Origin of the sequence: Roseovarius carneus (assembly GCF_020141465.1) — a bacterium.
Taxonomy (GTDB): Bacteria; Pseudomonadota; Alphaproteobacteria; order Rhodobacterales; family Rhodobacteraceae; genus Roseovarius; species Roseovarius carneus.
The window spans coordinates 2,056,587-2,113,254 of sequence record NZ_JAHSPD010000001.1; the positions used below are offsets into that span (position 1 = coordinate 2,056,587).

Sequence of the window (56,668 nt, forward strand, 5' to 3'; positions counted from 1 at the left end):
AAGAATAAGGTGACGGTGTTCATGGGGGCCGCCACGCTGCCCGCGAAGGGCAAAGTGACCGTGACAACCGATAAGGGCACAGAGGAGCTGACGGCACCCAATATCATCCTCGCCACGGGTGCGCGCGCGCGCGAATTGCCGGGGCTTGAGGCGGATGGCGATCTGGTCTGGACCTACAAACACGCGCTGGTGCCGCCGCGCATGCCGAAGAAGCTTCTGGTCATCGGGTCGGGCGCGATTGGTATCGAATTTGCCAGCTTTTACAACACGCTTTGCTGCGAGACGACGGTGGTTGAGGTGATGGACCGCATCCTTCCGGTGGAAGATGCCGAGATCAGTGCGTTTGCCAAGAAGTCATTCCAAAAGCAGGGCATGACGATCCTTGAGAAGGCGGGCGTCAAACAGCTGGATCGGGGCAAAGGCACCGTTACTGCGCATATCGAGCAGGGCGGGAAGGTGACGAAACACACATTCGACACGGTGATCTCCGCCGTGGGGATCGTGGGCAATACCGAAAATCTGGGTCTTGAGGCGTTGGGTGTCACCGTGGACCGGACGCATGTGGTGACGGACGAATACTGCCGCACCGGGGTCGAGGGGCTCTATGCCATCGGCGATATCGCAGGCGCGCCATGGCTTGCCCACAAGGCGAGCCATGAGGGCAGCATGGTGGCCGAGCTGATCGCGGGCGGCCATCCGCACCCGGTGAAACCCGAGAGCATTGCAGGCTGCACCTATTGCCACCCGCAGATCGCGAGCGTCGGCCTCACCGAGGCCAAGGCGAAGGATGCGGGCCTGAAGATCAAGGTCGGGCGCTTTCCCTTCATGGGCAATGGCAAGGCCATCGCACTTGGGGAGCCCGAGGGTATGATCAAGACGATCTTTGATGCAGGCACCGGCGAGCTTTTGGGGGCGCATATGATCGGGGCCGAGGTTACCGAGCTTATTCAGGGCTATGTCGTGGGCCGACAGCTTGAGACCACGGAAGAGGATTTGATGAACACGGTCTTCCCGCATCCCACGCTGAGCGAAATGATGCACGAATCCGTGCTCGACGCCTACGACCGGGTGGTGCATATCTGAAGCCGCGCGGGGGCTCTGCCCCCCACGTTGAATTTTGAAAATTCAACGTGACCCCCGGGATATTTGTGGCAAGAAGATGCGAAGAGCTTGGGGTTGCGCACGCGGCCCGTGTAATGCTGTCATAGAGCAATGGAGGCGGCGCAATGACATCTCTCAACCGTATCGTGATGCAGCAGACGTCGCGCGCGTGGCTTGAGGAATTGCCCCTGTCCGAGATGGATGCGGCGGAGATTTCGGGCAAGAATGGGCGGCGCTATCCGTTTCGTAGCTATGAGCGGTTTCGGTTTCCCAAATATGACATTTGCGAAGGGCCGTTTGAGGATGCGGGCGGGCTGGTCCATAAGTTTGATATCGTGCTGGCCAATCAGGTGTGGGAGCATCTCGACAGGCCCTATGCGGCGACGAAAAATGTGCTGCGGATGCTGAGGGTGGGGGGGTATTTCTGGCTCGCGGTGCCGTTTTTCATTCGCTATCACGGTTCCCCCGTGGATTGCTCGCGGTGGAGCGCGCGGGGGCTGACCAATCTTTTGGTCGAGGCGGGGTTTGAGGAAGAGAACATCCGCGCCGAGCAATGGGGCAACCGCGCGGCGGCGGCGCGAAACCTTGAGGACACGTGGCCGCCTTCCTATGATCCTGAGCATGATGATCTGACCAATGACCCGGATTGCCCGATTTGTGCCTGGGCGCTCGCGCGCAAATAAGCGCGTTCATGCTTCGTTCACTTTTTTTGATTGGAGACTCGCGCGCGCTCCTCTATCTGTAAATCGGTAGGGATCTGGGGGCGGTATGGCTGAGCAGAAAAACATCGAGGTACGCGGCGCGCGCGAGCATAACCTGAAGAATATCGATGTGGATATTCCGCGCGATCAGCTTGTGGTGATCACAGGACTGTCGGGCTCGGGCAAGTCTTCGCTGGCGTTTGATACGATCTATGCCGAAGGGCAGCGCCGTTATGTGGAATCCCTGAGCGCTTATGCGCGGCAATTCCTTGATATGATGGAGAAACCTGATGTGGACCACATCAGCGGGTTGAGCCCGGCCATCTCTATTGAGCAAAAAACCACATCGAAGAACCCCCGTTCGACCGTTGGCACAGTGACCGAGATTTACGACTATTTGCGGCTGCTGTTTGCGCGCGCGGGCACGCCTTATAGCCCCACCACCGGCAAGCCGATTGAGGCGCAGCAGGTGCAAGATATGGTCGACCGGATCATGGCGCTGGAAGAGGGCACGCGGGCCTTTTTGCTTGCCCCTATCGTGCGCGACCGGAAGGGCGAATACCGCAAGGAGTTTCTGGAGTTGCGTAAATCCGGGTTTCAGCGGGTGAAAGTGGATGGGGGGTTTCATGAGCTGGACGACCCGCCCACGCTGGACAAGAAATTCCGCCACGATATCGACGTGGTGGTGGACCGGATTGTGGTGCGCGAGGGGCTGGAGACGCGGCTCGCGGATAGTTTGCGCACGGCGCTCGATCTGGCTGATGGGATCGCCATTCTGGAGACCGCGCCCAAGGAGGGTGATCCTGAGCGCATGGTGTTCTCAGAAAAATTTGCGTGCCCGGTCAGTGGCTTCACCATCCCTGAGATTGAGCCGCGGCTTTTTTCATTCAACGCGCCTTTTGGGGCTTGCCCGGATTGTGACGGGCTTGGGATGGAGCTTTTCTTTGACGAGCGGCTGGTTGTGCCGGACCAGAATCTGAAGATTTATGACGGCGCGCTGGCCCCGTGGCGCAAGGGGAAAAGCCCGTATTTCTTGCAGACCATTGAGGCGATTGCGAAGCATTATGAGTTCAACCAGAACACCCGCTGGAAAGATCTCGCACCGCATGTGCAGCAGGTTTTCCTCTATGGTTCAGGCGAAGAGGAAATCTCGTTTCGCTATGACGAGGGGGGGCGCGTCTATCAGGTGAGCCGCGTTTTTGAGGGCGTGATCCCCAATATGGAGCGGCGCTACCGTGAGACGGATAGCAATTGGATTCGGGAAGAGTTTGAGCGGTATCAGAACAACCGCTCCTGTGGGACCTGCGAGGGCTACCGGCTGCGCGAGGAAGCGCTGGCTGTCAAGATTGGGCCTCTGGGCGGCGAGGCGGACACGCTTTTGCATGTGGGCCAGGTGGTCCAGATGTCGATCCGCGAGGCGCTGGCCTGGGTCGAGGCGGTGCCCGAGCAGCTCAGCAAGCAGAAAAACGAGATTGCCCGCGCGATCCTCAAGGAAATCCGTGAGCGGCTCGGGTTCCTGAACAATGTCGGTCTGGAATACCTCACGCTCAGCCGCAATTCCGGGACGCTTTCGGGCGGGGAAAGTCAGCGGATCAGGCTGGCCAGTCAGATCGGGTCGGGGCTTACAGGCGTGCTCTATGTGTTGGATGAGCCTTCTATCGGGCTGCATCAGCGCGACAATGACCGGCTTTTGGGCACGCTGAAAAATCTTCGAGATCAAGGTAATACCGTGATTGTGGTGGAGCATGACGAGGAGGCAATCCGCGAGGCGGATTATGTCTTCGACATTGGCCCCGGGGCCGGTGTCCATGGGGGTGAGGTGGTCAGCCACGGCACGCCAGATGTGGTGGCCGCCGATAAAAACTCCATCACCGGACAGTATCTGTCGGGCGTGCGCGAGATTGCGGTCCCAGCCAAGCGGCGCAAGGGCAATGGCAAAAATCTCAAGGTCGTCAAGGCCTCGGGTAACAACCTCAGGGATGTGACGGCGGAGTTTCCGCTGGGCAAGTTTGTCTGTGTGACGGGTGTGTCGGGGGGCGGTAAGTCCACGCTGACAATTGAGACGCTCTTCAAGACGGCGTCGATGCGTCTCAATGGCGCGCGCCAAACGCCTGCGCCCTGCGAGACGATCAAGGGGCTTGAGCATCTCGACAAGGTGATCGACATTGACCAGCGGCCCATCGGGCGCACGCCGCGCTCGAACCCCGCGACCTACACGGGTGCCTTCACGCCGATCCGCGATTGGTTTGCCGGGCTGCCCGAGGCCAAGGCGCGCGGATACAAGCCCGGACGGTTCAGCTTTAACGTCAAGGGCGGGCGTTGTGAGGCCTGTCAGGGGGACGGGGTTATCAAGATCGAGATGCATTTCCTGCCGGATGTCTATGTCACCTGCGAGACGTGTCAGGGCGCGCGCTATAACCGCGAAACGTTGGAAGTTAAGTTTAAAGGCAAGAGCATAGCGGACGTTCTTGATATGACGGTTGAGGATGCGCAAACCTTTTTTGCAGCCGTGCCGTCGATCCGCGACAAGATGGATGCGCTTGCCCGTGTGGGGCTTGGATACATCAAAGTCGGCCAGCAGGCGACGACGCTTTCGGGCGGCGAGGCGCAGCGGGTGAAGCTCTCCAAGGAGCTGGCTAAACGCTCAACCGGGCGGACGCTCTATATTCTGGACGAGCCGACGACGGGGTTGCATTTTGAGGATGTGAAGAAGCTTCTGGAGGTGCTGCACGAGCTTGTGGATGGGGGCAATACAGCGATCGTGATCGAGCATAATCTGGATGTGGTGAAAACCGCTGATTGGATCATTGATATCGGGCCGGAAGGCGGCGATGGGGGCGGTATGATCGTGGCTGCGGGCACACCTGAGAAGGTGGCGGAGGTCGCGGAGAGCCATACCGGACATTACCTCAAGCCGATGCTGCGTGCGCGCAAGATTGCGGCGGAATAGGGTTTTGGCGTCGCGGGTTTAACTATGCCCGCGCGTTTTGAGATAGGGTAGCATGGCGCTGAAATCACGGCCCTTTCCGCCACCCTGCTCCACGAACTGGCGGTAGATGTCCAATGCGCGTGCGCCCATAGGGGTGTCGGCATCCACGTGCTTCGCCGCATCTGCCGCAAGGCCGAGATCCTTGAGCATAAGCTCTGCTGCGAAGCCGGGTGCGTAACCATTATCGGCGGGGCTTTGCGGCCCGATGCCGGGGGCGGGGCAATAGGCGTTGAGCGACCAGCTATAGCCCGAGGAGGTGCTGACCACATCGAACATCGATTGCCGGTCGAGACCCAGCTTATCGGCCAGCGCGAAGGCCTCGCAGGTGGCGATCATCGTGGCCCCAAGGATCATATTGTTGCAGATCTTTGCGGCTTGGCCATTGCCCGCAGGCCCGCAATGCACTGATTTTTGGCCCATAATGTCGAAAAGCGGTTGTGCTGTGGCCAAGCCCAGCGGGTCGCCCCCGACCATGAAGGTGAGCGTGCCCGCCACCGCCCCGCCGATCCCGCCGGAGACGGGCGCATCGAGCGCTGTCAGACCCGCCGCGCGGGCTTGCTCGGCCACGGCGCGCGCGCTGCCCACGTCCACTGTGGAGCAATCGAGCAGGACGGCACCATGCTGCATCACGGGGATCACCTCGGCGGCCACGGCGCGCAAGATGGCGCCATTTGGCAGCATCGTGATGACCACATCGCGCGCGGCGGCCGCCTCTGCGGCGCTGGCGGCGATGCGCACCCCCTTGGGCGTGACAGGGGCCATGTCATAGCCGGTGACCGTGTGGCCCGCCGCCGCGAGATTGGCCGCCATTGGCGCGCCCATATTGCCCAATCCGATAAACCCGATATCCATGGCTTAGCCCTTCTTTTCAAATGATAATTCATCCGCACCGAGCGATGCGAGCATCTGCGCGCAAGCCTCTTCCGGCACGTCGTCAAGGTTATGCTTCCAGCATGGGGTGCGGTCTTTGTCGATGACCTGCGCGCGCACGCCCTCGATGAAATCCGAATGCTCCAGCGCGCGAAAGGTGAAGCGGTATTCCATGGCAAGTGCCGTGCGTATATCGGCGTCGGGCGCGCGCAGACGCGCGATCATCTCGACCGCGCAGGCCATGGCGAGGGGCGAATTGCGCGCGATCATCTTGAGCGCGCTGGCGGCGAATTCCGTGTCCACTGAGGTGTTCAGGGCGTGCAGGATATCGCCCAACGTCTCGCCGCCGAAATGAGCGTCGATGCAATCTTGCAAAGCGGGCAGGGTGGTCTCGCCCGTATGCACCGCGTTTTGTGCAAGGCTGCCTGCGTCTTCACCCGCGATCAGAGCATCTTTCAGTGTGGGCCACGCCTCCTGAGGGATGAGAAAGTCGGCAAACCCGGCATAGATCGCATCGGCCCCCTTCATCCGCGCCGTGGTGAGGCCCAGATATGCCCCGAGCCGCCCCGGCGCGCGGGCAAGGATCAGCGAGCCGCCCACATCCGGCACAAGGCCGATGGAGCATTCCGGCATGGCGATCTGCGATCCTGCATCCACGATACGGTGCGAGCCGTGGCAGCCAATGCCGACCCCGCCGCCCATGGTGAAGCCTTGGAGAAAGCTGATGACGGGTTTGGGGTATTCCGCGAGGCGGGCATTCAAGCGGTATTCATCGGCCCAGAATCGTTGACCAAAGGCAAAATCGCCTTCCTTTCCAGCCGCATAGAGGTCTTGAATGTCGCCTCCGGCGCAGAAGGCTTTCTCGCCCACCGCGTCGATCATGATATGTTTGACGGACGTGTCATGCTCCCATGCGTCGAGCGCGGTCTCGATCTGCCCGCACATCGCGTAGGTCAACGCGTTGAGCGCGTTTGGGCGGTCAAGCGTGATACGGCCTGCCGCACCCTCCCTGCGGATATGGATCTCGGACGTCATGGGCGGCTCACTATATCGCGGGCCACGATCAGGCGCATGATCTCATTTGTGCCTTCCAATATCTCGTGCACACGCAGATCCCGGAGTAGTTTTTCAATCCCGTAATCGGCGAGATATCCGTAGCCGCCATGCATCTGAAGGCAGCCGTTGACGATGCGCGATCCGGCCTCGGTCACGAATTTCTTGGCCATGGCGCAATGGGTGGTGGCATCGGGCGCGCCGCTGTCGAGCTTCCACGCGGCTTGCCTGAGGAAGACGCGGGCGGCTTGCAGCTCGATTTCCATATCGGCGAGGCGGAATTGCAGGCCCTGGAACTGATCAATGGACTGCCCAAACGCCTTACGCTCGGCCATGTAGGCGCGGGTTTGGTCCATCGCGACCTGTGCTGCCCCCAGCGAGCAGGCGGCGATGTTCAACCGCCCCCCATCAAGGCCAGACATCGCATATGTGAACCCCTGACCTACTTCACCAAGGGTGTTTTCAGACAAAATATCGCAATTATCAAACTGCACCTGCCGCGTTGGTTGGCTGCGCCAGCCCATTTTATCCTCCAACCCACCGAAAGAGAGGCCTTCCGTGCCATCCTCGACCAGCAGGGCAGAGATGCCCTTCGGCCCGTCTTCGCCAGTGCGTGCCATGACGAGATAGGCGTCGGAATATCCGCCGCCCGAGATGAACGCTTTGGTCCCATTCAGGCGAAATCCGGTGCTTGTTGGCTCGGCGCGGGTCTTGAGGTTTGCGGCGTCGGAGCCTGCTCCGGGCTCGGTCAGGCAATAGCTCAGCACGGTTTGCATAGCGATCACGTCCGGCATCACGCGGCCCTTGAGGTCGTTCGATCCGTAGCGGTCAATCATCGCTGCGCACATGTTGTGAATGGACAAGAACGCGGCGACTGACGGGCAGGCCATGGAGAGCGCTTCAAAGACCAGCATGGCGTCCAGGCGGCTCAGCCCCGCGCCGCCCGCGTCTTCGCTGACATAAAGTCCGCCAAAGCCAAGGGCCGCGATTTCGGGCCAAAGCTCTTTAGGGATGGTGCCCTCCGCCTCCCATTGGCGCGCAAACGGCGCGATGCGGTCTTGGCCAAAGGCGCGGGCCATATCGAAAATGGCGGTCTGTTCCTCGCTCAGAGCGAAATCCATGGCGGTGTCCTTTGGGAATGTGGGCAAACGAATGCCAGCTGAAGTATCAACGCCCACTCGGCGTTTGCAAACGCGTCAGAGCCCATCGTGAAAGGCCTCGACCAGATGGAAGACGACCGCGCGCAGGGCCTCATCTTTGGGTGCGCCGCCATCAAGTGCGGCTTTGTAAACGGCGCGTTGGCGATCGGCGCTCGTGCCGTTTGCCGCGATATCGCGGGCGCGGCCTACTTCCATGGCCGAGCCGAAATGCACCGCGTCCTCGGCGATCAGCTCCAGCATGTCTTCCACCAAATCGGGGAAGGGGACGACCTTGCCCACGCCAAAGTCAATCAGACCCTCGCCAACGCCGTAGCGCTGCGCGCGCCAACGGTTTTCGGCCAGAAGAAAGCTGTCATAGGTGCGCCAGCGTTGGTTGCGCTGCGCCAGCCGCCAGAGCATCCGGGTGAGCGATTGGATGAGCGCCGCAAGCGTCAGCGCGTCCTCCAAGGAGGGCTGCACGTCGCAAATGCGCGATTCCAGCGTGGGAAATTTGGACGAGGGGCGCAGGTCCCACCAGATTTTGGAGCTGTCCTCGATCACCCCCAGATCGGTGAGGATGCCGACGGAGCGTTCATATTCGCCAAAGCTGTTCATATGCGGCGGCAGGCCGGTGCGCGGCAGATTGTCGAACACGCTGAGCCGGTAACTGCCCAGCCCCGTATCATGCCCTTGCCAGAAGGGCGACGAGCAGCTGAGCGCCAGGAAATGGGGCAGGAAGTAGCTGATTTGGTTCATCAAATCTATGCGGCGGTCGGGCGCGCCGATGCCCACATGCACATGCATTCCGCAGATCAGCATCCGCTGCACCACGCCTGCAAGATCGCTTGCGAGCGCGTTATAGCGCTCCTTGTCGGTGTGTTTTTGGTCGCGCCAATCAGAGAATGGATGGCAGGAGGCGGCAATGGGGGCGAGGCCGTGTTTGCCCGCCTCATGTGCGATGCACCTGCGCAGGCGTCGCAGATCCTCGCGCGCCTCGGAGACATTGGCGCAGACCTTGGTGCCAATCTCGATCTGGCAGCTGAGAAACTCGGGGCTGACCTGATCCCCCAGCCTGTCTGTGCACGCCTGCATCAACGCTTCGGGGGCCTCGGTAAGGGCGAGCGTGTCCAGATCGACAAGGAGGTATTCTTCCTCGATCCCGATGGTGAAATCAGGCTCCGTTTCGGCCATGATGCGTCTCCCGGTGTGCGGGCACCGCCCCGATGCTTTGTGGCAGGGGGCGGCGCCGGGATGGGGTCAGTCCATAGATTTGAAGTTGAACTCGCCGCCTTCCTTGATACCGCTGGGCCAGCGGGCGGTCACGGTCTTGGTGCGGGTATAAAATTTGATTGAGTCCGGTCCGTGTTGGTTGAGATCGCCAAAGGCTGATTTTTTCCAGCCACCAAAGGTGTGATAGGCGAGCGGCACGGGGATGGGCACGTTCACGCCCACCATGCCGACATTGACGCGCGCCACGTAATCGCGGGCGGTATCGCCATCGCGGGTATAGATCGCGGTGCCGTTGCCATATTCATTGTCCATGGCGATTTTCAGCGCGTCTTCATAGGTCGCCGCGCGCACGGTGCTCAGGACGGGGCCGAAGATTTCCTGAGTGTAGATGTCCATATCGGTGGTCACGCGGTCAAAAAGATGCGGCCCGACGAAGAAGCCGTCCTCATATCCTTGGAGCGAGAAGTTGCGCCCATCCACGACCAGCTCCGCGCCTTGCGCCACGCCGCTCTCGACAAGGCCAAGGATGCGCTTTTTGGCATCCGCGCTCACCACGGGGCCGAAATCCACATCATCGCCTGCGGTATAGGGGCCGACTTTCAGCGCCTCGATGCGGGGGATGAGCTTCTCAATCAGCTTGTCTGCCGTCTCTTCGCCCACCGGCACGGCCACGGAAATCGCCATGCAGCGTTCGCCCGCCGCGCCAAAGCCCGCGCCAACCAAAGCGTCTGCGGCCTGATCCAGATCTGCGTCGGGCATGATGATCATGTGGTTCTTCGCGCCGCCAAAGCACTGCACGCGTTTGCCCGCGGCCGCGGCACGTTGGTAGATATATTCGGCAATCGGGGTGGAGCCGACAAAGCCGATGGAGGCCACATCGGGGTGATCGAGAAGCGCGTCCACCGCAACCTTGTCGCCGTTCACAACCTGCAAGACACCCTTGGGCAGGCCGGCCTCTTCCAAAAGCTCAGCCAGCATGATCGTGGCCGACGGGTCACGCTCGGAGGGTTTGAGGACAAAGGCGTTGCCGCACACAATCGCGGGCGCGAACATCCAAAGCGGCATCATCGCGGGGAAGTTGAACGGGGTGATCCCGCCGCAGACGCCCAAGGGCTGGCGCATGGAGTAAAGATCAATGCCCGGCCCGGCGCTGTCGGTGTATTCGCCCTTGAGAAGATGCGGCGCGCCGATGCAGAATTCCACGCATTCAAGGCCACGGATCACGTCGCCTTTGGCATCGGGGATGGTTTTGCCGTGCTCACGGCTGAGCGCTTCGGCGATCTTATCCATGTCGCGGTGCATGAGATCCACAAATTTCATCATCACCCGCGCGCGTTTTTGCGGGTTGGTCGCGGCCCATTCGGGTTGTGCGGCCTTGGCGATCTGCACCGCTTGATCCAGTTCCTCCGAGGTGGCGAGGGGCAGTTTGCCCTGCACTTCGCCAGTGGCGGGGTTGAAGACATCGGAAAAGCGGCCCGACGTGCCTTTGGTCAGCGCGCCGTTGATAAAGTGATGCATCTCGGTCATGGGAATCTTCCTCCTGAGGTTTGGCGCAGCTTAACCTTGCGCGGATAAGGCGAAAAGCGGCAATGTTCCAAAGACAGTTTGCAAAAATGCAAAGGGGGTAGGCGATGCAACCGCATTGGGATGATCTGAAAGTGTTTCTGGCGGTGGCGCGGGCCGAGAGCCTGTCGGCGGCGGGGCGCATGCTCAAAGTCGATCCGGCCACGGTCGGGCGCAGGATTGCGCGGCTGGAACAGGCGTTGAAAGCGCCGCTCTTTGCAAAGTCGCCTCAGGGTTATGCGCTGACCAATGAAGGCCAGCGGTTGATGACACATGCGGCGCGGGCCGAGCAGGAGATGATGCTGGCCTTTGAGGAGATGCCGGGCCACTCGCGCCAGCTCTCTGGTCAGATACGCGTGGGTGCGCCGGACGGCTGTGCCAATTTCCTGCTGCCGCAGGTCTGCGCGGAGATTGTTGAGCGAAACCCGGACCTTGAGGTGCAGATCATTGCCTTGCCACGGGTCTTTAACCTGTCCAAACGTGAGGCGGATATGGCCGTGGCCGTCAGCGCACCCACCGCCGGGCGTTTGAGCGTTCAGAAGCTCACTGATTACAAATTGCACCTCGTGGCGGCGCGCAAATACCTCCGCGCTTCCGCGCCGATCAAGACTGTGGAGGATCTGCGTCACCACCGGATGATTGGCTATATCCCCGACATGATCTTCGACAAGGAGCTGGATTATCTTGATGAGGCGGGCATCGAGAAGGTGCATCTTGCGTCCAATTCCGTGTCGGTGCAGTTCAACTGGATTAGGCAGGGGGCGGGGCTTGGCTTCGTGCATGATTTCACCATGCCGTTTGATCACCGCTTGGTGAAGGTGCTGGCGAATGAGGTGAGCCTTACGCGCAGTTTCTACCTGATCCGGCATGCCGATGACCGCAGGCTTGAGCGGATGAACCGGTTTGCCGAGGAACTTGGCGAGGGCATCCGCCGCGAGGTGGCCAAGCTGGAGGCTGGCGGCTGAGGCCTGCAACCTTGACAGGTTCCGCCCACGCGGTCACGCTTGGTGCATATATAATAATATAAAGGGGGAGGGGCCGATGTTGGTGCAACAAATCCTGAACGCGAAAAGCGACGCGCGCGTAGTGACCATTGCGCCGGGAACGCTTGTCGCGGATGCGGCGCGTATTCTGGCCGAACGACGGATTGGGGGGCTGATCGTGAGCCGTGATGGTGAGGTGGTCGAGGGCATCTTGTCTGAGCGCGATATCGTAAGATCGCTGGCCGTGCGTGGGGCGACATGCCTGACCGAAACGATCGACGAGATGATGACGCGCAACCCGGTCTGCACCACGCCAAGCGAGAGTTCGGACCGGGTGCTGAGCCAGATGACCGATGGGCGCTTTCGCCATATGCCCGTGGTTGAGGGTGGCAAGCTGGTCGGGATCGTGACCATTGGCGACGTGGTGTCATCGCGGCTGACGGAGCTTTCGATGGAGAAGGACGCGCTTCAGGGTATGATCATGGGGCATTAACTCATGGAGTAGGCGACGCGCCTTTCGACTTGCAATTCCGGGCGGGCTGCGGCCTTCTGAGCATCAGTTTCAACGCGGTGGAGGCATCCTCATGCGCATCGGTCTTTATCCCGGCACGTTCGATCCCATCACACTGGGCCATATCGACATTATCCGCCGTGCCAGCGCGCTGGTGGATCGTTTGGTGATCGGGGTCGCGATCAATCGCGACAAGGGTCCGCTTTTTACCTTGGAAGATCGCGTGGCGATGATCGAGGCGGAATGTGCCAAGTTGAGTGCGCAGACCGGCACCGAGATCGTGGCGCATCCGTTTGAGAACCTGCTGATTGATTGCGCGCAGGATGTGTGTGCGCAAGTGATCGTACGTGGCCTGCGGGCTGTGGCGGATTTTGAGTATGAATTTCAGATGGTTGGCATGAACCGCGCGCTCAATGATTCCGTCGAGACGGTGTTCTTGATGGCCGAGGCGCGGCATCAGGCGATTGCCTCAAAACTGGTTAAAGAGATCGCCCGGCTGGGCGGGGATGTGAGCAAGTTCGTGACGCCTGCGGTGAATACGGCGCTCCAAAAGCGGTTCGGATAAACCCCGCGAGGAATGCCCGCCAAAGGGCCGCAGAACGTGCCGTTCCTGCAAGGGGCAGCTCAGGCAGAAATCCTCAAATGGCGCTCAAAAAGGGCCGCAAGCTCGGTGGCTGGGGTCACCCCTTCAACGATATGACGAACCTCTCCCTCACGGCAGATCAGGACCAACGTCACATGCGGCGTGCCGTAATGTGCAGAGGCTGCGGCACCTTTTGCCGTGCCAATGTCGGCCACACGGTATTGCACGGATGCAGGGTCAAATTGGCGCAGCGCCTTGCGTGTTTGCGCTTGCAATTGCGCGCAAAGGCTACATTGCGGATCGTGGATTTGCAGAACCGTCGGGATGCCGTTGCCTATATCGGTCAGCTGCCCCTCGATAAGTTTTGATTGAAAATCACGGGTCAGCCACACACCACCGCCGACCGCCGCCAATGCGCCCACACCATAAAGGCCCCAAGTGCCCAGCAACTGACGCCGTGTCACGAGGCCCGTTGCGGGGGCCGCTGTTGCTTGGGCGGCGCCGGTGCCTTTGGATCGGACGGATTTTTTGGATTTACGGGGCATTTCAAACGCTTTTGGTTTCGGGTGTGCCCAACGTAGCGATGAAACCTGTGCGCGCCAGATACAGCGGGGTCACGCAGCCTCACACTTGCGTGATTTAGCACCGCTGATATTGCGCATATCTCAGCGCCAGAAGGCCAGCCACTCGATCAGCTCGGTTATTTTGAAGCCCAGAAAAAGCGTCGCCGTCCAATCGTTGAACCACCAGTCCAGCCCAAAGGCGAGAAAGATAAGACCTGCGAGCCAGGCCGCGATCGTGTTGGTCATGGTCCGGCCTCCGGGCGTGTCACTCTTGCGGGGCCGTCTGTCGCAAAACGGCCGCCCAACGGAATATGCCCGAGGCGGCCGTATCGCGCAAGTTTTTGCCGTTTGGATTAGCGGCCCAAACGCCCCATCAGCGCGGCAAGGTCCGCCATGCGCACCGAGAAGCCCCATTCATTGTCATACCATGCCAGCACCCGCACCAATGTGCCGCCCACGACCCGTGTCTGGGCCGGGGCGAAGATGCTGCTTTCTTCGGTATGGTTGAAGTCAATGCTCACTTTTGGCTCATCGTCATAGCCCAAAATGCCCTTGAGCGGCCCGCTTGCTGCCTCGGCCACCAGCGCGTTGACCTCTGCCTCGGTCACGGATTTGGAGGCGAGGAAGGTCAGATCGACCGCCGACACGTTCGGTGTGGGCACGCGGATGGCTGATCCGTCCAGCTTGCCTTTGAGTGCGGGCAGAACCTCGCCCAGTGCTTTGGCCGCACCCGTGGAGGTGGGGATCATGCTCATCGCCGCGGCGCGCGCGCGGTAGAGGTCCTTGTGACGGCGGTCCAGCGTGGGCTGATCGCCGGTATAGGCGTGGATCGTGGTCATGATGCCGCTCTCGATGCCGATGCCCTCATGCAGGACCTTGGCCAGCGGGGCGAGGCAATTTGTGGTGCAGGAGCCGTTTGAGATCATCCGCTCGGAGGCCAGAAGCTCTTCGTGGTTCACGCCCATCACCACGGTGCGGTCCACGTTCTTGCCGGGGGCCGAGAGCAAAACCTTACCCGCGCCCTGGTCCAGATGCGCCTTTGCCTTCGCGCCGTCGTTGAATTGGCCTGTGCATTCCAGCACAACATCGACGCCCGACCAGTCCAGCTCGGACATCTCATAGGTGGAGAACATCCTTATCGGGCCACGGCCCAGATCCATCGTGCCATCGCCCAGTGTGATCTCATTGGCAAAGCGGCCATGCACGCTGTCGTATTTGATCAGGTGTGCTGCGGTCTCCAGCGGGCCTGTGGCGTTGACCTTCACGACCTCGATATCGTCGCGCGCGCTTTGGGCGATATGGGCGAGGGTGCAGCGGCCAATGCGGCCAAATCCGTTGATGCCAACCTTGACGGTCATGGGGATGTCTCCTTTGGTGTTGGGCTTGCTATAAAGCGCGGGCCGCGAGGCGGAAAGGCGAAAAGGTGCAGGTTTTGTGGTGGTAGCGGTAACCGTTATCGATAAAGGCGCACGGCGCTGCTAGGTTCGGGGCGTGATGGGGCGATTTAGGGAGAAGCCAAGGATGAATCTATCGCAAAAGGTTCGGGCGTTTGTCGGTGCGGCAGAGGCATCTTATGCGGCGCGTGTGACGGACCCGGAGGGGATGCGCTCCACGCGGGAAATTTTCGCGCGCTTGGGGCAGGGGGCGCTGATTCCTGACGAGAATGTGCAGCCCGAGCGCTTTGCGGTCTGTGATTGGCTGGGTAAGGTGACGGTGCCGGCAGGGGATTTGGACGATGTGCTTAGGGCCTTTCGGGCGCTTGAGACGCATCTGCGCTGGTATAGGCGCGATTGTGCGGCCTCAAGGGCGCTGCCGGGGTTCGCCGACGCCCATGCCAATGCGATGGTGGTGGGGCGCGGTGGGTTGGTGCCGCATGACCGCGTGACGCTGGGCCTGTCTCTGATCGCGCCCGGCACGCGCTATCCTGATCACGATCATCCGCCGGAGGAGACGTATCTCAGCCTCAGCGACGGGGAGTTCTTCCATGGCGAGAGCGACTGGTTCACGCCCGGCGTGGGCGGCACGTTCCATAACACGCCGGGGATGCTGCATGCTATGCGCTCGGGCAAAGGGCCGCTTTGCGCGATATGGGCTTTGCAGAGCTGAGCGGGTCTCCTCGCGTGTCGCGCGAAGAGACCCGATAAGGCGCGTAGAGTGCCGCCCCTCAGAGCAGGGATTTCACCTTGGCCGCCACGGCGTCCGCCGTGATCCCGAACTTCTCATAGAGCGTTCCTGCGGGCGCGGATGCGCCGAAGCTGTCCATCCCGACAAAGCCCGCCTTCGCCTCGCGGCCACGCTCGCCCAGAAGCCATGCGTCCCAGCCTTGGCGCACCGCCGCCTCGACACCCACGCGCACGGGCCCTGCGGGCAACACGCGCTTGCGGTAGGCGTCATCTTGTTCGGCAAAAAGCTCCATACACGGCATGGAGACCACCCGCGTGCCGATCCCTTCGGCCTGAAGGGCATCTCGCGCAGCCATGGCAATCTCGACCTCCGATCCGGTGGCCATAATGATGGCCTGCCGTTTGCCAATCGCATCGGCGAGGACATATGCGCCCTGCGCTGTGAGGTTTTTCGTCTTATGCTCGCGCCGCAGCGTGGGCAGGTTCTGGCGCGTGAGCGACAGGACCGAGGGCGTCTCCTTGGTGCTGAGGGCGAGCTCCCACGCCTCCGCCGTCTCGACCGTGTCACAGGGGCGGAAGACCCATGTGTTGGGCGTGGCGCGCGAAATCGCCAGATGCTCGATCGGTTGGTGGGTCGGGCCATCCTCGCCCAGACCGATGCTGTCATGGGTCATCACGAACACCGTCGGTACGCGCATCAGCGCAGCAAGGCGCATCGCGGGGCGGGCGTAATCCGTGAAGCACATGAACGTGCCGCCGTAAGGGCGGATGCCGCCATGCAGGACCATACCATTCATCGCGGCGGCCATGCCATGCTCGCGGATGCCCCAATAGACGTAGCGGCCCTTGCGGTTATCAATATCGAACACGCCCAGATCGGCGGTTTTGGTGTTGTTGGACCCGGTGAGATCGGCCGAGCCGCCCACGGTTTCGGGCAGGATCGGGTTCACGACCTCAAGCACCATCTCGCTCGATTTGCGGGTGGCCACTTTGGGGCCTTCCTCGCTGATCTGCTTTTTCAGGGCGCGGATGCGGGCGGTGAGAGATTTGGGAACGTCACGGGCGAAGATGCGGGTGATTTCCTCTTGGCGGCGGGCGGAGGTCTCGGCCAACCGTGCCTCCCATGCGCCGCGCGCCGCGGCACCGCGCGCACCGATAGCTTCCCATGCGGATTTGATGTCGGCAGGGACCTCGAAAGGCCCGGTGGTCCAGCCATAGGCGGCCTTGGCTGCGGCCATTTGGGCATCATCCGTCAGCGCGCCGTGGCCTTTTGACGTGTCTTGGGCCGCATGACCGAGGGCGATATGTGTCTCGCAGGCAATCATCGTGGGCTGGCTGGATGCCTTTGCCGCCGTGAGGGCCGCGTCAATCGCCTGCGGGTCATGTCCGTCGATCTCGATCACCTCCCATCCGGCGGCGCGGAAGCGTCCGGGCTGATCGGTACGGTCTGAGAGGCTCACGGGGCCGTCGATCGTGATGTTGTTATTGTCCCACAGAACAATGAGCTTTGAGAGCTGGTGCCGCCCGGCCAGCGTGATCGCCTCTTGGCTCACGCCCTCCATCAAGCACCCGTCGCCCGCGATCACATAGGTGTGGTGATCCATCAGCTTCGCGCCATAACGCGCGCGCAGGATTTCTTCGGCCATGGCAAAGCCCACAGCGTTCGAGATGCCTTGACCCAGAGGCCCGGTGGTGGTCTCGATGCCGGTCGCATGGCCATATTCGGGGTGGCCTGCGGTGATCGCGCCCCATTGGCGGAAATTCTTGACCTGCTTCAGCGTCATGTCGGCATAGCCCGTCAGGTGCAGCAACGAATAAAGCAGCATGGAGCCATGGCCCGCGCTGAGGATAAACCGATCCCGGTCGGGCCAGTTGGGGGCGGAGGCGTCAAACTTGAGGTGCTTTTCATAAAGCACGGTCGCCACATCGGCCATGCCCATCGGCATGCCGGAATGGCCCGAATTGGCGGCGTGGACAGCATCCAGCGTCAGCGCGCGGATCGCGGCAGCCTTCTTCCAGTGCTGGGGGTGTGCGGAGCGCAGGGCGTCGATATCCACGGGCGAAAATCCTCTTATAGGGGGTAGCGTTGGCGCAGTGCATATCAGGCGCGGGCCAAAGATCAAGCGCCGGGGCGGGCTCAAAATGGCTGGCAGGGGCCGTGTGCCGCTGAGGGGGGCGCAATTTTGGGTTTCATTGGGTAGACTTGGCTCAATAAGGTCGCCGGGCGATTCGCCACGGGGCCGGGGCAATGGAAGTGAGGACCTTTGTGGATGAGCAATATCGAAGGATTGCAAAGCCGGATCATGGCGGCACTGGACCAGATCGGGCAGGGCATTGACGGACTCAACGCAGGCGACGGTGACACAGACACGCTGCGCAAAGAGCTTGCGGATGAAAAACTTGCCAATGCGCAGCTTGAAGAGCGTGTGAAGGCGCTCAAGACCAAACTGGATGCGGCCGAAGCTGCGCAGGCCGAGACAGGCTCGGCGGCTGAAGAGCGCAGCGCGGGTCTGCGCAAGCTCGATTCTGAGCTTCAGGCCCTGCGCCTTGCCAACAAGCATCTGCGCGAGAATAACGACGCCCTGCGCGCGGCAAATACCGAAGGCGTGGTGGAGCCGCACTTGATCAATAAGGCGATGATGGCCGAGTTGGAGGGGCTGCGCGCGGTGCGCGCATCGGATCGCGCCGAGATGGACGCGGTGCTTGCTGAGCTTGACGCGCTGGTGGCGTCTGCGGGCGATGGCTCGAAAATGGAGGATGTGTGATGCCGGAGGTTGATATCCAAATCGGGGGCCGGACATTTCAGGTCAGCTGCCAGCCTGGGGAGGAGCATTACCTGCACTCCGCCGCGAAAATGCTCGATGATGAGGCCGCCGTTCTGGCCACGCAGACGGGGCGCATCCCCGAGGCGCGGATGCTTCTGATGGCGGGCTTGATGCTGGCCGACAAGACCGCCGGGATGCAGGACAAGCTGCGCGAGGCGGAGGATAAGATGGCCGAAAAAGAGGCCGAGCTTGCCCAGATGCGCAACGCGCCCACGCCCGCGCCGGAACGGATCGAAGTGCCCGTGGTGCCCGGCGATGTGACCGACGCATTGGCCGAGATCGCGGCGCGCACCGAGGCGCTGGCCGAGCAGGTTGCGGCCAAACGCGCAGATTAAGCGGGATGCGAGAGGTGAGAAGGGCCGGGGGTAGTCTCCGGCCCTTTTGCTGAGCTGGCTCATCCGTTGGAAAAAGGCAAGAACAATGCCCGAACATTCCCTTTTCAACGCCGCCGCGCCGCGCTACCTTGGGCCCCATGAGCAGTTTTGACGAATCCGACGCCTTTGAGGGCGCATCGCTGGCCGCGCGCGCAATGGCCGCCCGGCCCGCGCCCTACCTTGACGGTCTGAACCCCGAACAGCGGCTCGCGGTGGAGACGATGGATGGCCCGGTCCTGATGCTGGCGGGGGCGGGGACAGGCAAGACCAAGGCGCTGACCACGCGGATCGTGCATTTGCTGAACACCGGGCGCGCGCAGCCAAATGAAGTGCTGGCCGTCACCTTCACCAACAAGGCCGCACGCGAGATGAAAAACCGCGTGGGCGGGCTTTTAGGGGAGCGGGTGGAGGGGATGCCGTGGCTCGGCACGTTCCATTCGATCTGCGTCAAGCTGCTGCGCCGTCATGCAGAGTTGATTTGTGTGGATGGGCTTGCAAACGAAGCTCAGACGACTTCGGACCCTAACCGCGACGTGCTGGAGGATCCTGCACCGGGTCCCTACGATCAGGGCCCGGTGCCGCAACCACCTGCCCCTCGGGTGACGATGACGCAGTCTTCTGAAATTTGCCTCAAGTCGAATTTCACCATTCTCGACACCGATGATCAACTGCGCCTGCTCAAACAACTGATCCGTGCTGAGGGGATTGATGACAAGCGCTGGCCCGCGCGGATGCTGGCGGGGATCATTGATCATTGGAAAAACCGTGCTTGGGGCCCCGATGCTATCCCCGCCGCCGAGGCTGGGGCCTATGATGGCAAGGGCCCTGCGATCTATGCGCAATACCAGAGGCGGCTCATTGAACTGAACGCGGTCGATTTCGGCGATCTGCTGATGCATGTGGTCACGATTTTTCAGACCCACCCGAATATTTTGCAGCGCTACCAACGCTGGTTCAAATACATCCTCGTGGACGAATACCAGGATACCAACGTCGCGCAATATCTCTGGCTGCGGCTTCTGGCGGGCGGCCACAAGAACATCTGCTGCGTGGGCGATGATGATCAGTCGATCTATGGCTGGCGCGGGGCCGAAGTGGGTAATATTCTGCGGTTTGAAAAGGATTTTCCCGGCGCGCATGTGGTCCGGCTGGAACAGAATTACCGTTCCACGCCGCATATCCTCGCCGCCGCCTCCGGCGTGATTGCGGGCAATAAGGGGCGGCTGGGCAAGGAGCTTTGGACCGAGGCGACCGAGGGTGAGAAGGTCCGTCTGATCGGCCATTGGGACGGCGATGAGGAGGCCCGCTGGATCGGCGAGGAGATCGAGGCCATGCAGCGTGGCACGCGCGGGCGCGACGCGCTGGGCCTTGATAGCATGGCCATCCTCGTGCGCGCCAGCCACCAGATGCGCGCCTTTGAGGATCGGTTCCTCACCATCGGTCTGCCCTACCGCGTCATTGGCGGCCCGCGCTTTTACGAGCGTTTGGAGATCCGCGATGCGATGGCCTATTTCCGCATCACCACCAGCCCCACCGATGATCTGGCGTTTGAGCGGATCGTGAACACGCCCAAACGCGGGCTTGGCGACAAGGCACAGCAAACCATCCAGCGCATCGCGCGCGAGAACGGCACGAGCCTTTTGCAAGGCGCGCATATTGCCGTTGAAACAGGCGCGATCAAGGGCAAGGGCGCCACCGAGTTGGGCCGCCTGATCGACGGGCTCACCCGCTGGGCCCGCATGGCGGGAAGCGCGGATCTGAGCCACATGGAATTGGCCGAGATCATCCTGGATGAGAGCGGCTATACCGAGATGTGGCAAAACGACAAAACGCCCGAAGCGCCGGGGCGGCTGGAGAACCTCAAGGAACTGGTCAAGGCGCTTGAAGCGTTTGAAAACCTCACCGGGTTTTTGGAGCATGTCAGCCTGATCATGGATAACGAGGCTGGCGAAGATGGCGAGAAAGTCTCGATCATGACGCTCCACGCCGCCAAGGGGCTGGAGTTTCCGGCGGTGTTTTTGCCCGGCTGGGAGGACGGGTTGTTCCCCTCACAACGCTCGATGGACGAAAGCGGCACCAAGGGCGTCGAAGAAGAGCGCAGGCTGGCCTATGTTGGCATCACCCGCGCCGAGGAGGTCTGCACGATTTCGTTTGCGGGCAACCGGCGCGTCTTTGGCCAATGGCAATCCAGCCTGCCCTCGCGCTTTATCGACGAGTTGCCTGAGGCCCATGTGGAGGTGCTGACGCCACCCGGCCTTTATGGCGGCGGCTTCGGTGCTGCGGGTATGGAAAGCACGATCGACGCACGCGTGGCGGATGCGGATGTCTACAATTCCCCCGGTTGGCGGCGGATGCAGGCCCGCGCGAGCCAGCGCCCAACGGCCGAGCCCTCCGAAACCCGCCACGCGGTGATCGACATGAACGCGGTCAGCACCCACACGGTCGGAGAACGCGTGTTCCACGATAAATTCGGCTATGGCGAGGTGATGGCGATTGAGGGCGACAAACTTGAGATCGCTTTCGAGAAGGCCGGGCTGAAAAAAGTCGTGGCGCGCTTTATCGTGGGCGCTGAGGATGTGCCGTTTTAGAGTTCCCCCCGGAAATAAAACGCGCACAGCTTCTTCTTGGCAAAAATACTCCCCCGCCGGAGGCGTTCAGGATTTGCCTCATGCGACGCGATCAGGGCTTGCGCGGGCGCGCGGCTTTGCGCAAGATTCTGTTCTATGGAGGGTGTGACACCCTTCTGAAGTGCGGGAGGGGAAAATGGATGTCATGCAAATCCTGAATGGTCTGGAAAGCAGCCGTTTGAGCGGGCCAGACGCGCAGGCAGCTGCCCGGCGTGGGTTTTTGGAATGGGCGCTCTTGCAGCCCGGATTTGCCACGCCAGAAGCAGCCCGCGCGGCGTTTGATCTTGGCGCAGGGCTGGACATGCGCAGTCCGGCCTCTGTGCAGTTTTTGGCCTTTCTGGAGCAGGCCGCGCGGCCATGTATGGGCGTGCGCGGGCGCAGAAAGCGGACGCACAGGGTGCATTGAGACGCAGGCCTGCGCGTCCAATGACTTATGCCAGAGCCTTGCGCAAATAAGCCACAAGAGCGGCGATTTCCTCAGCGCGCGGCCTCTGCCCGGTAAAGCCTTGCACATACCCTTCGACCCGTCTGAGACGCTCTTCCAGAGGCTCGCTGAGGTCGAGCGCGTAGTATCCGATCTGCTGGTAATAGAGGATGCGCGCGCGGACATCTGCATCTGCGGCACTATGGCCGTGCCGGGCAAACATGGCGGTGATTGCCGCGACCCGCGCGCGGTCGTTGCGGTCGATCACCCGGCGGACCGAGCCATCGCGTCGCGCCCATTCGCGCACCGCGAAATCCAGCTTATGATTGAAAAGCCGAGGGTCCACGAAGGCCCGAAATAGATTGCACACGGCCTCCGTAATGGTGCGTGCGGGCAGGGCGGCATGGTGCTGCACGATGCCGGTATTGCCGTCCTCCCAAGCCCTTAGAAGCGCCTCCAGCAGGTCTTTGCGGCTTTTGAAATACCAATAAAACGATGAGCGTGACACGCCTAACCGCTCGCCCAGCCCCGTGATTTTTAAATGCGCCACGCCGTCTGAGATCAGGATATCCATGGCCACGTTCAGCCAATCCTCGCGGGTGGCTTTGATATTGCCCTGCGGGGGCTTGGCGGCGGTCTTTGTCACAATTGGGACCTCTCGGGCGTCTATCGGGCTGGCTCAGCTTTCGGGCTATGGGCCCGTCGAAATGCTGCGTGAGCTGTGTCAGTTCGCGGTAGGATTGCACATCGCCCGGACGCCGCCCGCGTTTGAGATTGGTGGTGTGAGGGGCGCCAATGCCCTGTTGAAAGGCGAGAGTGCCGAGTTTGAGGGTGAAGTCGCGATCATGTGCGCCTGCGCGACACTGGAGGGCGCGGGGGTGGTTTTCAGGGCAGCCCCCATAATCTCGCGCCCGCTGCGCGAAACATGCCGCACCTCGGGCAACAGGATTTGATACAGAGCCGCTCCCACACATCAAGCGCGGTGTCTGCTTGCTTGGTGGTGCGCCCTCTGCGTCTTATTGTGCTGCTCATCCACGCATCGCCTTGCCCGAAGGGTCGTAAGGCGAGGGGGCGATGATGCGGGCGGGGCGTTCTTGGCCTACGACATGCACGGTCAGCTCGGTTCCCGGCGTGGCTATATCTGCATTGACCAACGCCATGGCCAGCGATTTTTGCACGCTGTGCCCGTAGCCGCCCGAGGTGACGAAGCCCACGCGTTTGCCGTCCTGCCAAATGGGCTCGAACCCGCTGGCGTCGGCATCATCCGCGTCGATTTCCAGTGTGACTTGCACCTGCGCAGGGCCTTTCCCGTCCCGTTCGGCCATGGCCGCCTCGCGCCCGATGAAGCTGGGTTTTTGCCAGTCGATCCAGCGGTCCATGCCGGTCATGGCGGCCGTGTAGCCTTGGGTGAATTCCGCCGACCAAATGCCGAAGGACTTCTCTAACCGAAGCGACAGGAGCGCGTTGAACCCGTATTCCCTCAGTCCCAGATCCGCGCCCGCCGCCATCAGGATGCGGCGCAGGGCGATGTGATCGCCGTAGCGGCAGTGAAGCTCATAGCCCAACTCTCCGCAGACGCTGAGTCTGCCAATTTTGCAGCGGATCAGGCCAATATCGAAGTCGCCGCACCCCATGAAGGGCAGGGATCGGATGTCGCCATCGGTAAGGGTCTCGATGACTTTGAGCGCGTTGGGGCCAGAAAGGGAGAAGCCTGTCACCTCCTCGCCAAGGTCGCGGACGCGCGCGCCCGCGTCCATGTGATCATCAAACCAACGCATGTGCCACGCGCGCAGATAATAGCTGCCCATGATCCAATAAACGTCATGGCCAGACGCATCCGCGCCCCAGTTAAACACTGTCAGGTCGCCCTTGAGCCGCCCGTCATGGCCGAGCATGGGGGCAAGCCGCGCACGGCCCGGTTTGGGCAGTTTCGAGGCCATCATCTTGTCAAGCCACAGAGCGGCGTTTGGCCCTGACACCTCGAACCGCGAAAAGCCTGTGATGTCCAGAAGGCCCACGTTTTCGCGCACATTGCGGCACTCTGCGCCCACGATATCATGTGCGTTGGAGCGGCGCAGGGTGGGGGTTTCGAGAAAGCCCGGCTCGGCGAAATAGAGCGGCACTTCGAGATCCCAGCTGGCCCCCCATTGGCAGCCTGCGGCGGTCATCGCGTCATGGGCAGGGGCCATTTTGAGCGGGCGGCCTGCGGGCAATTGCTCGTTCGGGTAGGTCATCACGAAGCGGCGGGAATAGAATTGGCCGGTGGTCTGGCGAATAAATTCTTTGTTTGCCGCAAAATCGCCGTAGCGGGCGACATCCATGCCGTAGACATCCTCCTGCGGCTCGCCCTCGATGATCCATTCGGCCAGCGCCTTGCCCACGCCGCCGCCCTGCAAAAAGCCCGCCATGACCGCACAGGCGCACCAATAGCCGCGTTTGCCCGGCACCGGGCCGACCAGCGGATTGCCATCGGGCGAGAAGGTGAACGCGCCGTTGACCCATGTCTTGACGCCCGCGTGTTGCAGCGCGGGGTAACGCTCAAACCCCATGGTAAGCTCGCGCTCGATCCGGTCAGTGTCTTCTTGCTGAAGCTCAAACCCGTATTCCCACGGCGCGCCGTCCATCATCCAATGCTGGTGATCGACCTCGTAAATCCCGAGGAGCAGGCCATTTTGATCCTGCCTCATATAGGTGAAGCCTTCGAGATCAACGACGAGGGGCATCTCCTTTTCAAGCGCCTCCACCTCGGGCATGCTCTCGGTGATCAGGTAATGGTGGTTGAGCGGTGACACGGGCAGTTCAACCCCCGCCATGCGGCCCACCTGCTTGGCCCAGAGGCCCGCGGCGTTGACCACATGTTCGCACGAAATCATGCCCTTTTCCGTCTCCACGTCCCAGCCCTCAGACGTCTGGGTGAGCGACAGAACCCGGTTATGCTCAATCACTTCCGCGCCGCGCTTCTTGGCGGCCCCCGCATAGGCATGGACGGTGCCCGTGGTGTCGATATAGCCCTCGCGGTCGGCCCACATGCCACCCAGGATGCCGTCTGTGCTGAGGATTGGGCAGGCCTCCTTGGCTTCTTCGGGGGTGATCAGGCGCACATCGTCGATGCCAATGGATTGAAACACCCGGTAGGCCGATTGCAGCCAGTCCCAACGATCAGGCGTCCCTGCGAGGGTCATGCCGCCAGTCATGTGCATGCCCACGGATTGGCCGGACTCCGCCTCAATTTCGCTCAGCAAATCGATGGTATAGCCTTGAAGGGCTGCGATATTCGGGTCGGCATTGAGCGCGTGAAACCCGCCCGCCGCGTGCCAGCTTGACCCTGCGGTCAGCACCGAGCGCTCAATCAGCGCCACATCGGTCCAGCCCATTTTGGCCAGATGATAGAGCACGGATGCGCCGACAACGCCGCCCCCGATCACGACGACACGGTAATGCGATTTCATGGCTCTCTCCCGTCTGTGGACACCGATTCTGACGAGAATACTAGACAGGTGTGTCCAGACCGGGAAGAGTGAAAAATCGACCACCCTAACGTGGGCATTCATGGTCGCACAGCGTGGCGCGTCGCGCTATGGTGAGGGCTGATGAAAACAATGGAAGAGCGGATATGATCAGTCTGGATACGTTTGGCGATTTGGCGACGGTTGAGACAGGGGCGTTTGCACCCAAGCCCACCACCCTCACCGAGGGGCAGGAAGAGGCGGCTGTGGGCCTGTGGTCCTCCCCGGATGGGCGGGTGAATATCGGCGTGTGGGAATGCACGCCGGGCCGTTTTACCGGCGACCGCACCAAGGGTGGCGAGTATTGCCATATCATTTCGGGCACCGCGACAGTGACCAATTCTGACGGCTCAGGCAGCCGCGACATTGGCCCCGGCGATCTTCTGGTGCTGCCGCAGGGGTGGACCGGGGAATGGGTGCTGCATTCGCATATGCGCAAGCTCTACGTGATCACCTCGCTGCCTGAGTGAGACAGGCCGTGAGACATGACGTCGGACGGGGCGCGCGCATAGTCTCTGCACTGGCGGTGGCCCTTTGTGCCGCCGGTCCGGGCATGGCGCAGGACCGGGTGTCAATCCTTCTGGGCTCGCACCACGTCAATGCCAGCTTTGACTTCGAGGAGATCAATCCGGGCGCGTTCCTGACATGGGAGGGTGACCAGGTTGATTGGACCGTCGGCGGGTTTCGCAACAGCTATGGCGGGGCCTCGGCGGCGGTGATGCTGGGCATGCCCGTGTATGAGCGCGGCCCGGCGCAGATCGCGCTGACCGCCGGGCTTGCGGTCTATCCCGGTGACGGGCGGCGCTTTGCGGTGCGCGCGGGTGATGTGGTGCCGTTGGGCGGTATCCGCGCGCGCTATGGCAACGCGTTCGTGCAGGTGTTTCCGAGCGACGGGAATACCACGGATGCAATCGTCAGCTTTGGCCTGACGTTTTCCCTGACGGACGCGGCAGAATAGGGGCAGAGTTGGAGGCGGTGTTTTGGTAGGCCCGGCAGGACTTGAACCCGCAACCAAAGCGTTATGAGCGCTCTGCTCTAACCAGTTGAGCTACAGGCCCGCCTGATCCCGTTGCTAGGACGGCACGAGGGCGGCGTCAAGGCTTTCGCGATTGCGCGGGGGGCGGGGATGGTCTAACCCCATGCGCGAAGCCGGGGGTGTGCGATATGAGCGAGAAAACAACCAAGATCACCTATGCAGATGCGGGTGTGGATATCGATGCGGGCAATGCTCTGGTCGATCGGATCAAGCCTGCGGCCAAGCGCACGAACCGCTCGGGCGTTATGTCGGGCCTTGGCGGGTTTGGGGCGCTGTTTGACCTCAAGGATGCGGGATTTACGGACCCGGTTCTGGTGGCGGCCACCGATGGGGTGGGCACCAAGCTGCGCATTGCGATTGATACGGGCCATGTGGATGGGGTTGGTATTGATCTGGTGGCGATGTGCGTCAATGATCTGGTGTGTCAGGGTGCGGAGCCTTTGTTTTTCCTTGACTATTTCGCCACAGGCAAGCTGGAGATGAATGTGGCCGCCCGCGTGATTGAAGGCATCGCGGAGGGCTGTGTGCGCTCGGGCTGTGCCCTGATCGGCGGTGAGACGGCGGAGATGCCGGGCATGTATCCGGCGGGGGATTTCGATTTGGCCGGGTTCGCCGTGGGCGCGATGGAGCGTGGGGCGGCCTTGCCCGAGGGCGTCGTCGAGGGCGATGTGCTTTTGGGTCTGGCCTCGGACGGGGTCCATTCCAACGGATATTCTCTGGTGCGCAAATTGGTGGAATTGTCCGGCCTTGGCTGGGATGCGGAGTGCCCTTGGGGCGCGGGCTCTCTCGGTGCGGCATTGCTTACCCCCACGCGGCTTTACGTGCAGCCCGCTCTGGAGGCGGTGCGCGCAGGGGGCGTGCATGCGCTGGCCCATATCACTGGGGGCGGTTTGACTGAGAACCTGCCGCGCGTCTTGCCCGAGGGCTTGGGCGCCGAGATTGATCTGGACGCATGGCAGCTTCCGGGTGTCTTTGCGTGGCTGGGTCAGACCGGCGGCATGGACGAGGCGGAGATGCTCAAGACCTTCAACTGCGGCATTGGCATGATCCTCAGCGTTGAGGCGAGCCGCGCCGATGCTCTTGCAGCGCTTCTGGAGGCATCAGGCGAGACGGTCTGCCGGATGGGTCATGTGAGCGCGGGCGCAGGCGTGCGGTATACCGGCACGCTCAGCTAAGGTGGCCAAACGGGTTGCGATACTCCTGTCGGGGGGCGGGTCGAACATGGTTGCGCTGGCGCGCTCCATGGAGGGCGATCACCCGGCGCGGCCTTGTTTGGTGATGGCCAATAGCGCGCAGGCCGGTGGCCTAAAACGCGCCGCCGACATGGGCATTGAGACGGATTTTGTCGATCACAGGCCCTTTGAGGGTGACCGGGCCGCGTTCGAGGATGCGCTTCATGCGCGGCTGATGCGGGCAGCGCCCGATATTGTCTGCCTCGCGGGCTTCATGCGGGTGCTGACCGAAGGGTTCGTTGCGCGCTGGCAGGGGCGTATGATCAATATCCACCCATCATTATTGCCGAAATACCGAGGTCTCAACACCCATGCGCGGGCGCTGGAGGCAGGCGACGGGGAGGCTGGATGCACCGTGCATGAGGTGACGCCGGCCCTTGATGACGGGCCGATCTTGGGGCAGGCGCGGGTGCCAGTGCTGCAAGGCGATACGCCTCAGGATTTGGCCGCACGGGTGCTTGCCGCGGAACACGCGCTTTACCCGGCGGTGCTGCGGCGCTTTGCGGCGGGGGACCGGCGTCCGGTTTGGATGCCTGAGGCCGACTGAGCGCCGGGGCAGGGGCCGGGCCTGCGCAATTCCCTTTCTACAAAAACTGCCCTATACACGCCGAAATCCACACCGACCTCTGGTGGCCATCCGTGCCCGACTTACGAGAAGCGAACCCTCATGATCACAGTGACCACAACCGACGCGCTGGCCGATTTCTGCGCCCGAGCGGCTCAGCATCCTTATGTGACGGTTGATACAGAATTCCTGCGCGAGCGCACGTATTACTCCAAACTTTGCCTCGTGCAGCTTGCCTATCCGGGTGAGGGCGAAGAGACGGCGGTCTTGGTTGATCCCTTGGCGCAAGGCCTGTCGCTGGAGCCGCTCTATGATCTTTTCCGGGACGAGGGCGTGGTCAAAGTGTTCCACGCCGCGCGCCAAGACCTTGAGATTTTCTTTGTGGATGAGGGTGTTATCCCAACCCCGCTTTTTGACAGCCAAGTGGCGGCCATGGTCTGTGGCTTTGGGGAGCAGGTGGGATATGAGACGCTTGTGCGCAAGATCGCCAAGGCGTCTTTGGATAAATCGAGCCGCTTCACGGACTGGTCGCGGCGGCCTTTGTCGGACGCGCAAAAGACCTATGCGCTGGCGGATGTCACCCATCTGCGGGTGATCTATGAGTATCTGGCGCGGGAGCTGGCCAAGGGCGGGCGTGACAAATGGGTGGCCGAGGAGATGGCCGTGCTCAACGACCCCGAAACTTATGTCACCCACCCTGATGACGCATGGAAGCGGATCAAGACGCGCAACACCTCGCCCAAGTTTCTCGCCATCGTGCGGGAGCTTGCGAAGTTTCGGGAGGCCCATGCGCAGGGCAAGGATATCCCGCGCAACCGGGTGTTGAAGGATGACGCTTTGGTGGAGCTTGCCGCTACGAAACCGAAAAACCTGCAAGATTTGGGGGCGTCGCGGCTTTTGCTGCGCGAGGCGCGTAAGGGCGAGATTGCGGATGGTATCTTGGCCGCGGTGGCCGCTGGTGTGGCCGTGCGCCCTGAGGATTTCCCGAAGGTGGATGGGACGCGCGACAAGTTACAGGTGAACCCGGCTGTCGCCGATCTTTTGCGCGTGCTGCTCAAAGGCGTGGCAGAGCGTGAGGGGGTGGCCTCAAAACTGATCGCCACCGCGTCTGACCTTGATGCCATCGCGGGAGGTTTGCGCGATGTGGATGCCCTGAGCGGGTGGCGGCGCGAGGTCTTTGGGGATGAGGCGCTACGTCTCTGTGAGGGGCGAATCGCCCTGCGCGTGAATGGTGCACATATCGAGACGATCGCGGTCTGAAGCGTTTCGCGAAACGCACCCGCGGCCTCTGTCTGCCGCGCGCCTTACGTGAAAGCCTCAGCTTTATGGCAAAACGTTTTGGTTTAGCGCGCTCGCGCCGTCTGGGAGTTGGTGGCGCCGATCACGCGGACTGATTGCACCCCGGCCAGCGTCTGTGTGCTGAGAAAATCAGCGGCCGATACACGGCGCGTTTGCTCCGGGCCCTGCCGGCGGTCGGTGGGTTGCAGCGCTTCCAACCGGTAGGTCAGCACACCGTCCACAGGATTGCCGTCATTTTCCGGCATGAGCCGCACGTCATACGCGCCTTGGCGCAGGGAGATACCTGTCGCCTTGATGATTGATCCGCCAGATGCAGGCTCAACCGAGACGGACGAGACCGCATAGATCGCAGTGCCCTCATAGACTTCCTCACCTGAATTGCGCCGGAAGATGCTTGCGCGGCGTTCCGGGATGAGGGGGTTTGTCGTGGCGTCGGCTGCGATCCCGGCCTCTCGGCTAGCGCGGCGTTCTGCGGCCCGCTCTCCCGAGAACCATGTGGCGGGGTTCGCCGCTGAATCCCGAAAGCCCGAGCAGCCCGTGAGGCCCATGGCCGCAACCAGAGTGAGGATCATCGTTTTGCGCATGCCGGGCCCCTTGCCGCTGATCTTGGCGTTGGCTTTGGTTCTACATCCAAGGGGGGTGCAGGTGCAAGGCGGCGTGCGCGGGGCTGGACCTTTTGGGCGCCGGAGCCTACCTGAAGAGGGGAAATTATCGTGATGGAGGCCGATATGGCGCAGCCTGCCTTTGAAGAGCTTGTCGAGGATTTTGAGTTCCTTGACGATTGGGAAGATCGGTATCGTCATGTGATCGAGCAGGGCAAGGCGATGGCGCCTTTGGACGAGGCGCTGAAAGTGCCCGCGACCAAGGTGGATGGCTGCGCAAGCCAGGTCTGGCTGCATCCATCAATAGAGGATGGCGTGTTCACCTTCGAGGGGGAGAGCGATGCGATGATCGTGCGGGGCCTGATTGCGGTGTTGAAGGCGCTCTATAACGATTTGCCTGTGGCCGATGTGGCGGTTGTGGATGCGGGCGGTGAGCTGGCGCGGCTGGGTCTCAACGATCATTTGTCCGCGCAACGCTCAAACGGGCTGCGTGCCATGATCGAGCGTATTCGCGAGGTTGCGGCGGCAGGTTGAGGGGCCAGCCCCTCACGATGAAATCCTTTTGGGATTACATCGCTCACCCCGGGATATTTTTGGCAAAAAGAAGACTGTAGATCAGGCGGAGGCGAGGGCGGTCTGCAGATCGCCGTAGCCAGTGAAGCGGTATTCATAGGCGAGGCTGAGGCGCGCGGCGCAGTCTTCGGCTTTCGCCCGCAGGGCGGCATCATCGGTCTGGGCTTGATAGACCAGTTTGGTGTAGTTGCCGAAATACATCTCTCGAAGCTCAGGGTGTTTGTCGAGGCCCATGGGGCGCCAGACGAAGGCGTCGAATTGTTTGACCAGAAAATCGGTAAGGTAGAAGGCGCTGATCTCATCCTCATGGGCGGCGAAGGCGGCGTTGCCCTCAAAAAAGCTGTAGCAATGGGGGCCTTGGATCATCTCTACGCCCATCTCGGCGCAGGCCGCTTCCAGCAGGCCGCCAGTGCCGCAATCGGCGTAGGCTATGAAGATACGGTCATATTGGTCGCGGTGTTTGGTAACGGCTGCGCACACGGCTTGCGTGATTTTCTCAGGATAAAGGTGCAAGTTCGCAGGCAGGCAGGTCAGGGTCATGTGCTGCCATCTATTCATCTCGATGAGCGCAAGGATTTCGCGGGCCAGCGCGCCGCAGGCGATGATGAGGATCGGGCCGCCGCCCTCGGGGGCGAGCCCTTTGGTCGTGAGGGTGTCATCGGGCGGCAGGGGGGTCATTTGTCGCTGGGTGGGCGGCGCATCACGCGCACCGCCACATAGGCCAGAAGTGCCACGGGGATGGCGATTTGCCAGCCAAACGCATCGGGGTTGGTGGGGCCCACCTGACCTGTGAGCACGATGGTGACCCCGGCGGCGGCAATGACGCAGGCGAGGATGATGAGCAGGCGTTTGGCGGGCATGGCGGGCTCTCCTATCTTCCTTTTATATAGGTGCGGGAAGGGCCATGAAAAAGCCCCGCCGGTTGGGCAGGGCCTGATCGTGTGGCGAGGGGTGTGGCTTTGGTCAGGCCATGGCGCCCTGATTGTGCCTGCGGGCCACGAATTCCTTGGCCGTCTCGACCGCAACGGCGGCATCGCGGCAATAGGCGTCGGCGCCGATGGCTTTGCCGAATTCCTCATTAAGGGGCGCGCCGCCGACGAGGACGATATAATCATCGCGGATGCCTTGCTCGACCATCGTGTCGATCACGACTTTCATATAGGGCATTGTCGTGGTCAGCAGGGCGGACATGCCGAGGATATCGGGTTTTTCGGTCTCCAGCGCCTCAAGATAATTCTCGACCGGGTTGTTGATGCCGAGATCAACAACCTCAAAGCCTGCGCCTTCCATCATCATCGACACAAGGTTCTTGCCGATATCGTGGATGTCGCCCTTCACGGTGCCGATCACCATCTTGCCCACGCGCGGAGCGCCGGTTTCGGCCAGCAGCGGCTTGAGGATGAACATGCCGCCCTTCATGGCGTTTGCGGCCAGAAGTACCTCAGGCACGAAGAGGATGCCGTCGCGGAAATCCTTGCCCACGATGGTCATGCCGCCGACGAGTGCCTTGGTCAGGATGTCATAGGGGGTCCAGTTTCGCTCCAGCAGGATATTCACGCCTTCTTCGATTTCCTCTTTGAGGCCATCGTAGAGGTCATCGAACATCTGTTGAACAAGCTCTTCGTCGTCCAGTTCCGACAGGATGATGTCGTGTTCTTGGTCAGACATGCGGGCGGTATCCCTTGTTGGAGGCCCCGTTTGGGGGCGCGATCATGTTGGTGTCAGCTTTTGACAATTTGACGCATGTCGGGTTGGCGAATTACGACATTGGCCGCGCTTGCACCGACCTTGGGGACGGATTGGGCGGTTTGAGGGGGTAATTTGCGCCTTTGGGGGTGGGTAAACGTCATGGCCGGATGGGTGTCATTGCATTTGTTCTTATTTTGTTCTATACTTTTATTTATGACACAGCATCAGACCTTTCCCTTTGGCATGAAAACTCCCGGGCGCGGCACGGGAAGCAATGTAGTGGGCCGATATGAGCGGCTTGAGCGGCGCTATGAGCCTGATGGCTGGACCGAGGAGGCGCCGAGCGCGCCTTTGCGCACGCAGACCACGCTGGAGGTGCCGCGGCGGGTGATCAGCTATAACCGCTCGCCGGATTTGCCGTTTGACCGGTCGATCAATCCTTATCGCGGGTGTGAGCACGGGTGCAGCTATTGCTTTGCGCGCCCTTCTCATGCGTGGCTTGGGATGTCTGCGGGGCTGGATTTCGAGACGCGGCTGATCGCGCGGCCCGAGGCGCCAGAGGTACTGAAGCGCGAGCTGCGGCACAAGGCCTACACCCCGCGCACGATTGCGATTGGCACCAATACCGATCCCTATCAGCCAATTGAAAAACAACATCAGATCACGCGCGATATCCTGAAGGTGCTGCGGGCCTTTCGCCATCCTGTAGGTATTGTGACAAAGGGCGCATTGATTGAGCGTGACATTGATATTCTGGCGGATATGGCCCGCGATGGGCTGGTGCGGGTTGGCATTTCGGTGACCACGCTGGATGCGGACCTCGCGCGCAAGCTTGAGCCGCGCGCGCCCAGCCCGCAGCGGCGGTTGGAGATGATCCGGCGTCTGAGTGCGGCCGGGATTGACGTGCGCATTATGACGTCACCGATGATCCCAGGCCTCACCGATCATGAGCTTGAGGGGCTATTGCGGGCCGGACGGGATGCGGGTGCGATTGCGGCCAGTTGGGTTATGCTGCGCCTGCCTTTGGAGGTGGCACCGCTTTTCAAGGCGTGGCTGGCAGAGCATTATCCGGACCGTGCGGGCCGTGTGATGGGCCATGTGCGCGACATGCATGGTGGCAAGGACTATGATGCGGAATGGGGCCGTCGGATGCGCGGCGAGGGGCCATATGCGCAGATCATCGCGCAGCGGTTCGAGGCGGCGGTGCGGCGGCTGGGCTTTGCCAAAGGGCTGCCCGCACTGCGCACGGATTTATTCCGCCCGCCGGCCCAAAGCGGTGATCAGCTCTCGCTTTTTGATGCCGCCTGAGTGGTTGTGAGGCGTGCTCGCTAAAGGCCGAGCAATGCGCTGAGACCTCTGGTTTAGCCCCGGCGGCGGTTGCGGCGCGGCGCGGGTGTGTCGTCGCCCGTGCCATCTGCGGCAGAGGAAAACGCGCCGAGCGCTTCGGTGATTTGCTCCAGCGTGGGGGCAGGGCCGCGCGGGCGCTCCTCAAGGGCGGAGCGCATCTTGCTGAGATGCTCGGCCATGGTGCCGCAACAGCCGCCGATGATCGTCGCGCCCGCATCGCGCGCAAGGCACGCGTAATCCGCCATCAACTCGGGTGTGCCGTCATAGTGGATATGCCCGTCAACATATTTGGGGATGCCTGCATTGCCCTTGGCCACGATGGGCCGCTCTGTGCCTTGGGCCTTGAAGCCCAACACCGTGCGCAAAAGATCCGACGCGCCGACGCCGCAATTGGCGCCGTAAGCCAGCGGCGGCGTGTCCAGCGTCTCCACCATGTCGGCCATCGCGGCGGAGGTGAGGCCCATCATCGTGCGTCCGGCAGTATCGAAACTCATCGTGCCGACCCATGGCATATCTGCCAGCGCGAAGGCCTCGGCGGCGGCGGCGTATTCTTCCTGAGCGGAGATCGTCTCAAGCCAGAGCACGTCCGCCCCGCCTTCCTTCAGCCCCTCGGCCTGCTCGTGAAAAATCTCGACGGCCAGCGCATGGGTCAGCGCGCCCATCGGGGCCATGATCTCGCCCGTGGGCCCGACCGAGCCTGCGACGATCACATCACGGTCCGTGCGCTCGGCCACTTCGCGGCCAATCTCGGCGGAGATGCGCGATAGCTCGCGCGCGCGTTTTTGCGCGCCATGTAGCTTGAGCCGGGCGGCGTTGCCCCCAAAGGAGTTGGTCAGGAAGAGGTCACTGCCCGCATCCAGCGCCATACGGTAGAGTTTGCTAATCCGGTCGGGATGCTGATCGTTCCAGAATTCCGGCGGATCGCCGGATTCCAGCCCCATATTGAAGAGGTTCGTGCCCGTGGCCCCATCGGCAAGGATCCAGTCGCGCGTCTGCATCATACGGGTGAGGGCATTGGTCATGGGGACTGTCCTTTGGGTTTTGCCGGCTTTTCTCACGCGGCGCGGGCGGGGGCAATTCGATACTGCTCATAATGATTATGCAGAAAGTTCACGGGCGGAGATGGAAGAGCGGACAGGCTGTTTGTGGAGGTGGCGGGCGCATGGATTGTTGCGAAGGCTCTCACACAGGCGTTGATTGGTTGGTTTGCCAGGAATTGGTTTGCCATTTTATCCACACCTCAGGGGCATGGAACATAGCAAACACTTTCAAAACCTAAAGTCACTACACCTGCTCATAAAAACAAACTTAGATTGTGTCTACTCATCTATAGCTCGAATGACCCGGCCCATTACGGTGATCATAGCGGAGAGATATCGAATCTAAAAAAACCATCGCTAGCTTACCCCCAAGCATAAAGCGCACCATACGCCCGTTTGCCAAAAACAGCCGTCGCCATTCATCCCTCAAAGCGCAGAAAACCGCCTCTCAAACCTCGGTCATCAGCTGTGCTTTGGCCATGATCATCAGCTCGGCGCGTTTGGCGCGGATCGTGTCGGGGTCGGCTTTGTCGCCAAGATCGCCCGCCACTTTGCGGATCACGTCCTCAAAGCCCGCCTCCTCGAAATCGGCGCGGATCACCTCTTTGGCATAGTCCGCCGCGTCATCGCCGGATTTGCCCATCAGCTCCGCCGCCCAAAGCCCCAGCAATTTGTTCGTGCGCGCCTCGGCCTTGAATTGCATTTCCTCGTCATGGGCGAATTTGTTCTCAAACGCGTTTTCGCGGTCATCGAAAGTACTCATTGGCCTGCTCTCCCCGGAGGTTGGTTGGTGTCATTACAAATATGCGTGCGCCTTGGGTCATTCGCAACCCCCGCGACGCGCTTGCGGGTAAGGGGGGCTTCCTCTAAGAGGTGGGCACAGCATCCCGGGGGGCGATGTCCCCAGCAGTTTGGTGGAGTGACCATGGCACGGCGCAAGAAAATTTACGAAGGCAAAGCGAAGACGCTTTATGAGGGCCCCGAGCCCGGCACTTTGGTGCAATATTTCAAGGATGACGCGACCGCCTTCAACGCGCAGAAGAAGGACGTGATCGAGGGCAAGGGTGTTCTCAACAACATCCTGAGCGAATATTTCATGAATGGCCTCAATCTGGTCGGTGTGCCCACGCATTTCATCAAGCGTATCAACATGCGTGAGCAATTGATCCGCGCCTGCGAGATTGTGCCGCTCGAAATCATCGTGCGCAATTACGCCGCCGGGAGCATGGCCAAACGATTGGGCATGGACGAGGGCACGCAATTGCCGCGCCCCATCGTGGAATATTGCCTCAAGGATGATGCACTCGGCGATCCTTTGGTCACGGAAGAGCATATCGCGGCTTTCGGTTGGGCCAGCCAGCAGGACATGGATGATATCCTCAGCCTCGCGCTGCGTGTGAATGATTTCATGGCCGGTGTGATGTACGGCGTCGGGATCAAGCTGGTGGACTTCAAGATCGAAGTGGGCCGTGTCTATGACGGTGATTTCCAGCGCCTGATCGTGGCCGACGAGATTAGCCCCGATAGCTGCCGTTTGTGGGATATCGAGACGGGTCAGAAGCTGGACAAGGATGTGTTCCGCCGCGATCTCGGCTCGCTCACCGATGCGTATACAGAAGTGGCCAAGCGCCTTGGCGTGCTGCCCAAAGGTGCCACGCCCATGGCGCGGCCCACACTCATCAACTAAGCCTGCAAGGAGCGTCTGATTATGAAGGCACGTGTGCATATCATGCTGAAAACCGGTGTTCTGGACCCGCAGGGCGAGGCGGTGCGCCATGCGCTCGGATCGCTTGGGTTTGAGGGCGTCGAGGCCGTGCGCCAAGGCAAGGTGATCGAACTTGATCTGGCGCCGGGCGCAACCGAGGCGGATGTGACCGCGATGTGCGAAAAGCTGCTCGCGAATACGGTGATCGAAAGCTACACGGTGGAGATGTCCTGATGCACGCCGCTGTTGTCGTTTTTCCCGGATCAAACTGTGATCGTGACATGGCCGTGGCGTTTGAGCGGGCGGGGGCGAAGGTCTCCATGGTCTGGCACAAGGACACGGTAATGCCTGCGGGTGTTGACCTCATCGGCATCCCCGGCGGCTTTTCCTTTGGCGATTACCTGCGCTGTGGTGCGATTGCGGCAAACTCGCCCATCTGTCAGGCGGTCAAGGCCCATGGGCAGGCGGGTGGCTATGTGCTCGGCATTTGCAACGGGTTTCAGATTCTGACCGAGACGGGCATGTTGCCGGGTGTTCTGTTGCGCAATGCAGAGCTCAAATATGTCTGCCGGGCCGTGGGTCTGCGCGTGGCAACAGACCAGAGCGCGTATACCAGCGGGTATGCCAAAGGTGCAGAGATCACGGTGCCGATCGCGCATCACGATGGCAATTATCACGCAGATGCGGCCACGCTGGACCGGCTTGAGGCCGAAGACAGGGTGGCCTTCACCTATGCGGATAATCCCAACGGGTCGGCCCGTGATATTGCAGGCATCTTGTCGGAAAACCGCCGGGTTCTGGGCATGATGCCCCACCCTGAGCGTATGGCCGAGACCGCGCATGGCGGCACGGACGGAGCCGCGCTTTTTGCCGGTCTCGCGGCGCAATTGGTCAGCGCCTGAACGCCGATGGCACGATCTGAGGGCTTGAGCGTGCGGGCGTAGAGCCTTAGCCTGATGCTATGAGCCGCGCTAACGACAAAACCCTTCCCCGAACGACCCGCACGACAAGTTGGAAGGTGCGGCTGGCACTTGTGCTGCTGACAGGGCTTGCGGTGGCGACGGTGTTTTTCACCAATCGCCTGCTCACGGACCGCTTTACCGAGACCACGCGCAACCGGGCCGAGCTGCGTCTTGTGCTCTATTCCGGGAACCTGCTGTCAGAGCTGCGGCAGAACGCGATTGTCCCACAGCTTCTGGCGCGTGACCCAGCGCTGATTTCGGCGCTCAACTCGGATGATTACACGCAATCCACCCAGCGTCTGATCAGCTTCATTGATGAGATTGGGGCTGCCTCCCTCACGCTGTTGGATGAGGATGGGCGCTCGGTGGCCACCACGGATCGCAACTCATTGGGTGAGAGCCATCGCGGCCAGCCCTATTTCATCGACGCCATTCGCTCGCGCGATACGATTTTCACGCTGCGCCAACAGGATACGGGGCGCTATGATTTCTTTTATTCCCGCAGGATCGAAAGCCAGGGTGAGCTTGCCGGTGTGATTCTCGTCGAGGTGGATCTCGGCAAGTATGAGCGTGCCTGGGCCGGGATTTCGGATGCGGTCGTCGTGACCGATAGCGAGGGTGCGATCATCCTGTCGACCGAGCCGCGCTGGAGGGGCCTGTCGGAGGCCGAGGCGCTGGCTCGCCAGCCGGTGACAAGTGCGGTGCAACGCGCCATTCAGGTCACCGCCGATTGGACCTCGCTGCCGCCCGATGCCTATGTGGCGGGCGAGGCGGTGATGCGGGTTGAGGGGCGCGTGGCGTTTCGCGGCTGGCGAATTGCGTCTTTCACCACCTATGCGTCGGTCCGCGAGAAGGTGAATGGATTTTTAGCGCTTGAGATCATGGGATTCGCCATCCTTCTGGCGCTCGCGTTTTATTTTCTCAACCGCAAGACTGCTGTGCGCATGGCGCTTTTCCAACGCGAGTCGGCAGAGCTTCGCGCATTGAACCTGAGGCTCCAGCGGGAAATCGCCGAGCGTGTGCGCGTGCAGGAGACGCTTGCCGTGGCTGAACAGACGCTGGCGCAAAGCTCCAAACTGGCCGCATTGGGCGAGATGTCGGCGGCGGTGAGCCACGAGTTGAACCAGCCGCTGGCGGCGATGAAAACCTATCTGGCGGGCGCGCGGCTTTTGCTCAGCCGGAACCGCCCGGATGAGGCGGTCAGTAGCTTTCAGCGGATAGACGATCTGATCGAGCGGATGGGGGCCATCACCCGTCAGCTTAAATCCTACGCGCGTCATTCGGGCGATACGTTCGAGCCTGTGAATATGGGGGATTCTCTCGCGTCTGCCCTTGCCATGATGGAGCCGCAGCTACGCGAGCGTCGCGTCACGATTGAGCGGGCGCTGCCCGAGGCGCCCGTGATGGTGATGGGCGACCGGGTGCGGATCGAGCAGGTGATGATCAACCTGTTGCGCAATGCGATGGACGCCACCCAAGGCGTGCCCGATGCGCGGATTGATCTGGTGCTGGCGGCGGGGGATGACGCGATCCTGACGGTGCGCGACAATGGGGACGGGATCAAGGATACCGAGAACCTTTTTGAGCCCTTCTTCACAACCAAACAGCCCGGCGACGGGGTGGGGCTGGGCCTTGCCATTTCCTCGGGGATCGTGAACGACCTTGGAGGACGGCTCACGGCGCGCAACGCCGCGAGCGGGGGGGCTGTATTCGAGATGCGCCTGCCCATATTGGAAGCCGAAGCCCAAGCAGCGGAGTGAGCAAATGCCGAACGCTATGAAGATCGCCATCGTGGATGACGAAAAGGACATGCGCCAATCGATCAGCCAGTGGCTGGCGCTGTCGGGCTATGACACCGAAACCTTTGCCAGCGCCGAAGATGCGCTGAAAAAACTGGGACCGGATTATCCCGGCATCGTGGTCAGCGATATCAAGATGCCCGGCATGGACGGGATGCAGTTTCTTAAAAAGCTGATGGGCTCGGATAGTACTCTGCCCGTCATCATGATCACTGGGCATGGCGACGTGCCGATGGCGGTCGAGGCGATGCGCGTGGGTGCGTATGACTTTCTCGAAAAGCCATTCAACCCGGACCGTATGACCGAGCTTGCCAAGAAAGCCACCAATGCGCGCCGCCTGACCCTTGATAACCGGGCTTTGCGGCGTGAGTTGTCGGATGGTGGGCAGCTGATGAAAAAGCTCATCGGGTCCAGTCCGGTGATGGATCGGCTGAAGGAAGATATCCTTGATCTGGGGCAGGCGGATGGCCACGTGTTGATCGACGGGGAGACGGGCACGGGCAAGACGCTTGTGGCCCATGCGCTCCACGCCGTCGGTGCGCGGGCGGGAAAGAAATTCGTGCTTATAAGCTGTGCAGCGCTTGAGGAAGAGGCGCTTGGTCGGCGGCTCTTTGGCCCCATGCTGCCCGAGGAAAGCCGCCTTCCCGCGGTGGAGGAGGCGCGTGGTGGAACGCTCGTGCTGGAGGATGTGGAGGCGCTGAGCGATTCGCTTCAGGCGCGATTACTGACCTTCCTCAACGAGGAGGGGACACCGCCCGAGACGCGGCTGGTGGCGATCTCCAACCTTCAGGATGAGGGCAAGACATCCGAGGATGTGCTGCGCCCGGACCTGTTTTACCGCTTGGCCAGCCTGCGGATCACCGTGCCGCCTCTGCGCCAGCGCGGAGAGGATATCCTGACGCTGTTTACGCGCTTTGCCGATCAGTTCGCCGATGATTACGGGTGTGACGCGCCGCAAGTCAGCGCGCAGGAAGCCGCACAGCTTTTGCAAGCCCCATGGCCCGGCAACGTGCGGCAACTCTTCAATGTGGCCGAGCGGGCCGTGCTGCAATCGCGGCGCGGCTCAGGGACCATCGTGTCGCTCTTGATGAATGATCATCAGGATATGCAGCCCGTGATGACCACCGAAGGTAAACCGCTGAAAGAATACGTGGAAGCGTTTGAGCGGATGCTGATCGACAACACGATGCGCCGCCACAAAGGGTCCATCGCCGCCGTGATGGACGAGCTGTGCCTGCCACGCCGAACGCTGAACGAGAAGATGGCCAAATATACGCTGCAACGCTCTGATTATCTCTGAGCGCGCAGGCCGCTTGGGCATTTTCTCCATTGTCATTGGCCACGCTGTCCCATTAGGGTGATCACAGGGCGTTTTGCATCTTTGCAAACTGTCCATGAGTTTCGCTGCACGCAGAGCATGTTTGACCAAAGTGTCCAGCACCCTACGGCAGACTGATTGGGCCTCGCGCGATGCGTGGAGCCACATACGCGCCCGGACACGCATCTGCGGACCGTTCGGGCATTGAACGGGTGCCGGACAAACCGTCCGAGCGCCGGAGAAGAACCGCGATGACGCGCGCAAGGCAAGACAGGACTTCGCTCAGGGCCCCTTCGGGTGCCCCGGTCTGCCCGCGCCCGCTCGCCATCACAAGACACCCCTTGCAACGTAACCTCGCCCCTCCGGGGCGGGCGCGTGTGCCCGGGTGCAAACGGAAACCATGCCTAAGAAAATGCTTATCGATGCCACCCACGCCGAGGAAACGCGCGTTGTTGTGGTTGATGGAAACAAGGTCGAGGAATTTGACTTTGAATCCGAGAGCCGGCGACAGCTTGCCGGCAACATCTATCTCGCCAAGGTAACACGGGTCGAGCCGTCGCTTCAGGCGGCGTTCATTGATTATGGCGGAAACCGCCATGGCTTTTTGGCGTTCTCGGAAATTCACCCCGATTACTACCAGATACCCATCGCGGATCGCGAAGCCCTTATGGCCGAAGAGCAGGCCTATGCCGAGGCCCAGAAGGCCGAAGCGGATGAAGAGCCAAAGCCCAAGCGCCGTTCGCGCGGCGGGCGTGGTCGCGCCAAGGCGGCGGAGACTACCACCGAAGATGCGGTCGAGACCGCTGAGGTTAATGGTGATCAAATCTCCGGGATGGAGACAATAGATACCGAGGGCGAAGAAGGTCTCTCGCCGATGGAGCGCGTGGCCGAGACGCCTGTCGAAGAGCCGGTCTTGGGCGATGACAGCGACGCGGACGAGCCTGCCATGGCCGACAAGAGCCGCGCCGCCGAGAAGGACACATCCATCGAGGTTGTGGCCGACGAGGATGATCACGAAGACATCCGCCCGCCGCGCAAACCTCGCGCGCGCCGCTACAAGATTCAGGAAGTGGTCAAGGTGCGCCAGATCCTTCTGGTGCAGGTGGTCAAGGAAGAGCGCGGCAACAAAGGCGCGGCGCTCACGACCTATCTGTCGCTCGCGGGTCGCTATTGCGTGCTCATGCCCAACACCGCGCGCGGCGGCGGCATCAGCCGCAAGATTACCAATGCACCCGACCGCAAGAAGCTCAAAGAGATTGCCAACGAGATCGACGTGCCCAAGGGCGCAGGCCTCATTGTGCGCACCGCTGGCGCGCAGCGGACCAAGACCGAGATCAAGCGCGATTACGAGTATCTCTTCCGCCTGTGGGAGCAGATCCGCAAGCTGACGCTGGAATCCACAGCACCTGCGAAAATCTATGAAGAGGGCGATCTGATCAAACGCTCGATCCGCGATCTTTATAACCGCGAGATTGACGAGGTTCTGGTTGAGGGTGAGCGCGGCTACCGCATCGCCAAGGACTTCATGAAAATGATCATGCCGTCGCATGCCAAGAACGTGAAGCATTACGCCGAAACCATGCCTCTCTTTGCGCGCCATCAGGTGGAATCGTATCTCTCGGCCATGTTCAATCCGACGGTGCAGCTCAAATCTGGCGGCTATATTGTGATTGGTGTGACCGAGGCGCTTGTGGCCATCGACGTGAACTCTGGCCGCGCCACCAAAGAGGGCTCCATTGAGGAGACTGCGACCAAGACTAACCTTGAGGCCGCAGAAGAGGTGGCGCGCCAATTGCGCCTGCGCGACCTTGCAGGCCTCATTGTGATCGACTTCATCGACATGGACGAGCGCAAGAACAACGCCGCTGTTGAGAAGCGCATGAAGGACAAGCTCAAGACCGACCGCGCGCGCATCCAAGTGAGCCGCATCTCGGGCTTTGGCCTGATGGAGATGAGCCGCCAGCGCTTGCGCCCCGGTATGATTGAGGCCACGACACAACCATGTCCGCATTGCCACGGGACGGGCCTCATCCGCTCAGATGACAACCTTGCGCTGAATATCCTGCGCCAGATTGAGGAAGAGGGCGTCCGCCGCCGCTCGCGAGAGGTTCTTGTGCGATGCCCTGTCGGCATTTCAAACTTCCTGATGAACCAAAAACGCGAGCATGTGGCCCAAATTGAGCTGCGCTATGGCCTGTCGGTGCGGATTGAGGGCGATCCCTCGCTGATCAGCCCCGATTTCGCGCTGGAGAAGTTCAAGACAGCCACCCGCGCCGTGCCCGAGGCCGTGGCCCCCGTGGTCTCGGTCGATAGCTCCATCATGGACGATATCGATGAAGCCGCTGAGGCGGACCCCGACGAATTGCCGAATGAGGAAACAGGCGAGGCCGAAGCGGCCCCCCAACGGGCGGGCAACAGCAATGACGCAGAAGACGGGGACGGCGAAGACCGTCCCAAGAAGCGCCGCCGTCGCAGACGGAGCCGCTCGCGCGGTGGTCGCGGTCGCAACGGGGGCGAAGATAGCTCAGAGAACGGGGCCGAGGATGGCGAGGCTAATGTTGCGGTTACTGCTGAGGATGCGCCTGCTGCTGATCTGGCCGCTGAGGCCGAGACGGACGAAAAACCCAAGCCCAAACGCACGCGCCGCCCTCGCAAAACGGCGTCCACTCCTAAAGATGCAGACGCACCGGCAGAGGCCGTAGCCGAAGCGGATGCCCCGGCAGAGGCAGCACCCGAAGAGGCTCCCAAGCCCAAACGCGTCCGCAAGTCCCGCGCCAAGAAGGTGGATGAGGCTCCAGCGGATGAGGCTCTGGCGGCGGCACCCCCCGAGGCCGAAGCCCCGGCACCCGAGGCGGAACCAAAGCCAAAGCGGACCCGCACCCGCAAACCCAAGGCCGAGCCCGCGCCTGAACCCGTGGCCGCCGCCACGGCAATGCCCGAGCCGACACCAGAGCCTGTCGTGGCCGAAGCCGCCCCTGCGGATGACAAGCCCAAACGCAAAGGCTGGTGGTCTCTCGGTCGCTAGGCTTTCTTCTTAGAAAAAATACTCAAAAATCAGGCGGCGCCCCGAAAAGGTGCCGCCTGATGTGTCTCTGAGCCGTCCCGTCCGAGGCGCGCCCGAAAGAGCGCTACCCTTTGCGGACCAGATAGACCGCGCAATCCCCGTCGCTCTGCGTCTCCAACAGTTCATGGCCCGCTTCGGCGCAAAAATGCGGCACGTCGATCACGGCTGCTGGATCATCTGCGCGCAATGCCACCACCGCCCCTGACGGCAATCCGGCCATGCGTTTGCGCAGTTTCAGCACTGGCAAAGGGCACAACAGCCCCTCCGCCTCAATCGTGACGTCTATATCCATAACCGCCAGTTAATCCGCGACTGTCACACTGTCCACAAACTTGTGACATTGCGCCCCATGACGCCGCCGCATTAATCCCGTAAGCAGGCTGCATGTTTGGAATCGAAATCATCGACGCAGGGCTTTTGCCCGCCATGATCGTGGCCCTTCTGGCGGGGGTCATTTCGTTCCTCAGCCCGTGTGTATTGCCCATCGTGCCGCCTTACCTCGCCTATATGAGCGGCGTCACCGTGGGGGAGCTTTCCGAGAAGCAATCGAGGCGCAACAAGGCGATTATACCTGCGATGTTCTTCGTGATGGGCCTCTCGACAATCTTCTTGCTTCTGGGGTTTGCGGCCTCCGCGATAGGCACGGTGTTTTTGCAGTACCAAACCGTTTTCAACACCGTGGCGGGCCTTTTGGTCATGGGGTTTGGCCTGCATTTTCTGGGCATCATCCGGCTCGGCTTTCTCAACCGCGAGGCGCGCATGGATGCGGGCGACCGGGGCGGCAGCGCGTTTGGCGCCTATATCCTCGGGCTCGCCTTCGCGTTTGGCTGGACACCCTGCATCGGGCCACAGCTGGGTGCGATCCTGTCGCTTGCGGCCTCGGAGGGCTCGGTTGCCCGCGGCACCACGCTTCTCGGTGTCTATGCCATTGGTCTGGGTGTGCCGTTCCTTTTGGTCGCGGCCTTCCTGCCGCGCCTCACGGGCGTGATGGGCTGGATGAAGCGGCATATGACCCAGATCGAGCGGGTCATGGGCCTGCTTTTGTGGACCATTGGTCTTTTGATGCTCACAGGGGGGTTCTCTGCCTTCGCCTTCTGGCTTTTGGAGGTTTTCCCGGCCCTCGCTTTGCTCGGTTAAGCCTTACTCTTGCCCCAAACTTGGCCTAGCATCCCGCCTCAATGAGGTGAGAGATGAGCAGCCCCCACAGACCCGTCGCGACGCGCCGCGTCTTTTATATTCCGGGCTATGACCCGATCCACCCGCGCCGCTACCGCGAGCTTTACCGCAAGGAAAGCGCCGCGCAGGCGGCGATTTCGGGCTATGAAATTGCCCTGTCGGCGCGGCAGGGTGGCAGCACCTATGGCTGGCACGTGGAGGCCCAGATTGAGGGCGCATCGGTGCGCTCGGAGGTCGATGTGCTGATCTGGTCGGATATCGTGCGCGGCTCCATGTCGAACTCCATCCCCGCCACCTACCTGCAACTCATCCGCACGGCATGGGCTTATATCTCCACTGGCGCGCTCTTCCGGCTGATGCGCCTGCGCAAGGGTCCGGTGATCGCAGCACTTTACCCGGTCGCTTTTTTGCTGCTGCAACTGGCGCTCGCTGTACTTGCGGGGATCACCGCTTTGCGGCTCTGCGCGCGTGCCTCGGATATGATCGGCGAGGCGGCGGCGCTTGGGATCGGTGCGGCGCTGGGGCTTGTGGCTTTTGCAGGCGTTTTGCGCTGGTTCAAGGCCAAGGATGCCAAGTTCTTCGCCTATTATCTGATGCATGATTTTGCCTATTCGGCGCGCTACGGTGGGGCGAACCCGCCCGAGCTTGAGGCGCGCATGGACGAGATGCGCGCGCAGATCGCCGCCGCTTTGGCCGAGGATGTGGACGAGGTTTTGATCGTTGGCCACTCTTCTGGTGCACATCTGGCGGTGTCGATTCTCGCGGATATGATCCGTGCGGGCCTGCCGGGCGCCGCACCGCGCCTGTCATTCTTGTCGCTGGGGCAGGTCGTCCCGATGGTCTCGTTCCTGCCACGCGCGGTGCGGCTTCGGACCGATCTGGCCTATCTGAGCGCACGCGAGGAGATCACATGGGTCGATGTCACGGCCCCCGGCGATGGCTGCGCCTTCGCGCTCTGCGATCCCGTGGCGGTCACGGGTGTCGCACCAGCGGACAAGCGGTGGCCCTTGGTGATCTCGGCGGCGTTCACCCAAACCCTCAGCCCCGCGCGGTGGCGCGCGCTGCGCTGGCGGTTTTTTCGGCTGCATTTTCAGTATCTCTGCGCCTTTGACCGGCCCGGCGATTACGATTATTTCCGCATCACGGCGGGGCCAAAAACGCTTGGCGAGCGGTTCCAAGTCCGCGCGCCCTCCAAGAGCCGTCTGGAAAAACCCGTGAACCGCTTTCGGAGCATGGCGTCATGATTCTGCCCCCCAAGCCGCCAAGCCGGGAAGGCCGTGTCTCGCTTCGGCGTTATCTCAAGCTTTTCAAGGCGGATATTCTTTCGGCACAGCCCGCGCGGCTCTACCGCGCATGGATGGCCGAGTTTCGCACGCCGTTTTTCCGCTCGTATCTCTGTAATCAGCCCGCGCTGGTCGATCTGGTCCTCAAGGAACGCCCTGATGATTTCCCCAAATCCGACAGGGTGCGCGAGGGGCTGACGCCGCTTTTGGGCAATTCGGTTTTTGTGACCAATGGCGAGGAGTGGAAGCGGCAGCGGCGCATCATTGATCCGGCCTTTGAGGGGGGGCGGCTGCGCGATGTGTTCCCGGCGATGCGCGCCGCGGGGCAGGGGGCGGTGGCGCGCATGGCGCATTTGGCCGATGGCAGCCCCCGCGAGATTGAGTCCGAGACGAGCCATGTGGCGGCGGATGTAATTTTTCGGACGCTCTTTTCGATCCCTATCGAGAACGAGATCGCGGGCCGCGTTTTTGAGGAGTTTCGCGAGCATCAGCGCACCCAGCCGGTGGTGAACATCGCGGCGCTCATTCCGTTCCCGCGCTGGATGCCGCGCCCGTACCGCAAACGCACCAAGCAAACGGCGGCGGTGATCCGCGGCTTGATCAGGCAACTGACCTCCGAGCGGATGGCCGAGATCAAGACCGGGACTGCGCCCGATGATCTGGCGACCAAGATCATGACCACGCCTGACCCGGTGGACGGTAAGGTGTTCGAGACCGAGGAGATGGTCGATCAGGTGGCGATCTTTTTCCTCGCGGGGCATGAGACGAGCGCGTCGGCGCTGGCGTGGGCGCTCTATCTCTTAGCGCTGTACCCTGAGTGGCAGGACAAGGTCGCAGCGGAGGCGCAAGGGTTTGGCTCCGAGGGGCCCGACTTCAAAGATATGTCCAAGCTTGCGACCGTGCGCGATGTGTTCCGCGAGACGCTCAGGCTTTATCCGCCCGTGCCGATGATGGTGCGAGAGACGGCGCAGCCGGAACGCTTCCGCGACCGCGATGTGCCAAAAGGCGCGCAGATCGTGCTCAGCCCGTGGCATCAGCATCGGCATGAGCGGATATGGGACGCCCCCGATGCGTTTGATCCGGCCCGGTTTGCGACCGAGAATGGACGGGCGGGCCTGCGGTCGGCCTATATGCCGTTTTCCGCCGGGCAGCGGGTCTGCACCGGGGCGGGCTTTGCAATGATTGAGGGTGTGTTGCTTCTCGCGATGCTGGTGCGCGCCTACCGCTTTGAGATTGTTCCCGAACGCCCCGCCATGCCTGTGGCCCACCTCACGGTGCGTGGCAAGGACGGGATCTGGCTCAAGGTGACGGCGCGGGAGGGCGGTTAGCCTTATCATATTGGTGAAATTGTAGGCGTCGGTATTGCGGCGATCTTAACTCGTGATCTTGGGGGAACCTTTGGGGTAGGGGCGGCGTTGGTCCCGGTGCAAGTCATCCGTTTTCATCCGGCCACCCTGTGGCGCAAAGCCCGCGCGCTGAGCCGTGAGTTATGGGTGCGTGTTGTCTTCATGGGGCTTTTGTCGCTGATCTCGCTTGGGCTGACGCAACTGATCCAGATTTTCGTGCCCGATGAGATGGCCGCACAGATGCCTGGCTCCTCGGCGGACAGGCTGCTGGATCTGATCGCAAATGCGATGCTTGCGGTAACGATCTTTTCGATGACGGTGATGGTGTCGGTCTATCAAAGCTCGTCGTCGCAATGGACGCCGCGTGTGCACCAATTGATCATGCAGGACCGGATCACGCAAAAGACGCTGGCGGCCTTCATCGGCACCTATCTTTACGCGCTTGTGGCCATCATCCTGCGCGAGTTGGGCGTCTTTGTGGATGATCATGCGCTTGTACTCTTTTGGGTGACGGTTCTGGTGCTTGGCTTCGTCGTCTGGTCACTCGTGCGGTGGGCGCTGCATTTGCAGACCTTCGGCAGCCTTCTGGACACCACACGACAGGTCGAGGTGATCACCAAGCGCCAATTTGAGGACCGTCTGGACACGCCATGTCTCGGGGCCAATCCGCTTGTCGGCGAGGTGCCTGAAGGCGCGGTTTGCATTCGGGCCGATGAAAGCGGGTATATACGACACCTCTACCCAGAGGCGCTTCAGGCCACGGCCAAACGCTTTGACGTGGAGCTTTTTCTTAGCCAGCCCGTGGGGCAGTTCGTGTTTCTCAATGAGCCGTTGCTCTGGGTCGTGGGGGATCTGGACGAGGGCGCAACGGGCGAGGATGATTTTGAGACCCTCGTACGTGATCACATCAACCAGGGTGATTTGCGCAGCTATGATCAAGATCCGCGCTTTGGCCTGACGGTGATGGGGGAGATTGGCGCAAAGGCCCTGTCGCCCGGGGTGAATGATCCCGGCACGGCGATCGATGTCATCACCCGTGTGGGGCGTATCTTGTCGAGCTACCGCGACGAGACCAAGGGCGATGGGGAGGCCCAGTTCACCCGTCTTTGGGTTCCGCCCTTGGATGCGGACGCGCTTTTGGACGATGGGTTCGGCACTGCGATGCGCGATGGCGCAAGCACGTTTGAGGTGCAGCACCAGCTTCAGCGCACGCTGGCCGGGCTGATGCAGCACCCGGACGCGGGCCTGAGCCGTGCGGCGTGTGATGCGGCATGTAGCGCGTTGCGCCGCGCGTTGGCGGCGATTGATTTTCCGGGTGATCGCACGCGCCTCCTTGAGGCCGCGCACCCCGATGTGCGGGCGGCAGTCGATTAAAGCGTTTCGAAAAACCTGAGGTACTGCTTTTCTCGAAACTCTCGCAACATATAAGGTCAGCGCGCGTTTCAAATTATCCTCGTGCCTCAAGTGTAATTTGAGCCGCTTTAGCGGCTGGTGGCCTCATGTCATCACAGCGACGCAGATTGTCGCCTTTCGGCAATCGCGGGGCCGGGCCGGGCGGCAGGTTGGGGGGGATTTAATCCATAGGGAATCTCCATGAAGACCCATGCACAGGCCGTTGTCATAGGTGGCGGCGTTATCGGATGCTCGATCCTCTATCACCTGACCAAAATGGGTTGGACGGATGTGATTCTGTTGGAACGTGACGAACTTACCTCCGGTTCCACATGGCACGCGGCGGCCAATATCCACGGGCTGCATGATAGTGCCAATATCAGCCGTATTCAGCATTACACAATGAACCTCTATAACAGCCTTGAGGCCGAGACGGGCCAAAGCTGCGGTGTGTTCCAGCCGGGATCGCTTTATCTGGCGCAGACCGAGGCGCGTGAGCATCAATTGCGCCTACAAGCGGCCAAGGCCAAGCTTTACGGCATGAATTTCCACGAGATTGACCGCGCGCGGGCCGAGGAATTGCATCCGTTGGTCAATTTTGACGGCATCCGCTGCATCATGTGGGAGCCTGATGGCGGCAATGTGGACCCGTCGGGCGTGACTAACGCCTATGCGGCGGGCGCACGCCAGAACGGCGCGGAGATCCACCGGTTTACGCCCGTCACAGCCACCACGTCGCAACCGGATGGCACATGGATCGTCGAGACGCCCAAGGGCAATGTCGCCACGCCATGGGTGATCAACGCCGCAGGCCTCTGGGGCCGTGAAGTTGCGGCTTTGGCGGGGATCGAACTGCCGCTGCAACCGACCGAGCACCAGTATTTCGTGACCGAGGCGATTGCCGAGATTGAGGGCATGGACCGTCGCCTGCCGTCCGTGGCGGACCGCGACGGTGAATATTACCTGCGCCAGGAAGGCAAGGGCCTTCTGATTGGCGCGTATGAGCGCGACATGCGGTTCTGGGCCGAGGAGGGCACGCCGCTCGATTTCGCGCATGACCTCTTTGCCGATGATCTGGACCGCATCGAAGAGAACATGATGCGCGCCATTGACCGCGTGCCGGCGGTCGGCGAGGCGGGGATCAAACGCGTGATCAACGGGCCGATGATCTGGTCGCCCGACAGCAACGTGATCCTTGGCCCGGTGCCCGAGTTTAAGGGCTATTTCTGCTGCAACGGGATCATTCCGGGCTTCAGCCAATCGGCGGGTATGGGCCTTATGGTCGCCGATTGGATCGTCGAGGGCGAGATGCGCTATGACATGTTCGCGTGGGACATGGCGCGCTTTGGCGATTGGGCCGACAAGGCGTTCACCAAGGCAAAGGTTGGCGATCAATATGCGCATCGCTTCGCCATCCACTTCCCCAATGAGGAGCGTGCCGCGGGCCGCCCGGCCCGTGTGCGCCCGGCCTACGAGGTTCAGAAAGCGATGGGCGCGGTGATGGGCCTCAACTATGGCTGGGAGCATCCTTTGTGGTATTCGGACGCGCCGGGCACAGTCGATACCAACGGGTTTACCCGCCAGAACTGGTGGGGTCCGGTGGGCGCGGAATGCAAGATGCTGCGCGCGGCGGCGGGCATTATCGACATCTCCAATTTCGCGAAATACCGCTGTGTGGGGGCAGGGGCCGAGGCATGGCTGAACGCGGTTTTCGCCAACCGGATGCCGAAATCCGTGGGGCGGTCCTGCCTTACGCCGCTGATTTCTGTGCGCGGCGGGATTGCGGGCGATTTCACCGTGACCCGGACGGCGGATGATGAGTTTTGGATCATCGGGTCGGGCATGGCGGAGCGTTATCACAAGCGGTTCTTCGACATGGTGCCGCGCCCCGAGGGCACGGTTTTCGAGAGCCATACAGACGCGATGTGCGGCTTTAACGTCGCTGGGCCAAAATCGCGCGAAATGCTGGCCCGCATGACCAACGCCTCGCTTGAGACCGTCGATTGGCCCTTCATGCGCTCTCAGCGGATTGAGCTTGGGGGTGTTGAGTGCCTCGCCCTCCGGGTCAGCTTTACGGGTGACTTGGGCTGGGAGCTTCATTGCGCGGAGGCCGATCAACTGCGCCTTTGGGAGGCGCTCATTGAGGCGGGCAAACCTTACGGCGCGGGGCCTGTGGGTAGCCGGGCGCTGATGAGCTTGCGGGTGGAGAAGGGCTATGGGTCATGGTCGCGCGAATATAGCCCGGAATACTGGCCCCAAGAGGTCGGGCTGGCGGGGCTTTGCAAGATGGACAAGGACTTCCTGCACAAACCTGCTGCGGCTGCGGTGATGGAGAATACCCCGCGCGAGGCGCTTGTTTTGCTACATCTGGAGGGCGCCGCCACAGACGCGTCAAACGCCGACGCCACGGGCGGTGAGCCGATCTTCAAGGACGGTCGCGGCATCGGACGTGTGACCTCCGGCGCCTATGGCTACAGCGTGGGGATGAGCCTCGCGCTGGGCTATGTCAAAGGGGCCGTGCCGGGCGACGCGGTTGAGGTGATGGTGCTGGGCAGGCCGCACAAGGCGATTATTCTGGAAGAGCCGCCGTTTGATGCGAAAGGTGCGATTTTGCGGGGGTAGGGGCGTAGACCTGACGATGCAAAAGGCCCCGGAGGCGGTTCTGGGCCGTTTTGTTTTTGAAGCGTTGGGGGTGTGGGGCGACGGCTTTGGCCCATTAGGCCGATTGTGTATGATGGACGAATGGCTATCAACATCGTAGAGGCAAAAAACGTTCAACAACTGGTTGGGTTTTGAACGGGGTTCGTGGCAGCGTCAATCGGGGTGTTATGAGTATGTGCCAAAAAGGAGGGTTTTTGGAAGGCACACGGAGCAGGTCTTGACCAACTTTACTGAATATGGCCTTCTTGCCTCGGTTTGTGTTGCCAGCCGCTCGCGCCCTGTTGGGTAAGGTGAAAATGCTTTGATATTTAATTCAAACACTCCGTCCAGCATTTGGTCGGTAAAGCGGGCGCCGTGAACAATTTGCTGGCATGGAGATCATCATGAACAGTGTAGATCAGGCCAAATCTATGGCCCGCAAACTTCGGTCAGCCTTGGCCAAAGGCGACAAAGATATTTCCCACTCAGAAGCTTTGGAGCTTGTTGCAAACACGTTGGGATATTCAGATTGGAACACGGCATCGGCCAAACTGGACGGTGCGGTTTCTAACGCGATCAGCTTCGGTAAGATTAGCCCTATCATCCGTATTTTTGATGAGGCCAAAGCAAGAGAGTTCTACTGCGGGTTTCTTGGCTTCGAAGTCGCATTTGAGCATCGTCACGAAAAGCAACTGCCGCTCTACATGGGCGTCGAGCGTGCCGGTGCGCTTTTACATCTTACAGAGCATCATGGCGACGCAAGCCCCGGATCGAACGTATTTTTGCCAACGCAAGAAATACGAATGTTCCATAAGGAGCTTTCGGATAAGCAGTATTCCTTCGGGCGTCCTGATTTGGAAGAATTGCCGTGGGGCCTGCAAATCCAAGTGCATGATCCATTTGGCAACAGAATTCGGTTTTGCGAATAAGTGTCCTGAGCAAAGAGCTGGGGCAGGCCAGCTACCGTTGGTCTGCCCACTCTAGCCGAGCCGTTCCAAAAACGACCGTTTGTTGAACGGCTTCACCGCAACCGAAACTGGTGCCGCCGCACAAGCCCTGCTCTGTCCGGCGCAGCGGACCTTCCCCCCTCAAAGCTTGCTGATCTTCAACCTTGTGATGCGGTTGCCGCTGCGGGCGACCACCTCGAAGCGGAAGCCGTGGAAGTTGAACACCTGGCTCACGCGGGGGATCATCTGCGCCTCATAGATCACAAGGCCCGCGACGGTATTGGCCTCGTCATCGGGCAGGGCCCAATCGGTGGCACGGTTGAGATCGCGCAGCGTCATGGCCCCATCGACCAGAAATTGACCATCCTCGGTGCGGCGGATCGGATGCTCTGCGTCTGGATCGAACTCATCGGTGATCTCGCCCACGATCTCCTCAAGGATATCCTCCAACGTGAGAAGCCCCTGAAGCGAGCCATACTCATCCACCACCAGTGCGAAATGCGTGCGTCGGCGCAGGAACTGGCGCATTTGCTCATCCAGTGATGTGGTCTCGGGCACGAAATAGGGCTTCATCACCACCGAGGTGATGTCGAAATCCTTGAGCTTACGTGCCGCGGCACCGGGGCCTACGACCAGCTTGTGCATGGCGCGCAAAAGGTCTTTGGCATGCACGATACCGATGATGTTGTCTTGATCTCCCTTGAAAACAGGCAGGCGCGTATGACTGGATTGCAGACATTGCTCAAGGATCGCCTCGGGGTCGATATCCGCGTCGATCATCTCGATCTGGCTGCGGTGTCGCATGATCTCTTCGATCGCGCGGTCGCCCAGATCAAGCGCGCCCAAGATACGGTCGCGGTCTTCTTTCTCCACGATGCCTTCGGAATGGCCAAGATAGAGCGCGCCCGCGATCTCCTCACGCACCGCGAGGATATGGCTGTCGGGGTCGATCTTGACGCCCACCATGCTCAGCACACCGCGCACGAAATAGCGCACCGCCGAGACGATGGGCGAGAAAAGGCGGATGATGATCGTGATCAGCGGCGCTGCCTTGCTGGCGGCGGCTTCGGCGTTGCTGATCGCGTAGGTTTTCGGCAGCACCTCGGCAAAGACAAGCACCAGAAGCGTCATCACCAGCGTGGCCATCGCAACGCCGCCCTCGCCCAGAAGCCGCGTGAACATGGCCGTGGCAAGCGAGGTGGCGAGGATATTGACGAGGTTGTTGCCCAGAAGGACCGAGCCGATGAGCCGCTCGTTATCTTCGGTAATCGCCAGCGCGCGGGCCGCCCCCTTGTCGCCCTTATCCGCACGCGAGCGCAGTTTGCCGCGCGAGGCCGCCGTCAGGGCGGTTTCGCTGCCCGAGAAAAGCCCCGACATGACCAAAAGCCCCATGATCGCTGCCGAGGTGATCCAGAAGGCCGCGTCGAAGTTGAGCGTGCTGAGGTCCATGTGTCCTGATATCCTTAGTGTTCAGGGCAGGTTATGGGGGCTCTCGCGCGCGCATTCAAGTCGCGAGCGGGGGCAGGGCTGCGGCATTTGCGGCGCGCGGGCGAAATATACGCTCTTTACCCTGAACTTTCCCCGGATGATTTGTCCGACAACGGGTGATGGTCGAGGACCAGCTGTTGCAGCCGGGCCTCCAGCACATGGGTATAGATCTCGGTTGTGGCAACATCGGCGTGGCCCAGAAGGCTCTGGATCGCCATGAGGTCTGCACCATTGGCCAGAAGATGCGTGGCAAAGGCGTGGCGCAAGGTATGCGGCGTGACCTTGGACGGGGGCACACCGCCCGCAACGCTCAGCTCCTTGATCAGCGCATAGAACCTGTGGCGGGTAAGGTGGCCCAGAGCGCCGCCCGACGGGAAAAGATAGGGCGAGGGCGGTTTGCCCTGCATCCGTGCTGCGTCCTGTGCCGCGTCGCGCAGGTCGAGCCAGTCTGCAAGGGCCACGCGCGCGGGCGGCGAAAGGGGGACCATCCGTTCCTTGCCCCCCTTGCCCTTGATCATCAGCATGTTGGGATCGCCCCGCGCCGCGGAGGCGGGCAGCGAGACAAGCTCGGTCACGCGCATGCCGGTGGCGTAAAGAAGTTCCATCAAGCATGTGTTTCGCGCACGGTCCGCCGGGCTGCGGCCCACATGGCGCGCGGCGTCGAGAAGCAGGTCCACCTCTTCCTCGCTCAGAGTCTTGGGCAGGCGTTTGTCACGGCCCGGTCCCTTGATGCGCATGGCCGGGTTATCCTCGCGCAGGCGATCCTCAAAGGCAAAGCGGTAGAGCTGTTTGATCGCCGAGAGCCGCCGGGCGCGGGTGGCTTTGGCAAGGCCCTGCGCCTCAAGATCCACGAGGTAATGCTCGATATCGGCCTGCTGTGCGCGTGCCGGATCAAGCGATTTGGCCCCCAGCCAGCCTGCGAAATCCGCCAGGTCGCGGGCATAGGCGGCCAGCGTGTTCTCGGCGGCGCCCTGCTCTGCGGCCTGCGCCTCCAGAAAGAGGGGGATCCAGCCCGCGCTCATCCGCGCTGGTCCAGAATGAGCAGCTGGAGCGCGGCACGCCGGGCGGTATCCTCCAGCCCCACCGCGCGCAGGGTGGAGAGCGCCTCGGCGGTCTGTGTGAGGTCGCCGCCGGCACCGTCCAGTTGAATGGCGGCTGCGAGAATGGCCTCGCCCAGCTTGCCATCCGACAAAAGGCGCGCGTGTTCAGCGCTGGGGGAGGGCGCGGCGGTGAAAACGCGGGTGATCATCCGCTCCTCGGGGGAGGTGGCGAGGACCGGATCGGGCGCGCCCATCGCCACGCTGGCCAGAAACCGTGCGGCGCGCCGGGGACTGGGGGACTTGGCGGCTGCCTCGTAATCCTCGCCCAGAAGGGTAATGCGAAACGCGAGAGCCTGTGTTGCTGGGTCCAGACGCGGCGCGGCGCGCACCAGCCCTTCTGCAAAGAGGCGCGCGAAGCTTATCTCCAAATGCGCGTCCGACATCATCCGCCAGACGGGCGGTAGGGTGCGGGCGATGGCGTCCGCGTCCTGGCGGGTGAGGGCGCGGTCAAACTCCTGCACTGCCTCAACCCGGTCCCAGACGCCACCCGACGCTGCCGGATCGCGGTCGGTATAAAGCCCCAAGAGCCGGTTCTCGGAGAGCGCGCCTGTGCGCACCAATCGCTCGGCGGCCTCCAGCTCGGCTTTCCAGCCGGCATTGCCACGCAGATCGGCCACCGCAAAAGATAGCGGCAACCCCCGCGTGGGCAGGGGCGTTCCAATGGCCTCGTAAAGCTGAAAAATCAGCGGCGAGGGGTCTTGGACGGGGGGAAGCTCCACGCTCTCCTCGGCCAGTTCGGGGTCGAGAAACCGCTCCAAAAGGTAGCTTTCGGTGCTGCTAAAGATGCCGAGGGCCGCGCCGGTGTCATAGATGAGCGCTGCGGTCGGCCAATCCCCTGTGAGCGTGGCGCAATAGATTTGAGCGGCTTGATCCGGGTGAAGCGCGCGGCGCGCCATCAGGCGGGTGCAGGCCGCGGCCTCATCCCCACGCAGGAGCGACAGATCGAACCATTGCGTAAAAAGCTCGGGCGTGTCGGGGCCTGCGCGCGTCAAAAGCGCCTGTGCAGGCTCCACCGCACCCAGCCGCATGAGAGCCGCCACGCGCGCCTTGAGAAACGCCCCTTCCGCGCCGCCCGGCGGCTCTGCCTCGGCCAAGAGAAGCGTGTAGTAAAGCGCCTGAACCGCCGGAAGCGGGTCATCTGCTGCGCGCAGCCAAAGCGACAGGATCGCGTCCGCATCGCTCGCGGCCCAGAGCGTTGCGGGCAGGCCGGTCACCGAAGGTGGCAAAAGCCCGACCGCCTCATGATCGGCATCCCCCAGCGCCATCACCGTCACCTCGGGCACGGATACGCCTGTCGCATTCGGGGCCTCGGGGTCTGCGGTCACACGTGGTGCTGCCACCGTTGGCGCCTCATCCAGCCAGTCGATGGCCGAGAGCGGTGTCTGGGCGGTTGCAGCCGTGCAAAAAACCGCGCCAAGCGCTATCACGAGTGCGGCTTCAGTTCTTCTCAAGGATGATATCCTGCCTTGTTTCAGTCGCAATAGGCGAGAAATCGGCCCCAAAGAACGGGCCGACATAGGCGTAACCAACCAGCGCGACAAACGCCAGTACACCCAAATAGAACAACCACTTGAGAAGTTTAAACACGTTTGACCTGCCTCAATTACTGCTGATTTTCGACCAATGTAACTGGCCTTTTGGGTAAGATCACGTCATTCATGCGCAAGCAGAGAGTTTTGGGCGGGGGAGTGCCGAAGGGTGAGTGCAGGAGCGGCTGGTAAACTGAAGAAAACCGTTGTGATGGTGGGGATGATGGGCTCTGGGAAAACTGCCGTTGGGCGGGCATTGGCCTGCTCTTTGGGGGTGCCATTTCGAGATTCGGATGCCGAGATTGAGGCCGCCGCCGCCATGAGCGTCGCCGAGATTTTTGCCCGCGACGGTGAGGCGTTTTTCCGGGAGC

53 protein-coding genes, 1 tRNA gene and 1 pseudogene (2 of these 55 only partly in view) are annotated in these 56,668 nt (G+C 61.5%); 31 read left to right on the forward strand and 24 right to left on the reverse strand.

What is annotated here, in order from left to right; genetic code table 11:
- The 3 genes from lpdA to uvrA all read left to right on the forward strand — a co-directional run.
- A protein-coding gene (gene lpdA / locus KUD11_RS10310; RefSeq protein ID WP_109384775.1) for a dihydrolipoyl dehydrogenase crosses the window boundary here: on the forward strand, positions 1–1,083 show its 3' portion. The gene continues 312 nt to the left of window position 1, outside the view; 1,083 of the gene's 1,395 nt are visible here — the last part of the coding sequence; the start codon falls outside the window, past its left edge; its stop codon occupies positions 1,081–1,083.
- Between the two features lie 143 nt (positions 1,084–1,226).
- Positions 1,227–1,784 (forward strand): methyltransferase domain-containing protein, encoded by a 558-nt coding sequence (locus tag KUD11_RS10315; RefSeq protein WP_109384774.1) that lies wholly within the window; start codon positions 1,227–1,229, stop codon positions 1,782–1,784.
- An 85-nt stretch (positions 1,785–1,869) separates the two neighbouring features.
- Entirely contained in the window at positions 1,870–4,752 is a 2,883-nt protein-coding gene (gene uvrA, locus KUD11_RS10320) for an excinuclease ABC subunit UvrA (protein WP_109384773.1), read from the forward strand.
- An 18-nt stretch (positions 4,753–4,770) separates the two neighbouring features.
- Here the strand turns inward: uvrA and mmsB are convergent, their stop codons facing one another.
- The 5 genes from mmsB to KUD11_RS10345 form a co-directional block, all read right to left on the reverse strand.
- Positions 4,771–5,643 (reverse strand): 3-hydroxyisobutyrate dehydrogenase, encoded by an 873-nt coding sequence (gene mmsB / locus KUD11_RS10325; RefSeq protein WP_109384772.1) that lies wholly within the window; start codon positions 5,641–5,643, stop codon positions 4,771–4,773.
- A gap of 3 nt (positions 5,644–5,646) precedes the next feature.
- On the reverse strand, positions 5,647–6,696 hold the full coding sequence (locus KUD11_RS10330; protein ID WP_109384771.1) for an enoyl-CoA hydratase/isomerase family protein: 1,050 nt from the start codon (positions 6,694–6,696) through the stop codon (positions 5,647–5,649).
- On the reverse strand, positions 6,693–7,835 hold the full coding sequence (locus KUD11_RS10335) for an acyl-CoA dehydrogenase family protein (protein WP_109384770.1): 1,143 nt from the start codon (positions 7,833–7,835) through the stop codon (positions 6,693–6,695). Before KUD11_RS10335 ends, KUD11_RS10330 begins: the two co-directional genes overlap by 4 nt.
- Before the next feature lie 75 nt (positions 7,836–7,910).
- Positions 7,911–9,044, reverse strand: a complete 1,134-nt coding sequence (locus KUD11_RS10340) for a carboxylate-amine ligase (protein ID WP_109384769.1) — start codon at positions 9,042–9,044, stop codon at positions 7,911–7,913.
- Positions 9,045–9,110: 66 nt separating this feature from the next.
- Positions 9,111–10,610 carry a CoA-acylating methylmalonate-semialdehyde dehydrogenase gene (locus KUD11_RS10345; RefSeq protein WP_109384768.1) on the reverse strand — a complete coding sequence of 500 codons (1,500 nt, stop codon included), beginning with the start codon at positions 10,608–10,610 and terminating at the stop codon, positions 9,111–9,113.
- Between the two features lie 104 nt (positions 10,611–10,714).
- Between KUD11_RS10345 and KUD11_RS10350 the strand changes: the two genes are divergently transcribed.
- The 3 genes from KUD11_RS10350 (at position 10,715) to coaD (ending at position 12,705) form a co-directional block, all read left to right on the forward strand.
- Complete coding sequence (locus tag KUD11_RS10350) at positions 10,715–11,611, forward strand: LysR family transcriptional regulator (RefSeq protein WP_109384767.1); 897 nt, start codon at positions 10,715–10,717, stop codon at positions 11,609–11,611.
- A 76-nt stretch (positions 11,612–11,687) separates the two neighbouring features.
- A complete protein-coding gene (locus KUD11_RS10355; protein ID WP_109384766.1) occupies positions 11,688–12,122 on the forward strand; it encodes a CBS domain-containing protein in 435 nt (144 codons plus the stop codon).
- Positions 12,123–12,213: 91 nt separating this feature from the next.
- Positions 12,214–12,705 (forward strand): pantetheine-phosphate adenylyltransferase, encoded by a 492-nt coding sequence (gene coaD, locus KUD11_RS10360; RefSeq protein WP_109384765.1) that lies wholly within the window; start codon positions 12,214–12,216, stop codon positions 12,703–12,705.
- 59 nt (positions 12,706–12,764) lie between these two features.
- Here the strand turns inward: coaD and KUD11_RS10365 are convergent, their stop codons facing one another.
- From KUD11_RS10365 to gap, 3 genes are all read right to left on the reverse strand, one after another.
- Complete coding sequence (locus tag KUD11_RS10365) at positions 12,765–13,268, reverse strand: hypothetical protein (RefSeq protein WP_109384764.1); 504 nt, start codon at positions 13,266–13,268, stop codon at positions 12,765–12,767.
- A 120-nt stretch (positions 13,269–13,388) separates the two neighbouring features.
- Positions 13,389–13,532 carry a hypothetical protein gene (locus tag KUD11_RS10370; RefSeq protein ID WP_181375269.1) on the reverse strand — a complete coding sequence of 48 codons (144 nt, stop codon included), beginning with the start codon at positions 13,530–13,532 and terminating at the stop codon, positions 13,389–13,391.
- A 107-nt stretch (positions 13,533–13,639) separates the two neighbouring features.
- Entirely contained in the window at positions 13,640–14,644 is a 1,005-nt protein-coding gene (gene gap / locus KUD11_RS10375) for a type I glyceraldehyde-3-phosphate dehydrogenase (protein ID WP_109384763.1), read from the reverse strand.
- A gap of 163 nt (positions 14,645–14,807) precedes the next feature.
- Here gap and KUD11_RS10380 point away from each other — a divergent pair, with 163 nt between their 5' ends.
- Positions 14,808–15,392, forward strand: coding sequence for a dimethylsulfonioproprionate lyase family protein (locus tag KUD11_RS10380; RefSeq protein WP_181375268.1), 585 nt, complete (start codon positions 14,808–14,810; stop codon positions 15,390–15,392).
- A 58-nt stretch (positions 15,393–15,450) separates the two neighbouring features.
- Here KUD11_RS10380 and tkt read toward each other — a convergent pair whose 3' ends face one another.
- Positions 15,451–17,466 carry a transketolase gene (tkt, locus tag KUD11_RS10385; protein ID WP_109384761.1) on the reverse strand — a complete coding sequence of 672 codons (2,016 nt, stop codon included), beginning with the start codon at positions 17,464–17,466 and terminating at the stop codon, positions 15,451–15,453.
- Positions 17,467–17,679: 213 nt separating this feature from the next.
- On the opposite strand from tkt, the gene KUD11_RS10390 reads away from it, so the two are divergent.
- From KUD11_RS10390 to KUD11_RS10405, 4 genes are all read left to right on the forward strand, one after another.
- Complete coding sequence (locus tag KUD11_RS10390; protein ID WP_109384760.1) at positions 17,680–18,174, forward strand: hypothetical protein; 495 nt, start codon at positions 17,680–17,682, stop codon at positions 18,172–18,174.
- Positions 18,174–18,569, forward strand: coding sequence for a cell division protein ZapA (locus KUD11_RS10395; protein WP_109384759.1), 396 nt, complete (start codon positions 18,174–18,176; stop codon positions 18,567–18,569). The genes KUD11_RS10390 and KUD11_RS10395 overlap by 1 nt, the downstream gene beginning before the upstream one ends.
- A 137-nt stretch (positions 18,570–18,706) precedes the next feature.
- Positions 18,707–21,196, forward strand: a complete 2,490-nt coding sequence (locus KUD11_RS10400) for an ATP-dependent helicase (RefSeq protein ID WP_109384758.1) — start codon at positions 18,707–18,709, stop codon at positions 21,194–21,196.
- Between the two features lie 175 nt (positions 21,197–21,371).
- Positions 21,372–21,641, forward strand: a complete 270-nt coding sequence (locus tag KUD11_RS10405; protein WP_109384757.1) for a hypothetical protein — start codon at positions 21,372–21,374, stop codon at positions 21,639–21,641.
- A gap of 25 nt (positions 21,642–21,666) precedes the next feature.
- Here the strand turns inward: KUD11_RS10405 and KUD11_RS10410 are convergent, their stop codons facing one another.
- The 3 genes and pseudogenes from KUD11_RS10410 to KUD11_RS10420 form a co-directional block, all read right to left on the reverse strand.
- Positions 21,667–22,305: a TetR/AcrR family transcriptional regulator gene (locus tag KUD11_RS10410; RefSeq protein WP_224380197.1), complete on the reverse strand. Its 639-nt coding sequence runs from the start codon at positions 22,303–22,305 to the stop codon at positions 21,667–21,669.
- A 115-nt stretch (positions 22,306–22,420) separates the two neighbouring features.
- Positions 22,421–22,633 (reverse strand): annotated as a pseudogene (locus KUD11_RS15320) (hypothetical protein); the annotation flags it as partial.
- A 54-nt stretch (positions 22,634–22,687) separates the two neighbouring features.
- Positions 22,688–25,108 carry a GcvT family protein gene (locus KUD11_RS10420; RefSeq protein WP_109384755.1) on the reverse strand — a complete coding sequence of 807 codons (2,421 nt, stop codon included), beginning with the start codon at positions 25,106–25,108 and terminating at the stop codon, positions 22,688–22,690.
- 164 nt (positions 25,109–25,272) lie between these two features.
- Between KUD11_RS10420 and KUD11_RS10425 the strand changes: the two genes are divergently transcribed.
- Positions 25,273–25,635 (forward strand): cupin domain-containing protein, encoded by a 363-nt coding sequence (locus KUD11_RS10425; protein WP_109384754.1) that lies wholly within the window; start codon positions 25,273–25,275, stop codon positions 25,633–25,635.
- A gap of 8 nt (positions 25,636–25,643) precedes the next feature.
- Positions 25,644–26,123 carry a hypothetical protein gene (locus tag KUD11_RS10430; RefSeq protein ID WP_146190829.1) on the forward strand — a complete coding sequence of 160 codons (480 nt, stop codon included), beginning with the start codon at positions 25,644–25,646 and terminating at the stop codon, positions 26,121–26,123.
- Between the two features lie 23 nt (positions 26,124–26,146).
- On the opposite strand, the gene KUD11_RS10435 is transcribed toward KUD11_RS10430, so the two are convergent.
- Positions 26,147–26,223, reverse strand: a tRNA-Ile gene (locus KUD11_RS10435).
- Between the two features lie 106 nt (positions 26,224–26,329).
- Here KUD11_RS10435 and purM point away from each other — a divergent pair.
- The 3 genes from purM (at position 26,330) to rnd (ending at position 29,258) form a co-directional block, all read left to right on the forward strand.
- Positions 26,330–27,376 (forward strand): phosphoribosylformylglycinamidine cyclo-ligase, encoded by a 1,047-nt coding sequence (gene purM / locus KUD11_RS10440; protein ID WP_109384752.1) that lies wholly within the window; start codon positions 26,330–26,332, stop codon positions 27,374–27,376.
- Position 27,377: 1 nt separating this feature from the next.
- Positions 27,378–27,980, forward strand: coding sequence for a phosphoribosylglycinamide formyltransferase (gene purN / locus KUD11_RS10445; RefSeq protein ID WP_109384751.1), 603 nt, complete (start codon positions 27,378–27,380; stop codon positions 27,978–27,980).
- Between the two features lie 120 nt (positions 27,981–28,100).
- Positions 28,101–29,258 (forward strand): ribonuclease D, encoded by a 1,158-nt coding sequence (rnd, locus tag KUD11_RS10450; protein ID WP_109384750.1) that lies wholly within the window; start codon positions 28,101–28,103, stop codon positions 29,256–29,258.
- An 83-nt stretch (positions 29,259–29,341) separates the two neighbouring features.
- Here rnd and KUD11_RS10455 read toward each other — a convergent pair whose 3' ends face one another.
- Positions 29,342–29,881 (reverse strand): hypothetical protein, encoded by a 540-nt coding sequence (locus tag KUD11_RS10455; RefSeq protein ID WP_224380200.1) that lies wholly within the window; start codon positions 29,879–29,881, stop codon positions 29,342–29,344.
- Between the two features lie 144 nt (positions 29,882–30,025).
- Between KUD11_RS10455 and KUD11_RS10460 the strand changes: the two genes are divergently transcribed.
- The gene (locus KUD11_RS10460; protein WP_109387958.1) at positions 30,026–30,433 is read left to right on the forward strand and encodes a SufE family protein; all 408 of its coding nucleotides are present in this window, start codon (positions 30,026–30,028) and stop codon (positions 30,431–30,433) included.
- Between the two features lie 81 nt (positions 30,434–30,514).
- On the opposite strand, the gene KUD11_RS10465 is transcribed toward KUD11_RS10460, so the two are convergent.
- The 3 genes from KUD11_RS10465 to KUD11_RS10475 all read right to left on the reverse strand — a co-directional run bounded on the left by KUD11_RS10465 (position 30,515) and on the right by KUD11_RS10475 (position 32,140).
- Positions 30,515–31,150, reverse strand: coding sequence for a DUF1638 domain-containing protein (locus tag KUD11_RS10465; RefSeq protein ID WP_109384749.1), 636 nt, complete (start codon positions 31,148–31,150; stop codon positions 30,515–30,517).
- Positions 31,147–31,332, reverse strand: coding sequence for a hypothetical protein (locus KUD11_RS10470; protein ID WP_109384748.1), 186 nt, complete (start codon positions 31,330–31,332; stop codon positions 31,147–31,149). The genes KUD11_RS10465 and KUD11_RS10470 overlap by 4 nt, the downstream gene beginning before the upstream one ends.
- Before the next feature lie 103 nt (positions 31,333–31,435).
- Positions 31,436–32,140: a corrinoid protein gene (locus KUD11_RS10475; protein ID WP_109384747.1), complete on the reverse strand. Its 705-nt coding sequence runs from the start codon at positions 32,138–32,140 to the stop codon at positions 31,436–31,438.
- A 264-nt stretch (positions 32,141–32,404) separates the two neighbouring features.
- Between KUD11_RS10475 and KUD11_RS10480 the strand changes: the two genes are divergently transcribed.
- On the forward strand, positions 32,405–33,469 hold the full coding sequence (locus tag KUD11_RS10480; protein WP_109387956.1) for a PA0069 family radical SAM protein: 1,065 nt from the start codon (positions 32,405–32,407) through the stop codon (positions 33,467–33,469).
- Positions 33,470–33,522: 53 nt separating this feature from the next.
- Here the strand turns inward: KUD11_RS10480 and bmt are convergent, their stop codons facing one another.
- Together bmt and KUD11_RS10490 are read right to left on the reverse strand one after the other, a co-directional pair.
- On the reverse strand, positions 33,523–34,530 hold the full coding sequence (gene bmt, locus KUD11_RS10485) for a betaine--homocysteine S-methyltransferase (protein WP_109384746.1): 1,008 nt from the start codon (positions 34,528–34,530) through the stop codon (positions 33,523–33,525).
- Positions 34,531–34,996: 466 nt separating this feature from the next.
- Positions 34,997–35,311, reverse strand: coding sequence for a DUF1476 domain-containing protein (locus KUD11_RS10490; RefSeq protein WP_109384745.1), 315 nt, complete (start codon positions 35,309–35,311; stop codon positions 34,997–34,999).
- A gap of 162 nt (positions 35,312–35,473) precedes the next feature.
- Between KUD11_RS10490 and purC the strand changes: the two genes are divergently transcribed.
- From purC to KUD11_RS10520, 6 genes are all read left to right on the forward strand, one after another.
- On the forward strand, positions 35,474–36,235 hold the full coding sequence (gene purC, locus KUD11_RS10495; protein ID WP_109384744.1) for a phosphoribosylaminoimidazolesuccinocarboxamide synthase: 762 nt from the start codon (positions 35,474–35,476) through the stop codon (positions 36,233–36,235).
- A gap of 21 nt (positions 36,236–36,256) precedes the next feature.
- Complete coding sequence (gene purS, locus KUD11_RS10500; protein ID WP_109384743.1) at positions 36,257–36,487, forward strand: phosphoribosylformylglycinamidine synthase subunit PurS; 231 nt, start codon at positions 36,257–36,259, stop codon at positions 36,485–36,487.
- A complete protein-coding gene (gene purQ, locus KUD11_RS10505; protein ID WP_109384742.1) occupies positions 36,487–37,155 on the forward strand; it encodes a phosphoribosylformylglycinamidine synthase subunit PurQ in 669 nt (222 codons plus the stop codon). The genes purS and purQ overlap by 1 nt, the downstream gene beginning before the upstream one ends.
- Positions 37,156–37,214: 59 nt before the next feature.
- Positions 37,215–38,975, forward strand: a complete 1,761-nt coding sequence (locus KUD11_RS10510) for an ATP-binding protein (protein WP_109384741.1) — start codon at positions 37,215–37,217, stop codon at positions 38,973–38,975.
- Positions 38,976–38,979: 4 nt separating this feature from the next.
- Positions 38,980–40,314 (forward strand): sigma-54-dependent transcriptional regulator, encoded by a 1,335-nt coding sequence (locus tag KUD11_RS10515; protein ID WP_109384740.1) that lies wholly within the window; start codon positions 38,980–38,982, stop codon positions 40,312–40,314.
- A gap of 418 nt (positions 40,315–40,732) precedes the next feature.
- Complete coding sequence (locus KUD11_RS10520) at positions 40,733–43,357, forward strand: Rne/Rng family ribonuclease (protein WP_109384739.1); 2,625 nt, start codon at positions 40,733–40,735, stop codon at positions 43,355–43,357.
- A 103-nt stretch (positions 43,358–43,460) separates the two neighbouring features.
- On the opposite strand, the gene KUD11_RS10525 is transcribed toward KUD11_RS10520, so the two are convergent.
- On the reverse strand, positions 43,461–43,688 hold the full coding sequence (locus KUD11_RS10525) for a sulfurtransferase TusA family protein (protein ID WP_109384738.1): 228 nt from the start codon (positions 43,686–43,688) through the stop codon (positions 43,461–43,463).
- 92 nt (positions 43,689–43,780) lie between these two features.
- Between KUD11_RS10525 and KUD11_RS10530 the strand changes: the two genes are divergently transcribed.
- The 6 genes from KUD11_RS10530 (at position 43,781) to KUD11_RS10555 (ending at position 52,162) form a co-directional block, all read left to right on the forward strand.
- Positions 43,781–44,533 (forward strand): cytochrome c biogenesis CcdA family protein, encoded by a 753-nt coding sequence (locus tag KUD11_RS10530; RefSeq protein ID WP_109384737.1) that lies wholly within the window; start codon positions 43,781–43,783, stop codon positions 44,531–44,533.
- 53 nt (positions 44,534–44,586) lie between these two features.
- Positions 44,587–45,816 (forward strand): hypothetical protein, encoded by a 1,230-nt coding sequence (locus KUD11_RS10535; protein WP_109384736.1) that lies wholly within the window; start codon positions 44,587–44,589, stop codon positions 45,814–45,816.
- Complete coding sequence (locus KUD11_RS10540; RefSeq protein ID WP_109384735.1) at positions 45,813–47,183, forward strand: cytochrome P450; 1,371 nt, start codon at positions 45,813–45,815, stop codon at positions 47,181–47,183. Before KUD11_RS10535 ends, KUD11_RS10540 begins: the two co-directional genes overlap by 4 nt.
- Positions 47,184–47,279: 96 nt before the next feature.
- Positions 47,280–48,575, forward strand: a complete 1,296-nt coding sequence (locus KUD11_RS10545; RefSeq protein ID WP_224380201.1) for a DUF2254 domain-containing protein — start codon at positions 47,280–47,282, stop codon at positions 48,573–48,575.
- Positions 48,576–48,794: 219 nt separating this feature from the next.
- A complete protein-coding gene (locus tag KUD11_RS10550) occupies positions 48,795–51,215 on the forward strand; it encodes a GcvT family protein (RefSeq protein ID WP_109384734.1) in 2,421 nt (806 codons plus the stop codon).
- 422 nt (positions 51,216–51,637) lie between these two features.
- Positions 51,638–52,162 (forward strand): glyoxalase superfamily protein, encoded by a 525-nt coding sequence (locus KUD11_RS10555; RefSeq protein ID WP_109387953.1) that lies wholly within the window; start codon positions 51,638–51,640, stop codon positions 52,160–52,162.
- 159 nt (positions 52,163–52,321) lie between these two features.
- Here KUD11_RS10555 and KUD11_RS10560 read toward each other — a convergent pair whose 3' ends face one another.
- The 4 genes from KUD11_RS10560 to KUD11_RS10575 all read right to left on the reverse strand — a co-directional run bounded on the left by KUD11_RS10560 (position 52,322) and on the right by KUD11_RS10575 (position 56,355).
- Positions 52,322–53,629: an HlyC/CorC family transporter gene (locus tag KUD11_RS10560; RefSeq protein ID WP_109384733.1), complete on the reverse strand. Its 1,308-nt coding sequence runs from the start codon at positions 53,627–53,629 to the stop codon at positions 52,322–52,324.
- 116 nt (positions 53,630–53,745) lie between these two features.
- Positions 53,746–54,690 carry a tyrosine recombinase gene (locus tag KUD11_RS10565; protein WP_109384732.1) on the reverse strand — a complete coding sequence of 315 codons (945 nt, stop codon included), beginning with the start codon at positions 54,688–54,690 and terminating at the stop codon, positions 53,746–53,748.
- Entirely contained in the window at positions 54,687–56,219 is a 1,533-nt protein-coding gene (locus KUD11_RS10570; protein WP_224380202.1) for a hypothetical protein, read from the reverse strand. The genes KUD11_RS10565 and KUD11_RS10570 overlap by 4 nt, the downstream gene beginning before the upstream one ends.
- Complete coding sequence (locus KUD11_RS10575) at positions 56,206–56,355, reverse strand: hypothetical protein (protein WP_181375266.1); 150 nt, start codon at positions 56,353–56,355, stop codon at positions 56,206–56,208. Before KUD11_RS10575 ends, KUD11_RS10570 begins: the two co-directional genes overlap by 14 nt.
- Before the next feature lie 153 nt (positions 56,356–56,508).
- Here KUD11_RS10575 and KUD11_RS10580 point away from each other — a divergent pair, with 153 nt between their 5' ends.
- Positions 56,509–56,668: the 5' portion of a shikimate kinase gene (locus KUD11_RS10580; protein ID WP_109384731.1), read on the forward strand. 359 nt of this gene lie beyond the right edge of the window; the window shows 160 of its 519 coding nt (coding positions 1–160); the start codon lies at positions 56,509–56,511; the stop codon falls past the right edge of the window.

Coding starts and splice junctions, on each gene's coding strand:
- KUD11_RS10395 (WP_109384759.1), top strand. CDS start 18,174: ATGCCGGAGGTTGATATCCAAATCGGGGGCCGGACATTTCAGGTCAGC.
- KUD11_RS10455 (WP_224380200.1), bottom strand. CDS start 29,881: ATGCGCAAAACGATGATCCTCACTCTGGTTGCGGCCATGGGCCTCACG.
- KUD11_RS10330 (WP_109384771.1), bottom strand. CDS start 6,696: ATGACGTCCGAGATCCATATCCGCAGGGAGGGTGCGGCAGGCCGTATC.
- KUD11_RS10560 (WP_109384733.1), bottom strand. CDS start 53,629: ATGGACCTCAGCACGCTCAACTTCGACGCGGCCTTCTGGATCACCTCG.
- KUD11_RS10510 (WP_109384741.1), top strand. CDS start 37,215: ATGAGCCGCGCTAACGACAAAACCCTTCCCCGAACGACCCGCACGACA.
- KUD11_RS10465 (WP_109384749.1), bottom strand. CDS start 31,150: ATGACCCCCCTGCCGCCCGATGACACCCTCACGACCAAAGGGCTCGCC.
- mmsB (WP_109384772.1), bottom strand. CDS start 5,643: ATGGATATCGGGTTTATCGGATTGGGCAATATGGGCGCGCCAATGGCG.
- purC (WP_109384744.1), top strand. CDS start 35,474: ATGGCACGGCGCAAGAAAATTTACGAAGGCAAAGCGAAGACGCTTTAT.
- purQ (WP_109384742.1), top strand. CDS start 36,487: ATGCACGCCGCTGTTGTCGTTTTTCCCGGATCAAACTGTGATCGTGAC.
- KUD11_RS10540 (WP_109384735.1), top strand. CDS start 45,813: ATGATTCTGCCCCCCAAGCCGCCAAGCCGGGAAGGCCGTGTCTCGCTT.
- KUD11_RS10400 (WP_109384758.1), top strand. CDS start 18,707: ATGAGCAGTTTTGACGAATCCGACGCCTTTGAGGGCGCATCGCTGGCC.
- KUD11_RS10350 (WP_109384767.1), top strand. CDS start 10,715: ATGCAACCGCATTGGGATGATCTGAAAGTGTTTCTGGCGGTGGCGCGG.
- KUD11_RS10475 (WP_109384747.1), bottom strand. CDS start 32,140: ATGTCTGACCAAGAACACGACATCATCCTGTCGGAACTGGACGACGAA.
- KUD11_RS10380 (WP_181375268.1), top strand. CDS start 14,808: ATGAATCTATCGCAAAAGGTTCGGGCGTTTGTCGGTGCGGCAGAGGCA.
- bmt (WP_109384746.1), bottom strand. CDS start 34,530: ATGACCAATGCCCTCACCCGTATGATGCAGACGCGCGACTGGATCCTT.
- KUD11_RS10460 (WP_109387958.1), top strand. CDS start 30,026: ATGGCGCAGCCTGCCTTTGAAGAGCTTGTCGAGGATTTTGAGTTCCTT.
- KUD11_RS10490 (WP_109384745.1), bottom strand. CDS start 35,311: ATGAGTACTTTCGATGACCGCGAAAACGCGTTTGAGAACAAATTCGCC.
- KUD11_RS10565 (WP_109384732.1), bottom strand. CDS start 54,690: ATGAGCGCGGGCTGGATCCCCCTCTTTCTGGAGGCGCAGGCCGCAGAG.
- KUD11_RS10340 (WP_109384769.1), bottom strand. CDS start 9,044: ATGGCCGAAACGGAGCCTGATTTCACCATCGGGATCGAGGAAGAATAC.
- KUD11_RS10535 (WP_109384736.1), top strand. CDS start 44,587: ATGAGCAGCCCCCACAGACCCGTCGCGACGCGCCGCGTCTTTTATATT.
- rnd (WP_109384750.1), top strand. CDS start 28,101: ATGATCACAGTGACCACAACCGACGCGCTGGCCGATTTCTGCGCCCGA.
- KUD11_RS10315 (WP_109384774.1), top strand. CDS start 1,227: ATGACATCTCTCAACCGTATCGTGATGCAGCAGACGTCGCGCGCGTGG.
- gap (WP_109384763.1), bottom strand. CDS start 14,644: ATGACCGTCAAGGTTGGCATCAACGGATTTGGCCGCATTGGCCGCTGC.
- KUD11_RS10425 (WP_109384754.1), top strand. CDS start 25,273: ATGATCAGTCTGGATACGTTTGGCGATTTGGCGACGGTTGAGACAGGG.
- KUD11_RS10370 (WP_181375269.1), bottom strand. CDS start 13,532: ATGACCAACACGATCGCGGCCTGGCTCGCAGGTCTTATCTTTCTCGCC.
- KUD11_RS10550 (WP_109384734.1), top strand. CDS start 48,795: ATGAAGACCCATGCACAGGCCGTTGTCATAGGTGGCGGCGTTATCGGA.
- KUD11_RS10555 (WP_109387953.1), top strand. CDS start 51,638: ATGAACAGTGTAGATCAGGCCAAATCTATGGCCCGCAAACTTCGGTCA.
- KUD11_RS10515 (WP_109384740.1), top strand. CDS start 38,980: ATGCCGAACGCTATGAAGATCGCCATCGTGGATGACGAAAAGGACATG.
- uvrA (WP_109384773.1), top strand. CDS start 1,870: ATGGCTGAGCAGAAAAACATCGAGGTACGCGGCGCGCGCGAGCATAAC.
- KUD11_RS10365 (WP_109384764.1), bottom strand. CDS start 13,268: ATGCCCCGTAAATCCAAAAAATCCGTCCGATCCAAAGGCACCGGCGCC.
- KUD11_RS10390 (WP_109384760.1), top strand. CDS start 17,680: ATGAGCAATATCGAAGGATTGCAAAGCCGGATCATGGCGGCACTGGAC.
- KUD11_RS10525 (WP_109384738.1), bottom strand. CDS start 43,688: ATGGATATAGACGTCACGATTGAGGCGGAGGGGCTGTTGTGCCCTTTG.
- KUD11_RS10520 (WP_109384739.1), top strand. CDS start 40,733: ATGCCTAAGAAAATGCTTATCGATGCCACCCACGCCGAGGAAACGCGC.
- KUD11_RS10480 (WP_109387956.1), top strand. CDS start 32,405: ATGAAAACTCCCGGGCGCGGCACGGGAAGCAATGTAGTGGGCCGATAT.
- purS (WP_109384743.1), top strand. CDS start 36,257: ATGAAGGCACGTGTGCATATCATGCTGAAAACCGGTGTTCTGGACCCG.
- KUD11_RS10470 (WP_109384748.1), bottom strand. CDS start 31,332: ATGCCCGCCAAACGCCTGCTCATCATCCTCGCCTGCGTCATTGCCGCC.
- KUD11_RS10335 (WP_109384770.1), bottom strand. CDS start 7,835: ATGGATTTCGCTCTGAGCGAGGAACAGACCGCCATTTTCGATATGGCC.
- KUD11_RS10405 (WP_109384757.1), top strand. CDS start 21,372: ATGGATGTCATGCAAATCCTGAATGGTCTGGAAAGCAGCCGTTTGAGC.
- purM (WP_109384752.1), top strand. CDS start 26,330: ATGAGCGAGAAAACAACCAAGATCACCTATGCAGATGCGGGTGTGGAT.
- KUD11_RS10345 (WP_109384768.1), bottom strand. CDS start 10,610: ATGACCGAGATGCATCACTTTATCAACGGCGCGCTGACCAAAGGCACG.
- KUD11_RS10530 (WP_109384737.1), top strand. CDS start 43,781: ATGTTTGGAATCGAAATCATCGACGCAGGGCTTTTGCCCGCCATGATC.
- coaD (WP_109384765.1), top strand. CDS start 12,214: ATGCGCATCGGTCTTTATCCCGGCACGTTCGATCCCATCACACTGGGC.
- KUD11_RS10355 (WP_109384766.1), top strand. CDS start 11,688: ATGTTGGTGCAACAAATCCTGAACGCGAAAAGCGACGCGCGCGTAGTG.
- KUD11_RS10420 (WP_109384755.1), bottom strand. CDS start 25,108: ATGAAATCGCATTACCGTGTCGTCGTGATCGGGGGCGGCGTTGTCGGC.